40 protein-coding genes (1 of these 40 only partly in view) are annotated in these 51167 nt (G+C 48.3%); 30 read left to right on the top strand and 10 right to left on the bottom strand.

Features of this window, described 5'->3' with window-relative positions; all coding sequences use genetic code 11:
* Window positions 1–171: 171 nt before the first annotated feature.
* A complete protein-coding gene (locus J7I83_RS11990) occupies window positions 172–1545 on the bottom strand; it encodes an LA2681 family HEPN domain-containing protein (protein WP_215101035.1) in 1374 nt (457 codons plus the stop codon).
* Between the two features lie 273 nt (window positions 1546–1818).
* Here J7I83_RS11990 and J7I83_RS11985 point away from each other — a divergent pair, with 273 nt between their 5' ends.
* The 3 genes from J7I83_RS11985 (at window position 1819) to J7I83_RS11975 (ending at window position 4791) form a co-directional block, all read left to right on the top strand.
* Entirely contained in the window at window positions 1819–2880 is a 1062-nt protein-coding gene (locus tag J7I83_RS11985; RefSeq protein ID WP_215101033.1) for an S-layer homology domain-containing protein, read from the top strand.
* A 31-nt stretch (window positions 2881–2911) separates the two neighbouring features.
* Window positions 2912–3979: an S-layer homology domain-containing protein gene (locus J7I83_RS11980; RefSeq protein ID WP_215101031.1), complete on the top strand. Its 1068-nt coding sequence runs from the start codon at window positions 2912–2914 to the stop codon at window positions 3977–3979.
* Window positions 3980–4494: 515 nt separating this feature from the next.
* The gene (locus J7I83_RS11975; protein ID WP_215101029.1) at window positions 4495–4791 is read left to right on the top strand and encodes a putative quinol monooxygenase; all 297 of its coding nucleotides are present in this window, start codon (window positions 4495–4497) and stop codon (window positions 4789–4791) included.
* Between the two features lie 141 nt (window positions 4792–4932).
* On the opposite strand, the gene J7I83_RS11970 is transcribed toward J7I83_RS11975, so the two are convergent.
* Together J7I83_RS11970 and J7I83_RS11965 are read right to left on the bottom strand one after the other, a co-directional pair.
* The gene (locus tag J7I83_RS11970; protein ID WP_215101027.1) at window positions 4933–5682 is read right to left on the bottom strand and encodes an SDR family NAD(P)-dependent oxidoreductase; all 750 of its coding nucleotides are present in this window, start codon (window positions 5680–5682) and stop codon (window positions 4933–4935) included.
* Window positions 5683–6238: 556 nt separating this feature from the next.
* On the bottom strand, window positions 6239–7123 hold the full coding sequence (locus J7I83_RS11965) for a Fic family protein (RefSeq protein WP_215101025.1): 885 nt from the start codon (window positions 7121–7123) through the stop codon (window positions 6239–6241).
* An 84-nt stretch (window positions 7124–7207) separates the two neighbouring features.
* Here J7I83_RS11965 and J7I83_RS11960 point away from each other — a divergent pair, with 84 nt between their 5' ends.
* From J7I83_RS11960 to J7I83_RS11930, 7 genes are all read left to right on the top strand, one after another.
* On the top strand, window positions 7208–8623 hold the full coding sequence (locus J7I83_RS11960; protein ID WP_215101024.1) for an IS1096 element passenger TnpR family protein: 1416 nt from the start codon (window positions 7208–7210) through the stop codon (window positions 8621–8623).
* 213 nt (window positions 8624–8836) lie between these two features.
* Window positions 8837–9475, top strand: coding sequence for a nitroreductase family protein (locus tag J7I83_RS11955; RefSeq protein WP_215101023.1), 639 nt, complete (start codon window positions 8837–8839; stop codon window positions 9473–9475).
* A 641-nt stretch (window positions 9476–10116) separates the two neighbouring features.
* Complete coding sequence (locus J7I83_RS11950; RefSeq protein WP_215101022.1) at window positions 10117–10545, top strand: MarR family winged helix-turn-helix transcriptional regulator; 429 nt, start codon at window positions 10117–10119, stop codon at window positions 10543–10545.
* Window positions 10546–10584: 39 nt separating this feature from the next.
* Window positions 10585–10881 carry a putative quinol monooxygenase gene (locus tag J7I83_RS11945; protein ID WP_215101021.1) on the top strand — a complete coding sequence of 99 codons (297 nt, stop codon included), beginning with the start codon at window positions 10585–10587 and terminating at the stop codon, window positions 10879–10881.
* 398 nt (window positions 10882–11279) lie between these two features.
* The gene (locus J7I83_RS11940; protein ID WP_215101020.1) at window positions 11280–11756 is read left to right on the top strand and encodes a VanZ family protein; all 477 of its coding nucleotides are present in this window, start codon (window positions 11280–11282) and stop codon (window positions 11754–11756) included.
* A 539-nt stretch (window positions 11757–12295) separates the two neighbouring features.
* Window positions 12296–16456 (top strand): tetratricopeptide repeat protein, encoded by a 4161-nt coding sequence (locus tag J7I83_RS11935; protein ID WP_251047615.1) that lies wholly within the window; start codon window positions 12296–12298, stop codon window positions 16454–16456.
* Window positions 16457–17093: 637 nt separating this feature from the next.
* On the top strand, window positions 17094–17606 hold the full coding sequence (locus J7I83_RS11930; RefSeq protein ID WP_215101019.1) for a DUF6241 domain-containing protein: 513 nt from the start codon (window positions 17094–17096) through the stop codon (window positions 17604–17606).
* A gap of 652 nt (window positions 17607–18258) precedes the next feature.
* Here the strand turns inward: J7I83_RS11930 and J7I83_RS11925 are convergent.
* On the bottom strand, window positions 18259–19032 hold the full coding sequence (locus tag J7I83_RS11925; RefSeq protein ID WP_215101017.1) for an acetoin reductase: 774 nt from the start codon (window positions 19030–19032) through the stop codon (window positions 18259–18261).
* A gap of 248 nt (window positions 19033–19280) precedes the next feature.
* Here J7I83_RS11925 and lexA point away from each other — a divergent pair, with 248 nt between their 5' ends.
* A complete protein-coding gene (gene lexA, locus J7I83_RS11920) occupies window positions 19281–21713 on the top strand; it encodes a transcriptional repressor LexA (protein ID WP_215101015.1) in 2433 nt (810 codons plus the stop codon).
* Window positions 21714–21778: 65 nt separating this feature from the next.
* On the opposite strand, the gene J7I83_RS11915 is transcribed toward lexA, so the two are convergent.
* On the bottom strand, window positions 21779–22180 hold the full coding sequence (locus J7I83_RS11915; protein ID WP_215101012.1) for a DUF2512 family protein: 402 nt from the start codon (window positions 22178–22180) through the stop codon (window positions 21779–21781).
* Between the two features lie 126 nt (window positions 22181–22306).
* Window positions 22307–23131, bottom strand: a complete 825-nt coding sequence (locus tag J7I83_RS11910; protein ID WP_215101010.1) for an aldo/keto reductase — start codon at window positions 23129–23131, stop codon at window positions 22307–22309.
* Window positions 23132–23562: 431 nt separating this feature from the next.
* Here J7I83_RS11910 and J7I83_RS11905 point away from each other — a divergent pair, with 431 nt between their 5' ends.
* From J7I83_RS11905 to J7I83_RS11880, 6 genes are all read left to right on the top strand, one after another.
* Window positions 23563–25299: a DNA/RNA non-specific endonuclease gene (locus J7I83_RS11905; RefSeq protein WP_215101008.1), complete on the top strand. Its 1737-nt coding sequence runs from the start codon at window positions 23563–23565 to the stop codon at window positions 25297–25299.
* Between the two features lie 2 nt (window positions 25300–25301).
* Window positions 25302–26093: an ABC transporter ATP-binding protein gene (locus J7I83_RS11900; protein ID WP_215101085.1), complete on the top strand. Its 792-nt coding sequence runs from the start codon at window positions 25302–25304 to the stop codon at window positions 26091–26093.
* Between the two features lie 396 nt (window positions 26094–26489).
* A complete protein-coding gene (locus J7I83_RS11895) occupies window positions 26490–26669 on the top strand; it encodes a hypothetical protein (protein WP_215101006.1) in 180 nt (59 codons plus the stop codon).
* A complete protein-coding gene (locus tag J7I83_RS11890) occupies window positions 26666–28084 on the top strand; it encodes an amidase (RefSeq protein ID WP_215101004.1) in 1419 nt (472 codons plus the stop codon). The genes J7I83_RS11895 and J7I83_RS11890 overlap by 4 nt, the downstream gene beginning before the upstream one ends.
* A gap of 244 nt (window positions 28085–28328) precedes the next feature.
* Complete coding sequence (locus J7I83_RS11885; RefSeq protein ID WP_215101002.1) at window positions 28329–29270, top strand: acetamidase/formamidase family protein; 942 nt, start codon at window positions 28329–28331, stop codon at window positions 29268–29270.
* Window positions 29271–29742: 472 nt separating this feature from the next.
* On the top strand, window positions 29743–30696 hold the full coding sequence (locus tag J7I83_RS11880) for a hypothetical protein (RefSeq protein WP_215101000.1): 954 nt from the start codon (window positions 29743–29745) through the stop codon (window positions 30694–30696).
* A 65-nt stretch (window positions 30697–30761) separates the two neighbouring features.
* On the opposite strand, the gene J7I83_RS11875 is transcribed toward J7I83_RS11880, so the two are convergent.
* Window positions 30762–32378 (bottom strand): aryl-sulfate sulfotransferase, encoded by a 1617-nt coding sequence (locus J7I83_RS11875; protein ID WP_215100998.1) that lies wholly within the window; start codon window positions 32376–32378, stop codon window positions 30762–30764.
* Window positions 32379–32553: 175 nt separating this feature from the next.
* On the opposite strand from J7I83_RS11875, the gene J7I83_RS11870 reads away from it, so the two are divergent.
* Entirely contained in the window at window positions 32554–32937 is a 384-nt protein-coding gene (locus tag J7I83_RS11870) for a VOC family protein (protein ID WP_215100997.1), read from the top strand.
* A 153-nt stretch (window positions 32938–33090) separates the two neighbouring features.
* On the opposite strand, the gene J7I83_RS11865 is transcribed toward J7I83_RS11870, so the two are convergent.
* Entirely contained in the window at window positions 33091–33315 is a 225-nt protein-coding gene (locus J7I83_RS11865; protein ID WP_215100994.1) for a hypothetical protein, read from the bottom strand.
* 163 nt (window positions 33316–33478) lie between these two features.
* On the opposite strand from J7I83_RS11865, the gene J7I83_RS11860 reads away from it, so the two are divergent.
* Window positions 33479–34510, top strand: a complete 1032-nt coding sequence (locus J7I83_RS11860) for a N(5)-(carboxyethyl)ornithine synthase (protein WP_215100992.1) — start codon at window positions 33479–33481, stop codon at window positions 34508–34510.
* A gap of 64 nt (window positions 34511–34574) precedes the next feature.
* Here the strand turns inward: J7I83_RS11860 and J7I83_RS11855 are convergent, their stop codons facing one another.
* Window positions 34575–35366, bottom strand: coding sequence for an SGNH/GDSL hydrolase family protein (locus tag J7I83_RS11855; RefSeq protein ID WP_215100990.1), 792 nt, complete (start codon window positions 35364–35366; stop codon window positions 34575–34577).
* 194 nt (window positions 35367–35560) lie between these two features.
* Here J7I83_RS11855 and J7I83_RS11850 point away from each other — a divergent pair, with 194 nt between their 5' ends.
* A complete protein-coding gene (locus tag J7I83_RS11850) occupies window positions 35561–35932 on the top strand; it encodes a helix-turn-helix domain-containing protein (RefSeq protein WP_215100988.1) in 372 nt (123 codons plus the stop codon).
* A gap of 178 nt (window positions 35933–36110) precedes the next feature.
* A complete protein-coding gene (locus J7I83_RS11845) occupies window positions 36111–37304 on the top strand; it encodes a cation:proton antiporter (RefSeq protein WP_215100986.1) in 1194 nt (397 codons plus the stop codon).
* Between the two features lie 44 nt (window positions 37305–37348).
* On the opposite strand, the gene J7I83_RS11840 is transcribed toward J7I83_RS11845, so the two are convergent.
* Window positions 37349–39580 carry an EAL domain-containing protein gene (locus J7I83_RS11840; protein WP_215101083.1) on the bottom strand — a complete coding sequence of 744 codons (2232 nt, stop codon included), beginning with the start codon at window positions 39578–39580 and terminating at the stop codon, window positions 37349–37351.
* Window positions 39581–40180: 600 nt separating this feature from the next.
* Here J7I83_RS11840 and galU point away from each other — a divergent pair.
* The 9 genes from galU to J7I83_RS11795 all read left to right on the top strand — a co-directional run.
* Entirely contained in the window at window positions 40181–41062 is an 882-nt protein-coding gene (galU, locus tag J7I83_RS11835; RefSeq protein WP_215100984.1) for a UTP--glucose-1-phosphate uridylyltransferase GalU, read from the top strand.
* 114 nt (window positions 41063–41176) lie between these two features.
* Complete coding sequence (locus J7I83_RS11830) at window positions 41177–43294, top strand: LTA synthase family protein (protein ID WP_215100982.1); 2118 nt, start codon at window positions 41177–41179, stop codon at window positions 43292–43294.
* 263 nt (window positions 43295–43557) lie between these two features.
* Complete coding sequence (locus J7I83_RS11825; protein WP_353048268.1) at window positions 43558–44577, top strand: GNAT family N-acetyltransferase; 1020 nt, start codon at window positions 43558–43560, stop codon at window positions 44575–44577.
* A gap of 245 nt (window positions 44578–44822) precedes the next feature.
* Window positions 44823–45296 carry a VanZ family protein gene (locus J7I83_RS11820; protein ID WP_215100978.1) on the top strand — a complete coding sequence of 158 codons (474 nt, stop codon included), beginning with the start codon at window positions 44823–44825 and terminating at the stop codon, window positions 45294–45296.
* Window positions 45297–45488: 192 nt separating this feature from the next.
* Window positions 45489–45722 (top strand): hypothetical protein, encoded by a 234-nt coding sequence (locus J7I83_RS11815; protein ID WP_215100976.1) that lies wholly within the window; start codon window positions 45489–45491, stop codon window positions 45720–45722.
* Between the two features lie 135 nt (window positions 45723–45857).
* Complete coding sequence (locus tag J7I83_RS11810; protein ID WP_215100974.1) at window positions 45858–46985, top strand: right-handed parallel beta-helix repeat-containing protein; 1128 nt, start codon at window positions 45858–45860, stop codon at window positions 46983–46985.
* Between the two features lie 261 nt (window positions 46986–47246).
* Entirely contained in the window at window positions 47247–48212 is a 966-nt protein-coding gene (gene galE / locus J7I83_RS11805) for a UDP-glucose 4-epimerase GalE (RefSeq protein WP_215100972.1), read from the top strand.
* A 488-nt stretch (window positions 48213–48700) separates the two neighbouring features.
* Window positions 48701–49663 (top strand): glycosyltransferase family 2 protein, encoded by a 963-nt coding sequence (locus J7I83_RS11800; protein ID WP_215100970.1) that lies wholly within the window; start codon window positions 48701–48703, stop codon window positions 49661–49663.
* A gap of 41 nt (window positions 49664–49704) precedes the next feature.
* Window positions 49705–51167: the 5' portion of a lipopolysaccharide biosynthesis protein gene (locus J7I83_RS11795; protein ID WP_215100968.1), read on the top strand. It continues 1 nt past the right edge of the window; the window shows 1463 of its 1464 coding nt (coding positions 1–1463); the start codon lies at window positions 49705–49707; the stop codon is cut by the window's right edge — 2 of its three bases fall inside, at window positions 51166–51167.

Below are 51167 nucleotides of genomic sequence, written 5' to 3'. Positions count from 1 at the left end.
ATTTCATGTAGAGAAAAAGAATCTTCATGTAGAAAAGAAAAACCTTCATGTAAAAAAGAAACCCAACTCCAATCACACGCCTTTCGCAGGATCCAGTTGATAATGGGGAATTCAATAAAAAGACGTCTCCAGGAATCAATAAGATTCCCGGAGACGTCTTTTCAATTTCTTCTATTTCTTCTCCAACGCAATCGCAAAGCCTAAATACATCATCGCATTGCGTGCTTTGAACACATTGCTCATGGCCATGTGCTCAAGCTCGGCTTGCGTCATTTGGTGCTTGCGCAGTTCGCCGATTTCGGCGATTTCTTCTTTCTTGGTGATGACTTGGACAAAGCTGCGTTCCATCTGGTCGCGCAAGAGCAGCGAACGGACGGTGGCGATGTTTTGGGTCTGGGATTGCTCGTAGCCGAAGAGTTCTTTGGACAGCCAGAACATGGCCTTCAGCGCGCCATTTTTGGTGTCGCGGATAAATGGCTTGAGCGGGTTTTTCGGCTGCTCGTCTTCAAACCAAATGCGCTGCATGCCGGCACGTGGGTCTTTCATGTCGAGCTGGTAATAATGGCTGACAAACTGGGCGGTTTTTGTAAACAGCGAAAATGACTGGCGGTAAACGGTCTTCAGCTGCTCGTTGCGTTCCGCACCTGGCTCGTGCTCGAGGGCGTCATAGAGGCGCCAGCGCAGCGCGGTAAATTCGGAAATCATGGCGTCCATGAAGGTCTCGAGGAAAACGCCGCGCTCTTTGTCATCGGGCTTTTTGTGGCGGTAGCTGAGCGTATCGGTTTTCATGGTGCCTACCGGATCGGTTTCATTGTCATCATTCAGCAGCAAATGATGCTTGGCGCACCAGTCGCGGTATTCGCGCTCGCGGCCTTCGAAAAAGTTCGGCTTGTAGCTGCCGGTGACATCGACGGGGCCGATTTCCTCCAGCATTTTGACGGCGAGATTCAGGCGGTCTGCGTACAATGCGCGTCCGTTGGTAGTGCTGATTTTCTCCACGCCGTGTTTTAACAGATCACGCGACAGGTGAAGCGCTTCGGCTTTTTGTTCTTTGTCGCGCAGAAACGTCGAGTAGAACAACAGCCCCCAGCCGCGTTCGGCGTCTTTGCGTTCGTAGGACGGATCCCTTTCCGCTTCGGTCATGTGTTCCAATACATCCAGCCCGTCGAGTGAACGGCCGACGTAGATCAATGCTTCTGCGTAGTTCAGGCAAATCTGGTTCCAAACGGTCGGCGGCACTTTGGCACGGAACTGGGCGTGCAAGCTTTCGAACAAGAACAGCTGGCGTTGCTTCATCGGGCTGTTCCAGTCTTTTTGCAGCTGATGCTGGATGCCCAACTGGCTGGTTTCCAACAAAATAGCCAATGGATAGGATGTTTGGCCTTCCAGGCGTTTTTTCAGGTGGCTGATGATGTCGGTGAGCTTTTCCGGCTCGGTGCGGGTTTTCTGAAATTGCTGCAGCAACAGCTGTGCAGCCTGGTAGACTTCCTTCAAATCAAACTGCCCGTAATCGTCTGATTGGGCAATCTCTTGTAATGTCGACATCGGGTAACCTCCTTGGATAGGTGCTTCTCTTATTATTGTAACGAATTGGGAGGAACGGGTCACCCTTTGTTGTCGGAATTTTATGGTTTTTGGCCCTTTTGTTTTATAGAAAAAGAGTTTAAGTGAAAGATAGAAAAGCAATCTGCTGCTGGCTGCGAGATTTAGTGGGATTTATTAATTTCTGAATATTTAGTAAATATTTGATGTAACAGCAACTTTCAACTGGTAGAATGGAGGCAAGAAGCCAGACAAACAAACGGAGGAGTGATGATTGTGAAAAAGCTGATGGGTGTGTTTGTTGTGCTATTGTCTCTGTTTTTGGTCCTGCCTGTTGCTGCTGCCGCCCCGGATTTGTCCGAAAATCATCCGTTTTATGAGGAAATCACGTATTTGATGGAGAAAGGAGTAATTACGGGCTACCCGGATGGCACGATTCGGCCGGATCGGGAAGTGACACGCGCCGAGGCGGCGGTCATGATCGGCCGTTTAAAAGACTTGGATGGCACGAAACGAGCGACGCCGTTCCGGGATGTGCCGGCTAGCCATTACGCCAGCGGCTATATTGCAGAAGCAGCCGAAGCGGGTTACGTCAAAGGTTACGGGGACGGCACTTTCCGTCCGAACGCACCGATCATCCGTGGGGACATGGCGCTGATTGTTGAGCGGGTGTTTGGTCTCGTCTTTACATTCAACCAGTCGTTTACGGATGTGCCGCAAAACGCTTATTACGCAGAAGCCATCAGCAAGATCCTGGCGGCCAACATCACCATCGGCTACCCGGATAACACGTTCCGTCCAAAACAGGCGGTGACGCGCGGACAGTTTTCAGCTTTCCTGGCACGGGCGCTGGAGCCGGAATTCAAAAATGATGCGGTCATCGCCCGTTCCTACCAAAAAGACAAAACCAAAGCTTATACCTACAATATGTCAGACGGGACCACGGCCGTTCACCGGTTTGAGGATGTTCCGGATCGGAATGGGCTAACTTACGGATTTATGTGGACCGCCGAAGTGGACGGCGAGTCTTATGAATACTTCGAGTTCGAAAGCCACGAGCTGTTTGCATTCGGTTACCCGTATTCCGAGTACGACGTGGCGCTCGTATATCCGGTTCGCCTTGGCAAAACCTTCAACGTTGGGATGGGTGACGAAACGATCATCCGCACGATTACCGGCGTCAATAAAACCGTCGAAACGCCATATAAGACCTTCACCAACGCAACAGAAGTGACGACGCAAGACGGCTTTAAGTATTACATGGCGGAAGGCTTTTCAACCATCAAATCAATTAATGCCCAAGGAGTAGTAGAAAGTGAGTTAGCGGAGGTGGATTAAAGGGTATCGATTGGAGTGAAGGAGTGAAAGTATGAAGAATATAGTGAAGTTTGCGGTGATTGTATTATCCTTATCTCTGATTTTCCCTAGCGTGAATGCTGCACAGGCTGCTGCAGGTTTGCAGAAAAGCCACCCGTTTTATGAAGAGATTACGTACTTGAAGGACGATGGGGTTGTGACCGGCTACCCGGATGGCTCTATTCGTCCAGATCGTGTGGTGACCCGTGCGGAAGCGGCGGTGATGATCGGCAGGGTCAAAGGATTGGATACAGAAAAAAGAGCGACGCCATTCAGCGATGTGCCGGCTGGGAATTATGCCAGCGGTTCCATCGCAGAAGCGGCAGAAGCCGGCTATCTTATCGGCTACAAAAATGGGACATACCGGCCAGATCAGCCTGTTTCCCGCGGCGACATGGCGTTGATCATGGAGCGTGTTTTTGATTTGAATTTTATTTTTTTTCATGACATCAAAGATGTTCCGGACACGGCTTATTATTACGAAGCCATCAGCCGGTTGGTTGCGGCAAACATCGCCATCGGCTATCCCGACGGCACTTTCCGCCCAAAGCTGGAAGTGACGCGCGGCCAATTTTCTGCGTTTTTGGCGCGGGCATTAGAGCCTGAGTTCAAAAACCGGGCGGCCATTGCCGACTCCTACAAGCGGGATAAAACCAAAACCTACACCTACTTGAGATATGGAAGAGGAGAGAGTGTGGACCGGTATGTCAAAGTGCCGGGGACCGACGGAGGCGAAGGCCAATTTGTCTGGGAAACCCAGATTGGGGAAGAGCGATACCCCGAGCAGGAGTACGAAACCTATGACGGATTCGCCATCGGCTATCCGTATGCCGAACACAACACGCATCTCGTGTACCCGGTTCGGGTCGGCAAAACCTTTATCGCCGGCTCCAATCCGGATGCGGTGTCCACCATCACCGGCGTCAATCAAACGGTTGAAACCGATTACCGCACCTTCACCGATGCCGTGGAAATCACTACGGACGACGGCGGCAAGTATTACATGGTTGAAGGCTTTGCCGTCGTGAAGTGGGTCCGAGGAGACGGAACGGTTTACTCGGAGTTGAAGAATGTGGAATAGGGGTTATTGGCAATATAAGTTGAACTAATTATTTGTAATAGCTACTACTTTGCTGCGGATATTCCGCAAACCAACTGCCCAGGGCTTGCGCCGAACGGACTCGGGCTAGACGCCCGAGTGGATTTTTCTTAGGTCGCTAGGCTGCTCCCTTGAAAGTCTCCACTGGTTTGCTCCATATCCTATTGGTTAAGTAGTTCAAGGCCCCTTAGAAGAAAGAGTGGAAGGCGGCGACTCCCGCGGGGTAGCGAGACAGCCGAGACCCCGCAGCGACTGAGGAGGCTTGGCGCTCGCCCGCAGGAAAGCGTCCGCCTGGAGCGATTTCTTTAGTTCAACTTATATATCTGTTGTAATGCAACTGCGCCAAGCAACAGGTCATTCAAGCTGAAATTCGGGCGCGGTTTTTGTAAGTTGTTTGTTTGAGAGAAGATTGGATCCAAGAAGCAGCTGCCTTATCTGGCATGCGACAGAAAATCGTTGAGTACGGAAAAATACGATTAAAGGATAGGTGATTCAAGATGTTCATCATTCACGCACACATGCAAGTACAACCGGACCAGGAACATGTATTTTTAGAAGAAGTCAACACACTTCTTCCGATAACGCGAGCGGAAGCCGGCAACATCAGCTATGAATTGATGAAATCCACTGAACAGGAGAATCGTTATACGATGGTGGAAGTTTGGAACGACCTCGAATCGGCATCATCGCATATGGCAAGCGAACATTTAACTGCCTTTGTTCAAAAAGCGCCCACTTTTTTGGCTGCCCCAGTGGATCTTCAGGTATTCAGCGCAAAACCTGCAGAATTTTAAGCGGATCATGTTTGTGGTTGTTTCCGTTATAGGCGAAGCATATGTGATTGCCTGGCACCCGCACAATTCAATTATCCATAAAGCAAAAAACAGCCAGCTTCTAGCCGAAGCTGGCTGTTTTTATGAGTGGACCGATCTAATTTAAGTCGCGCCCATGCCGCCATCGACCCGGTACTGGACACCGGTGATGAACGTGCTTTCATCGGATGCCAGGAACAGCACAAGATTCGCGACGTCTTCCGATTCGCCGTAGCGGCCGAGCGGAATGCTTTTCGCCAAGGTGGCTTCGTCCACTTTCAGGCCGGCTTCGAGTGAACGCATCATGCGCGTGTTGACAGGAGAAGGGTGGATGGAATTGACCCGGATGCCGTGGGCGGCGTTTTCAACCGCTGCCGCTTTTGTCAAACCGACTACCGCGTGCTTGGATGTGATATACGGCGACACATTCGGTGATCCGCCAAGTCCCGCAACAGACGAGTTGTTGATGATGCTGCCCGATTTCTGCTTGATCATGACCGGCAGGACCTTTTGCAGCCCCAGGAACATACCGCGTACGTTGACGGCCATGACCTTATCAAAATCCTCGATTTTTTGTTCGGTGATCGACGCCACTTTTCCTTCGATGCCGGCGTTATTGAAGAAGATATCGATTTTGCCGAACTGTTCCATGGTCTTGTCGACATACTTCTGAACGTCTTCTTCCTTAGTGACATCCGCCTCGACCGTCAGGACATTGTCGCCCAACTCTTTTTTCGCTTCAGCGAGCGCATCTTCGAACAAGTCTACCAATACGACAGAAGCTCCTTCATCCAAAAACCGTTTTGCCGTAACCTTGCCGATTCCTGCGGCGCCACCTGTAATCACTGCCACTTTATCCTGCAATCTTCCCATACACCATTCCTCCTCTTATTGACTGAATTAACTGAAAATTAACACATTACATTGTTCATTCTACTCTTCCTGATTTTGAAATCAATAGTTGTGTCATTGGGAGGGGGCCAGAAATCCGTAAAATGGCTTTTTGTTTTGAGTCAAACCATTTCTTTAAAGCAGGGCTATGCCACTGGCAGGGTGATGAGCGTGCTTTCATCGGATAACAGGAACAGTTTGATGCGCTTTAGCGACCGAGTGGAATACTTGAAGAAAATAAAAAGCAAGAGCAGTTAACTTTCTGCTCTTGCTCATGGAAGGACCGTATCTTCTATTCTCTATATTGTTCCACTTCGTTTATCATATTCTTTTTCAAACATTAGAAGAATTTTTGTTTCGTCTTTAGAGCAGGGACGCTGTCTGCCTTTAAATCAGGAATAACTTCTTCTGTTCTTTCATCTCTTCCAGCAGTATATTGGGAAAATCTGCAGAGATGCCCTGTAGCAGTCATTATTTTCTTGCCATGTATGTTATAAGAATTGATGGAAAAGGATATCAGGCACCTACACAGTAGAATCTAGTCCTTAATAATTGCAATCAAATCATAGAAATAATAACGACGATTTCGCTGCCGGTCATTTGCGAAAATCATATTTTCCTGAACAAGCTGTTTTAAGCTATTCCGGATTGTTGCCGGTGACAGGCCAGTTTCTTTTTCCAATTGGTTTACACTAGCGATTGGCAAAGTAAACATGGTCTTCCATATTGTTTTTGTTGAAGTTTGCGATAGTTTTTCCAAACCATTTTGATAAAGGGCTTCTGCCTGATCTAGTTTAGCATATTGATGATCAGCCATTTTAATGGTGGCTTCCAAAAAGAAATTAATCCAGCTTTTCCAGTCAGGTGAAGTTTTATCAATTTCTCTGACTCTATTTAGCAAAGCGTAGTATTTGAATTTCTCCCTTTCCAATTCTTCGCTTAAAAAGAAATAAGGAGTTTCTATCAGTTTACTCTGCAATAAGTAAAGGACAATTAAAATGCGTCCTAATCGGCCGTTGCCGTCGAGGAACGGATGGATGGATTCAAACTGAGCATGCACAATGGCTGCTTTAATGAGCGGATGCAACTCTTCCGCAGTTTGTGTCTCATAAGGATTTCCATTTATGAATCTTTCAAGGTTCGTCATGTATTGATCCATCAATTGCGGCTCTGGGGGAACATAAGCCGCATCTTTGATTCTATTGGTCGGACCGATAAAGTTTTGTACTTTTCGGTAGGTTCCTGAAGCGCCACTTGATCCTCGTGCCTTGCGCATAAGCATTTCATGCATTTGCCTAATCAGTCTTTCGGATAAAGGATAACCGGCTTGGATTGCCTCAATGCCGATAGATAAAGCGTCCTGATAATTACGGACTTCAATTTTTTTCCAATCTTCTCGATGATCCAGCTGGTCTTCGAGCATATCGTTAAATTGCTATTTCGAATTTAATTAATAATAGTTTTTTTATAATTATGATAAGCTAAAAAGAAAACGGATGGTGAGTGGATGAAGGCATATATATTGAAAGTGGAGATGATTGGGCTGGAACCGCCGGTGTGGCGTCGTGTGATTGTGCCGGCAGGAGCGACGTTTCAGCGTCTGCATGCCGTGATTCAGGAGATAACGAACTTCCAAAGCGAGTACATGGACTGGCCGTTGCATTTCCATGAGTTCCGCTTGCCTGAAGAAGACCTGCTGATAACCAATGAGCCGGAAGTTTATGAAACGTTCAAGAAAAGAAAAAAAGGCGCTGGCGGGCAGACGGTCCGGAAACCGCAGTCGCTGAAGATCGATGACTACCTGGAGAAATATGGCCGTCTTTCCTATACATATGACTTTGGTGACAATTGGCAGTTTGATATCCGCTTGGAGAAAATCGTAGACGATTATTACTTTGGTTATCCGGCGGTATTGGACGGCGCGGGAGATGCGCCGCCGGAAGATGCCGGTGGCGTTCCAGGCTTCCAGCAGCTGCTGTCGGTATTGGCGGATGAGTCGCATCCTGATTTTGAAGACATGCTGTGGTGGAGCAAGGAGCAGCATTTCGACCCGTATAACCGGAGCCGCATCAACAGCTCCTTGGCTAACCAAAAAATCAAAAAAACCGAATGGAACAAAATCGATCACATAAACTATGAAGTGCTGTCGGATAAATACCTTCCGATTGAAAAGGATACGGAATGGGGAGCATTGCCTGCGGATTTTGACAAAGAGCTGTTCTGGAAATACGTCAAAGCCTGCACTAATTTGTATGGAGTAGTGCCACTCGATCAAGTTGTGGAAGTTTTTAACCGGCAGAATCCGAAAATGTACATCAAAAGCGGCCAAGCGTTCCAGGTCATGACAGAGGCGGACTGGAAAAAACGGATCGAGCAGTCCCAAGTCAGACGGGATGGCTTGAATTTTATTCATCAACAAGTATTGGAGTCAGGGACGAAAGCCTTTATTGAAGGCAGTGGGTCCGGCAAAAATTGGTATGTCCCGGCCAAAGAAGAGTTGCTCCGCTATACGGACGACCTCTATATTGAACCGACCGCCGCATACCTTGAGCTGTACCAAAAGCTCGAGCCTAATTTTCACCCGCTGAAGCCGGTCAGTTTGCCGCAGGCATTAAAAGAGGTCATGTTGGTTATGCAGGTTGAGACGGCTGCCACCCAGGCGGCGCAAACCTTGATCAATATAAGTGGATTCGAAAATGAGCGGGAATTGAACGAGCTGATCGGCCTGTATTCGAATTTCGCCAACCATTCGCGCCATTGGGCCAACCGTGGCCATCAGCCAGCCGAATTGTTGCCGCGGGAAAACCTAATGCCGCTGCCGGATGTGCCCTATGAAATTGCCGGCAACAGCGAAAAAGTCGGCCGCAACGACCCTTGTCCATGCGGCAGCGGGAAAAAATACAAGAAATGCTGCGGGGCTTAACCAAAAAACGGCAAAGCAGCCCTACCGAAAACCGGTCTTCTTCATCCTTTTGAAGAGGCCGGTTTTTGCATGTCTGTGCCTCGAGTTCAAAAAACAGTGCGTTGCGGTTGCATATTCCGCCAATCCGGTTTATATTGTATGAGGCATCAAATATTGAGGCATCAATTGTTATGGCCTCATAAAAAAGCAGATAGAAAAAGGAGCACGTACACTATGCAAACCCTACAAAAAACAAATGATTTCAATGAAATCGTCAACGGCCGCCGTTCCATCAAGCAATACGACCCTACAGTGAAAATCAGCCGGGAGGAAATGAGTGAAATTCTGACTCAAGCTTCGAAAGCCCCGTCCTCCATTAATATGCAGCCGTGGCGCTTTCTTGTTATCGACAGCGACGAAGGAAAAGAAACCCTTGCACCGCTTGCTTCATTCAACATAGACAAAGTCATGAGCTCTTCTGCAGTGATCGCTGTTTTTGCTGACCGCAAAAATTTTGACTATGCCGAAGAAATTTACGGCAAAGCAGTCGAACACGGCTATATGTCCCAGGAAGTAAAAGAATTTCAGTTAAACTATTTTAAACCCTTGTATGAAGGGGCATCTGATGAACAAATGAAGGATATCATCTTGCTCGATTCAGGCCTTGTGTCCATGCAGCTTATGCTGGTAGCCCGCGCTTACGGATACGACACGAATCCAATCGGCGGCTATGACAAAGAGCAGATTGCGGAAGCCTTCGGTATGGAAAAAGAACGGTATCTTCCGGTTATGCTCCTTACGATTGGCAAAGCCCTCAACGAAGGTTTTCAATCGTACCGCCTGCCAGTCGATGCAATCACCACTTGGAGCTAAAAAGCAGCTGATTCAGGTTGAGTATTAACAGATTCTGTATTATATTTGACTGGTCAATAGATAGTGAACATAGCTATAAATTGGCTCTAACTATATAAGCTGAACTAATAATCTTTCGTTGTCGATATTCCGCAAAACAGCTGCGCTTTCCGCGGGCTCGCGCCCAAGCCTCCTCGGTCTCTGCGCTCCCTGCGGGGTCTCGGTCGTCTCGTCGCTAACGCTGCTCCGCAGGAGTCGCAGCTGTTTTGCTTCATATCAACTATATAAGTTGAACTAATGTTTTAACGATTCTGTTATGGATATTCCACAAACCAGCTCCGCTTTCGTGCCCACAGGATGTGGGCCAACTGCCCAGGGCTTGCGCCGAACGGACTCGGGCTACGCACCCGAGTGGATTTCTTGTCTGTCGCTGCGCTGCTCTCTTGGGAGTCTCCGCTGGTTTGCTCCATATCCTGTTGATCAGTTGTTCGAAGACGCTTAGAAGAAAGAGCGGAAGGCGGCGAAGGGCAGAGATATGCTTCTGCATCGCTTCGCTAGCTTCGTCCGCGGAAAGCGTCCGCCTGGAGCACTTTTTTCGTTTCTTCACTCTTCTTGAGTTAAAAAGGAAATTCTTTAGTTCAACTTATATAGGAGGTCCATTTATGTCGTGTTCATTTTCAAAACAGGAACAAGTCCTACAGTTGTTTAAAGGGCTCACAAACCAAATCAGCCCTAAATTTGAACGCTGCACAGGCATCAGCTCATCCCGCTATGAATTGCTGTACCAGCTGTATAACACTGAAGAAATCAACCAGTCGACCCTTCAAAAAGCGGTGAACATAGATGGAGCCGCGATTACCCGCCATCTCAAGCAGCTGGAAACCAGCGGCATGGTGACCAGACGAAGAAATCCGGAAGACAATCGGGTGATTTTTGTCAGCTTGACCGAAGAAGGGCGCAAAAAAATAGTCGAATACCGAAAAGAAAATATGGGCTTTGTAAAGCAAATGCTTCATGATTTCACACCCGAAGAAGTCGATGCCCTGTCTGACATGCTGAATCGTATGCAAACGAACATTAGTGAATACTGATCTACAAAATATAGTTTAAAAGGATGGTTGATCTCAATTATGATGATTATTCACGCAAACTTGCAGGTAAAACCAGACCAGGAACAGGCATTCCTGGAAGAAGCGAAAAAACTGATCCAAGCATCACGAGCAGAAGCCGGCAACATTCGCTACGATTTAATGAAATCCACGGAACAGGCTGGCCACTTTACCATGGTCGAAGTTTGGAAAGATGCAGAAGCGATTGCAGCCCACAACACCAGCGAACATTTCACGGCTTTTGGCCAAAAAGCACCAGCTTTCATGGCTGCCCCACTTGAACTCAACGTCTTCAGCGGAGAACCTGTAAAAGCATAATTTCACCAATCTTTTGTCGCCGTTCTGTTACAAACAGAGCGGCGATTTTTTTTTTTTTTTTATGACGACATCGCCAGCTGTTTGCAAAAACCATTTTGGATAATAAAGATGGTTTTTTTGCGTTAATAGGAAAAATCTACTAGTCATTACGGACCAGTAGACTTATAATAAACAAAAGAGAATTCGTCTGAGATTTCAAGTGATTGTGGCGAGATGTCTGCTTGGACAAAGAATAGTTTTCGATAAATCCACCACCATGCCCAAAGCGGCCAGAGCGAGGTAAAAAAGTGAAACCACATTCTCACAACTTGCACCAAAGACGCCATGCTCCCAAAGTGGTGTATAAAAGCAAGGCTGCTTGATATAATATATAGAACAAAAATGAAGGGAAGAGTGTTTTGAAAGCTAAGTACATACCGGTTATCTTGTGGGCTCTGTGCATTCTGCTAGCCACCAACAACTTTAATTTTCAGTCCCTGCTATTCGCCCAGGAAATCGGCTTTCACATTCGTCTGTTCCCAGACTTGTCAGATCTGTTCATCACCAGCGACATTCACCTGGACAGCAAAACCTACGTGTTCCAAAAAATGGGCCATGCCTTGTCTTTCGGCATCCTGTTCCTGATCCTGGCGAAAACCATCAACAGCAATGCCAAAGCCATCATTCTGTGCAGCCTATTTGCGTTCTTCACGGAATTCCTGCAGCTGTTTTTTGAACGAAGCGGGAGACTAAGCGATGTCTTGATTGACATAGGAGGCATTTACCTCGCTTACCGCCTGAGCGCCCGAGTCATTGCTGAAGGCGGGCTGAGTCCCGCTTTTTGGAAAACGGTGCAAAGAATCGCCGGCGTGTTTGCGGATGAAAAGCAGCGCTGAACCGCAAAAAAATAAAGTCGCCGCCCTTCTGATGGTTTAAAGGGGCGGCGATTTTTTGTGTACATTCCAAAATAGTTAAGTTGAACCAATGATTCTTCGCCTGCTGATATTCCGCAAATCAGCTCTGCTTTCGGCACCTCGTCACTGCGCTGTTTCGTGGGCGCCTCCGCTGATTTGCTCCAACTCTTTTATGAATACAATGGAAAAACATAGGCTTGCTTCAAATTCACTCTATCTCTTAGCGCCGGCGCGTCCACGGGCTAGGCAGAGCAAGAAGACAGGCGTCCTTTGCCTGGCTTCTTGCGGGAGCCATGCCCAGAGCGGCCGAAGTGATGGGTAAAAGCTTCAACTTATACAGTTGGTTTAAGGGGACGATTCTATCAGAAAAAATGTAGCGAGTCCTTCTTGTTCTGCAAAAGTAGCCTCTCGAGTAAGGAAAAAATAAACTTTCAAGCCTTGTGAAATGGTATTGCAACCTATAATTTTCCACTATATAATAAATCAACCACATTTACTTGGGGGCAAGGGGAGAGGCGGGAATGGTGAAAATGACAGCGACAGAGATAGGGACAGCGCAACAGGCAGTCGAGGCGATCCGCGGATTATGGGCAGAACGTTCGATTCGGGGATTGCGCAGATTTCTTGGGACACTGGAAACAGAAGATGATTTTTACCGCTTGATACGGTTGACGGATCAGGCGGATTTATATACGTACAGCCATTTATTGGCAACACAGGCACATAAGCGTTTTGGTACGTTGCGGACGTTTACTTGGCAATGCGCGCGCTTATTGGAAACCGGACGCAGCCTGGAAGCGGAAGAACGCATGGTAGGCAGGCTGCAGGGCATTTCGTCCGGCAACGATTCGGCAGAAGAACTGGCGTTGGCGCATCAATTGCTGCTGCGGGTGTTCGCACAGCTGAACCGGCTGCCGGAAGCGAAAGTCCAGCTTGACCGCTATGCCGAGCACAAGGGCTTTGTCTGGCCGGACCTCAAAGGCTTTTATTTTATTCACAGCGGGGAATGGCTGGAAGCAGAACGGGTGCTGGAAAAAGAACTGGGTGATGCCGCCACCGAACGCAGCGAGTACGTGCGGCTGTTGTATGCGGATGTGCTGGCGATGACCGGCCGGCAAAAAGAGTCGCTGGCTGTGCTTGAAAAGGGCCAGGCACTGGAGCCGGACAATTGGACTTTCCGCGCGGACATTATCCGGACTCTTTTTTTCCTCGGCCATTACGAAAAAACACTCGAGGGCATAGCTCATTATAATGAAGAAAATCCATACCATGTTTTTCGTCCGGCGTGGATTTACGTGGCTGCGGAATGTTTGTACAAACTCGAGCGCTGGGAAGAGCTGGAGGCATGGATCAGCACGCACGACAAACAGCTTGGAAAAACGGTCTACGGCAAAGGGGAAATCCGCCGGGACGCAACACGCCGCGAACTGCGGTTGACGCCGAACATCCAGAAGCTCAATTACTGCGTCCCGGCGTCGCTGGCGTTGATGCTGGAAGCTTACGGCATGAAAAAAGGGCAGGATGAAATCGCGGAGCATGTCTTTGATGTGACCGGATCAGACTTGCAGAAAACCATGCAATACATGGAGTCGCTTGGCTTCACGGCACGCTATTTCAAAGGGACGATCGATCTATACAAAAGGCTGATCGACGAGGGCGTCCCGGTGCTCCTCAGCATGATGATCGAAAACAGTGCGCATGTGCAGGTGGTGATCGGCTATGACGACCGGCTGCAGGCATTGATCATCCAGGATCCGAATGACCTTGGCCCGTTTTTATTGTCCTACCAGGACGTCGCGGACACGTATAAACTGAGCGATTCGTTGAGCATGATGTTTGTGACCTCCGAGCAGGAAGGGCTTTTGGCTTTATTGGACAGCACAGAACATGATTTTTTCCATGAACTGTTCGCCATCTGGAGCTTGGAAGAAAAGACTAAAGAGGAAAACGTGGCGGTCGACTTTTTGAAAGCGCATCCGGACGAGCGCTACGGCGCAGTGGTCGGACTGGTTACCCAGTTTTCAGAAAGCGCCAAGGCACTTCATCCGGTTTGGCTCGAAAAGCTTCACCAGGATCTGGGAGCAGAAGATGCGGAAGTGGCGCTTTTGGCGGCGCATATGCATTACCAAAGGGAAGAAACAGAACAGGCGCTGGAAAACCTGGCGCACGTCAAAGAAAAAGATTCTCCGTATGCGCTGTTCCTGAAAGCGGCCATTTGGATGAGCCGCAGCGAACACCAGAAAGCCGTTCCGCTCTTGAAGCGGTCGATCGAGCTGGACCATTATCAGCCGGTAGCGTACAGCCATCTGGCGCGCTGTTACTTGGAAACCGGCAAAACCTATCAGGCCTTTAAATGGTCGAGCATCGCGCTCGAACAGGAGCCGTCGGATATTTTTGCGCGCATCACGCACAGCCTGATCCAATACGAATCGGGCGCTTACGAAAAAGCGCTGGTGCGTTTTCGCGAGCTGTCAGCGGAACATCCGGAAGACGGCTATTTCATTTATGAAATTGGCCGCTGTCTGCTGGCGCTGGGCGAGGAGGAAGAGGCCATTGCGGCATTTGAACAGGCACGGGACATTGATTCCAAAGAGCCGTACGCTTATTTGCGGATAGCTGAAATCCATCTGGAAGCGAAAGATTGGCAGCAGGCAGAAGGGGCCATTCGTGCCGGCATCGACAATTGCGGGACGACCGATGTGCTGCACCAGTATTTGGGGCATATCGCCATAGAGCAGGAACAGTATACGGAGGCGGAAGCGGAATACCGCAAATCGCTCGAGTTGGATCCGTCCGATTTGTTTACGGTGACGCATATTGCTCACGCGCTGCTCAAGCAACAGCAGATAGATGGGGTCAGCAGACTGGTCACGCAATACGCGGAAACCGGCGACACCGATTATTTTGTCCGGACCGCGGCGATGCTGTGGCAGGAATCGCAAGACGACGCCGGCAAAGCGCTGGCACTGGATTTGTTGGAAAGTGGCATGGCACGGGAAGCGCTCGATCTCCACGAAATGGCCGAACAATATGCAGCGTTCGGCGAAGCGCCGCAGTTCCGCGGCCGTTTACTGGATACTTTTAAAGAGCTGCGTAAAAAAGCAGCCGATCCGTTGCTGCTGTGCTTTGAAGCGAGTTTGTATGAACTTGAGGACCATAAGCGCTTTGCGGCGATCCTCTATAGCCAGGCAGCGGAAATGAACGGGCTGTATTTGGCCCATTACAGTTTGGGTCTGCTTGCAGAAGAAGCTGAGAAATGGAGCGAAGCCCTTGTCCATTACACGAAAAGTGCGGAAAAGAACGCTGGATTTACGGCATCTCACGAAGGGCTCATGCGGACGCATCTGGTGCTGGAAGACAAGCGCAAAGCCTTTACGGCGGCGCTGCATGTGCTGGAAAACGAGCCGTTGCCGCTTGATTTGAGTGAGTTGTTTGAACTGGTCGACGATAGAACACAGATAAATGCGTTAGCGGCCGCGTTGCAGAAAGTATCGGCGCAGGTGCCGGAAGAATGGCTGTTGTCGGCAAAGGCGCATATGGCAGAGAAAAAGGGCGACGTGGCTGGAGCCGAGTCTTTATTCCTCCAGGCAAAAGCGCTTAATGGCGCGCTGCCTTCGCGCTATCAGCATATGCAGTTTTGTGTGCGCCAAGGCGAAAAAAAGCGGGCGCTCGGAATGTTGGAAGAGCTGATCGCGGAGCATCCGGACGAAGAAGGGTTTTATGCGGAATACGTCCGTTTGCTGGTGGACATGCGCAAAACCGGCGATCTTCACAAGCGCTTGAAAAAACGCTTGAAAGGCGAAGAGCTGGCAATGGCCGAAACCTACAGCGCCGATCATTTGACTGAATGGCTGGATGAGCAGGGAGAGCCAGAACCAACAGGCTTTTTCAAAAAGCTGCGCGAAAAATCACGGCATATCGTGATGTTCTCCAACGCCATCGCGCTGTACAGGGACGCGGCAAAAAAATTCAAAGACAGCGAAGTGCCGGTGCTGCACCTTGCCGAGTTTTTTATGAACCGGGGCATGGCAGCAGAAGCCGCCGACGAACTGGCGCCGTTCGTCAAGCGCACCGGGCATACCGGTGCGGCCAAGGCGCTGCTCCAGGCAACTTTGCAGCAGGCCAATGCCAAGCAGTCTGACAAGCTGCTGAAACGCGCCATTCACCAGGCACAAGATCTCCACAAAGAACAGCCGACCGATTTCGAGATTGTGCTGTGGCAAGGCGATATGGCTGCTATTCAGGAGGAAGTTGAACAAGCCGAAACCTATTACGAGCAGGCGATTGCCTTGAATCCGTACCACAGCGAAAGCTATGTCCACTTGCTGCACCTGCTGGCGGATCACCGGCCGGATAAAGCCAAGCGCTTTGAAAGCCGTTTGCCGGAAGCGCTGCGGGTCAACGAATGGATCCGCCTGTCGCTCGCCATGAGTGAGATCACCATGGGCGATAGCGCATCGGCCACAGCACGCCTCCTTGCGCTGCAAAACGACGAACCGGATTACTTGCCGGCCGATTACGAACTCGCCCGCGCCACCATGAAAGCCGGCCAATCCAAGCGTGCCAAAGAGCTGCTCAGCGCGCTGTTCAACAAAGACGGCGGCGAGCTGTTTATCGAAGCCGCAGTGGAAGAAGAATTGTTTGAGGAGATTCTGGAAGAGGTTTTGGCGGTCGGGGCTTAAACGTGTTAGTGGAATAAAAGCTGCTTGAATTATATAGAAACAACGCCATCTCTGAGGCCACTGGATTTCGGGGGTGGCGTTCTTTTGATGTTCATCCTGATTCAGGGGAAGATTTCCTGATTTTCCAAAAAGGATTGAAACCTGATCAAAGCTTCTTCATACTAAGATAGGAATATATATAAGTTGAACTAAAGAATTTACTCTTTTAACTCATTGCGAGTGAAGAAACGAAGAAAGTGCTCCAGGCGGATGCTTTCCGCGGACGAAGCACTGAGCCTCCTCGTCGCAAGCTCCTGCGGGGTCTCATCACTCCGTTCTTCCGCAGGAGTCACCGCCTTGCGCTCTTTCTTCTAATCGTCTTCGAATAACTGATCAACTGGATATGGAGCAAACCAGCTGAGACTCCCAAGAGAACCGCCTAGCGATGCAACGACATGCAAGAAATCTAGCCCGAGTCCGTTCGGCGCAAGCTCTTGGCAGTTGGCACCGCGACGTCCTGCCGCACCACCTGCATGACCCGCATCCTGCGGGCCCGAAAGCGGAGCTGGTTTGTGGAATATCCAAAACAGAGTTGCTAAAACATTGGTTCAACTTATATAGTCGCGAATAGATCACTAACATCAAGGAGTGCAGAAGGATGAAGAACATGATAAAGACGACAGGGGTCACTCTCGGCGTATTGGCATTGCTGGCAGCGGCGGGCTATTATTTCATCGTACAGAATTCTTCGAGTGGCGGGGAAATTACGAAAGTAGCCGACACAATCGACAAGCGCGAGGGAAAAGAAGCCAAGGCCGAAAAAGTCGGAACTGAAGAAGATGATGCTGCTGATATGCAGGAAATCAGAATTCAAATAAATCTTCACCAGATGACGCACCAGAAAATCATTGCCAGCAAAAAGAAAGGCGCAGTCGAGATGACGACTGAAAATATCGAGGATTTGCTGACGATCGTCAAGGCCAACAAGGACCATTACGATCATGGCGATTTCTATGAAACAGCTTTAACCGCATGGAAACAAGGCGATTTTTCCAATGCTGTCCATGTTCACAATACTATTTGGGATTGGCATAATGGCACTGTGGGGAGAGCCACTGGGCTGATGAGTGCCAAGCAGGAACAAGCTTTTGTGGAAAAGCATTTCAGGTAAGCGGCAGAAGCCATGCCCGTGGAAACATACTAATATTAGTAACACAAACCAAGGACATGGTTTGTGTTACTATTTTTTTGTAGAAGTGGAGTGAAGTCGTGCGGACGCGGGGATCTGAGAATCCGAACCAGGAAACCGACTCGCTTCACAGCCTTATCCGAATCAGGTTAGTATGTTGGGTCCTCGAGACCGTATAAAAAAGTGGAATCGATAAGGCACTGTGAAGAACTTCTATAAAAATGGAGAACAGGAGGAAGGTTGGTCAGACACCTCATTGCTTTTGACGTCAGTATGGGCAAAAGTTCCCTGGTGGTCTATGACCGCAACCAATACTGTCAATAAGAAGGGGAATTGAAGCACACACAAGTCGGTTTCTGCGCGTTAAACGAGCGCTGGAACGGAAAGCAGCCATTCTAAGTTCCTTGCCTCTTCTGTTCTTCTGGAATACTAACGAGAAAGATCCTTGACTAATGATAAGAACGCGTCCGCCTGAAGCGAAATGAAAGCGTGAGGACTTTTTCAACAAGCTGGACACCTTCGAAATCATAGGATTTCGAAGGTGTTTTTTGTTTAAGAACAAGCCCGCTTGGAATCACGCCAAAAAAAATAAGGCTCTCCAGTGCAGAGCCTTATTTTCGGCAAACTGTTTTAATTACCTGAAGACCAATCCGCCGTCTGTGATAATGGCTTGTCCTGTAATATAGTCCGCGTCATCAGAGGCGAGGAACGAAACCAGGTTCGCAACATCTTCCGGTTCCTGGGGCCGGCCCAACAGAATATTCCCGGAAAACTGTTTGAACGCATCGCCAGGCTCCATATGATCGTAGTATTTCACCATTTCGGCATCAATTCTGTCCCACATCGCTGTTCCCGCTACACCGGGGCAATAGGCATTGACGCGGATATTGTGTTTGGCCAATTCTTTGGCGGAAGAATGGGTGAATGATCTCACGGCATGCTTTGTCGCCGAATAAGTCGCCAGCATCTCGTAAGACTCATGCCCGGCAATACTGCAGGCATTGATGATTTTCCCTTTGCTGTCCTGCTTGATGAATTGCTTTGCCGCTGCTTGGGTGCCAAAGACCACACCATTGACGTTGATGGCAAACGTTTTTGTCAATTGCTGTTCATCGATATCCAGGAAGGGCGTCACAACATCGATTCCTGCATTATTAATAAAGACGTCCAATCGCCCGAACGCATTCACGGCCTCGTCCACTAACTTAAACTGATCGTCTCTTTTAGACACATCGCCTGTTACGCCAATCACGTCAAAGCCGTGGTTCTTGAATTCCTCAAGGGTCGAATTCAGCACCTCTTCGTTGATGTCGTTGAGCACCACTTTGAATCCATCTTTTGCTAAGCGCTGGGCAATTCCTTTTCCTAATCCGCTCGCTGATCCTGTTATCACCGCTACCTTTTCCATAAAAGACCTCCTTTAAATTAGACTGCAAGCTAGTTATACCAAAATTGAACGAAATAGCAAGAATTTTCACTTAATTTAAAGGGTGAAAAATAGAATCTAAGTATTTGATTGGGATGGGAGAGTTATTTTGCTGCACAGTCATGCTCCTGCTTTTTTCGCAGAAAGTATTGGCAGTATTCGCTCTTGCTACTATGCGACAATATTCTTATAATATAGGTAGAAGTTGTAAAAAAAGGGGTGTTTCTTAAGTGAAGCTGAATATGGAACAACGCCGCATCGTCGAGCTTGAACCGACAGGCCCGATGCTGGTCAAAGGGGTTGCTGGATCAGGCAAGACCACGGTTGCCATCCGGAGAATCCATTTTCTGATGGATCATTATTGCCATGAGGAAGATGATAAGATTTTGCTTGTTACGTATAACAAAACCTTGCTCTATTACATAAAACATCAGTACGAACGCATGGCGGAAATAGCACTGCAGGAAGCGGAGCGCTTTTTCGCATCCGATGCGGAAGTGGAAATTACGACCATCGACAGTTTGATGTTCAAAGAGTTCAGGAAGTATCAGAAGCGGGTCGGGAAAAAGCTCGAAATCGCTCCGGTGGATAAAATCCATAAAATCATGGTGCAGGCTATTCATGAGGTGAAGAAATCCTATCCGGATGTTAAGCTGCTGTTGCCGAAAAACAGCAAGTTCTTATTGGATGAAGTGGAATGGATCCACTCTTGTTCGATGGTGGATTTGGCGACCTATCAATCAGTCGACCGGATTGGGCGGGCCTCTGGAAACAGTGGAACGCCGCAGAAGTTACTGAAGAACTCGCAGACGCGGGAGGCTATTTATGAAGTCATGAACGTGTTCCGCCAATTGCTTGAAAAAGCCGGACTGACTACTTTCAAGCAGATGAACATCTATGCATTGGAAGAGCTTCGCCAAAGCGCATCCGGGCGCTACACGCATATCATTATTGATGAGAGCCAGGATTTGACGCGCGTCCAACTGGAGTTCCTGAAAGAGCTGTATAAAGAAAAGGAATACTCGTCGCTGATGTTTGTTGCGGATAATACACAAAGCATCTACCCGCAGTCCTGGCTCGGCAAAGGCCGGCCGTTTACGACCATCGGTTACGACATGAGCGGGAAATCACGCACCTTGAGCAAAAATTACCGGACGACCACCGAAATCTCAACGGCAGCTTTTCACTTGATCGAAGCGGACGAAAGCATCCAGTCGAATGTAGATTTCGTCAAACCGGCTTTGATTGACCGCCACGGGCACCCGCCGATTTACCGGTTCTTCTTGACACCGCAACAGCAGGTCCAGTTTCTGGCAGAGGAAATTGCCCTGCTGCAGAATGATTACGCCCTGTCCGAAATGTGCATTGTGGCACGCGGCAAACGCAATATCGAAAGTGCAGCATCCGATTTGGAAAAGGCCGGGATTGCCTGCGAAATCCTGCAAAGCACAGACCCGGATTTTGAATCCGATAAAGTGAAGTTGGTGACCATGCATTCTATCAAAGGCCTGGAGTTTAAAGTTATTTTCTTGATTGATTTGAACAGCGGGTTGATTCCTCAGGATTTGTATGCAGATGCCGAAGACCAGAAAACGGTTGAGTCAGATGAACGGAAGTTACTTTATGTCGGTATGACAAGGGCCAATGAACTGCTGTATATGTCTTCAGTGAAAAAGCCTTCCAGTTTCGTCAAGGAAATCCACCGGGACCATTTGCGGATGAAGAAGGATGCTTCTCTCCGGCCGTTTGAATCCATTAGTATGACCGAATACCGCTTGGCAGATCAGTTGGTTGATGTGCATTCCAAAGAAGAAATCACCCGCCAATGGCTGATCCGGGAACTCCATGAAACATACAATTATCCGTATGAATTGATGGAATTGGAATTCCCTGTCCAGCAGTTTTCGAAAAAGGGCTATTGCGACATTGCGGTGCAGGTTTATACGGGAGAAGAAGCGATACCGTATATCATCGCTGAAGTAAAGCGTTTTGGCAGTGGCATCGAGGACGCCGTCACGCAGTTGAAGAGTTACATGGAAGCGGACAGCCGTTCATTTTACGGAATTGCGACCGATGGGCTTGAAGTGAAAATCATCGACCGACAAGGCGAAGAAGTTCAGGATCTGCCAAAATGCCGCCCCCAGTTCTTGCCGGATACGAAAAACCGGCGTGTCTACAGGAATTTCAAAAATGGCAGGCAGTATGATTATGCGGAAGACCGGGATGCAAGTGATCAGATTGAAGTGAGGGAAGCTGGGCAGGACGTGCTCGTGCAAGTGCACGAAACAGTGGAAGTTCCGTTGATTGGCAATGTTGCTGCCGGCCTGCCGACATTGGCAACCGAGTCCTACGAGACAGTCCACACCTTGCCGCGAGAATGGGTGGTGTCTCCAAGTGAAACCTTCGCTCTGACAGTCACGGGCGACAGCATGAACGGCGCTGGAATCGATAAAGGCGATATCGTGGTCGTCCATCAGCAAAACACCGCTTCCAATAACGACATTGTCATAGCGGTCATCGATGGCGAAGCGACCATGAAAAAATACATGCCAATGGGCAGTGAAATCATCCTGGTCTCGGAAAACACAAGTTATGAACCGATTATTATGAGAAGTGAAGATGTCTACATTAATGGGCGGGTTATTGGGGTGCTGAAGAAATAAGTAAACACAAAAAGAGTCTGCCCCTATTCTTATCAGGGACAGACTCTTTTTTTGATCGCTGCACTTCACCCTTTAACAGACGAGTAGTTGTTGTACTCAGGCACCACGGAGCGGTCGACGTAAAGATGGAAGAACCATTCTCCGCCTGAGATGACCAATGCCGAAATCAGTGCTGGCGCAACCATTTCAAAATTCTGGCCGGTCAACAGCCAGCCAATCAGCCAGATGGTCAGGAACGCCGTGACAAAATCGGCAAGGGTCGCAATGGTATTGCGCGCCGACTGGTTCTCCGGTTTGCCGGCATTTAGGAAAATCATGATGTCGCCCAGCGCATAGGACAATGCCGTCAACGCCAGGCTGATCAGCAGGGTATTGACGAACGATACGTCAAAGGCCAAAGTTAGGACAATTAACAGGACAATGGTCACCATAACAAATTTAATCGCAAGTGCAATCAGATGTCTCATTGGCTCTTCCTCCTCGAATACATTCTGTTATGTGGAATTTACCCGTTTTCGCCAGGAGTATGCCAAAGTTTGAAAAAAACAGGAAAAACCGCCTCTTCTATTTCTGAAGAGGCGGTTTTCAGCTAGTTAACGCACATTCATTTCGTTCGGGTGAGCGCCTTTGCGGCGGTCTTTGTTGAGCTCGTCGACTCGATTCATCTCGGCTTCCGTCAATTCAAAGTCAAAGACATTAAAGTTTTCTTCGATGCGTGACGGTGTGACGGATTTCGGAATGACAATCGTGCCGTTCTGCAAATGCCAGCGCAGGACGATCTGAGCCGGTGACTTGCCTTTGGCTTCCGCAATTTTTTGGATGGCTTCATCCTTCAACACTTCGCCGCCCTGGTCAAGCGGGCTCCAGGCTTCAACGAAAATGTCGTGCTTGGCGCAGAACTCCTTCAATTCGTTTTGTGCCAGGTAGGGATGGCATTCAACCTGGTTCAGGACCGGTGGAATTTCGCATTCCGCAAGCAAACGCTCCAGATGCTCGGCTTCAAAGTTGCAGACGCCGATCGACTTGACGCGGCCGTCTTTGTACAGCTTTTCCAACGCTTTATACGTATCGATATAATTATCAAATTCCGGAGTCGGCCAGTGGATCAAGTACAGGTCCACATAATCGAGTCCCAGGCGCTCGAGGCTTTCATCAAATGCGCGCAAGGTATTTTCATAGCCCTGGTCGCTGTTCCAGACTTTCGTTGTGATGAACAGGTCTTCGCGCGGCACAGAAGTTTCCTTCAGCGCTTTGCCGACGCCTTTTTCATTTTTGTAGATCATCGCGGTATCGATGGACGTATAGCCCGTCTCGAGCGCCTTCGCAACCGAAGCCGTCGCCTGGTCGTCTTCAACCTGCCAGACACCAAAGCCCAGCTGTGGCATTTTTATCCCATTGTTCAGTGTAATAAAGTCCATTTTAAATTGCTCCTTTTGTGTTGAGTTGGTTAGAGTAGATGTTTACCCATTAGTTCGTAACTCTAAGCATTTTTTGGGGGGGTTCCCAGTATGTACGGAATAAAACAGGTGTGCATTCGGCCCAATCACCGAAATACGATCCATTATGCACAATATACAGTCCGTTATGCAATAAATACAGTCCAAACAAGCAGAAATACTGTCCAAACACCCAAAATACAATCCGCAGCCCGAAACCAGCGATCTTTAAGCGGAAAGCGCAGGCTTGCGCTTTCCTGGTTTTGGGGAGCTGGAGGGTCTTCGTGTTTTTGGGCGCATTCGCTGGCACCATTCGCCCTCTACTTATGATAAACTTTTCTAAAGGAAATTAATAGAATATTAAATTTTTAATTGAAAAATATAGTTTATTCTTCGGAAGGGGATTGAAGAGGATGGCCAACAAAATAGAGCGGATAGAGCAAGAGGCGTTGCAGCGTTATTTGGCATTCGAGGAGGAGCGCAGAGTGGAAAAACATGCAGCAACTTCAAAAGAACGGATGATGACGCGGTCGAGCATCATCAATCACCATGACAATCTGGCAATGGAGCGGATTATCAACCAAAGCGATTTGTTTCCGATTGCGCATTTGCAGGCAGGGCTCGATGTCAGCAAAGCCGTTTGCCGCATTTCGATTCGCAACCGCTTGGGTCAGCTGGAAAGCTACGGCACCGGATTTCTGGTGGCGCCGAATCTGCTGCTGACGAATAATCATGTGCTGGAAACGCCGGAAGCGGCAATGTACGCGGTGGCCGAGTTTAATTACGAGGACAATGTTCAGTTTCTGCCGCTTGAAATCATCAGCTTCCGGCTGGATCCCGAAGCGCTTTTCATAACTGACGCAGCACTGGACTTTACGCTGGTGGCGGTGGAAGAAACCAATCTGCACACCATTCCGCTCACCGCTTTCGGCTATTTGCCGCTGCTGCCAAAGCCGGGGAAAGTCCTGGAAGGCGAATACGTGACCATCATCCAGCATCCAAACGGCGGTCCGAAGGCGATCACCATCCGGGAAAATGAAGTCAAGTTCATCTTTTCTGATTTTGTCCATTACGTCAGCGATACAGAACCGGGTTCCTCGGGTTCGCCGGTCTTCAACGACCAATGGGTGGTCGTCGCGCTCCATCATGCCGGCGTTCCGGACCCGAATGAGCCTGGCCAGTGGATTGCCAATGAAGGCATTCGCATCAGTTCGATTATCCACCACCTCAGTGACAAGCGCAGCACCCTGAAGGATGGGCGTTCACGCCGGTTGCTGGACCAGCTGCTCGCTGTGGTCATGCCGGGATCTGCTGTGGAACCGATGGAAGTGGGAACGCTGGAAGCCGATTGGTACGCCGGGGTTAGCGGCTATGATGCAGCTTTCCTTGGCACGGGTTTCAGCGTGCCGCTGCCGATTTTGGGCGCTGCGTTGATGGAAGATGCGGTACAGACTGGTGACGGGAAAACCGTCCTCGATTACACCCATTTCTCCATCGCGATGAGCAAATCACGCCGCCTGGCATTCTACACTGCCGTCAACATCGACGGCAATCAACTGGTCGACGTCAAGCGCAGCAGCGACCGCTGGTATTTCGATCCGCGGATTGACAAAGCTTACCAGATCGGACCAGAGTTTTACCGCTCAAACGACATCGACCGCGGCCATCTGGTCCGCCGGCGCGACCCGAACTGGGGCATCGGCGCGGTAAAAGCCAATGAGCATACGTTCCACTTTACCAATTGCTCGCCGCAGCATAAAGATTTCAACCAGAAAACGTGGCTCGATTTGGAAGGTTACCTGTTGGACAATGCCCGTAAATCCAGCATGAAAGTTTCGGTATTCACTGGTCCGGTATTCCGGGAAGACGATATCACCTACCGCGACGCGCAGATTCCAGACCAGTTCTGGAAAGTGGAGGTGATGGTCAAAGAAGGGGTGTCCCTGTCAGCTACGGCTTACCTGCAGACGCAGGAAGATTTGATTGGCGGCAATCTGGAATTTGTCTACGGACAATTTGAAACTTATCAAGTGCCAATCATCCAAATTGAAGAGCTGACCGGACTTGATTTCGGCGGGCTGCGAAAAGCCGATCCACTGGCAGCGGGACGGGTAGCCCGCATTCAGCACAGTGAGGACATCCGTTTATGAAAATAGTTTTGGCACTTGAAGGGGTCACGCGGCGAAGAGACGACAAACTGTTGTTGGATGGCGTCGATTGGCAGGTGCAAAAAGGCGAGCATTGGGTGCTGTACGGCTTGAACGGCGCCGGCAAAACCTCGCTGCTGGATTTGATCAACGCTTATTTTTTCCCGACACAAGGAAAAGCCACCGTGCTCGGCCTGGAGTTCGGCAAGACGTATTTGGCGGAAAAGCTGCGCAGCCAGATCGGTTTCGTGTCGGCATCGGTCCAGCAAAAGCTGCCGACTGGTGACAATGCCTACGAAGTGGTGCTGAGCGGCGCGTTCGCTTCGCTCGGACTTTACCAAGAGACAACCGAAAAAATCGATCAGAAAGGCGTCGACATTCTCCGGGAACTTGGCTGCCTCGATTATGCCAACCGGAATTACCAGACACTGTCGCAGGGCGAAAAGCAGCGTGTGCTGATCGGCCGAGCCTTGATGGCGGATCCGGAACTGCTCATTCTCGACGAACCGACAGCGGGCCTCGACTTTATCGCCCGCGAAGAACTGCTCGAATCCATCGCCGCCATCGCCCAAAAGCCGAACGGCCCGACAATCATTTACGTCACCCATCATATAGAAGAAATCATGCCGGAGTTCAATAAAACCCTGCTTTTGAAAGCAGGCCGCGTATTCGCTTCCGGCAACACCGAAGAGCTGATCACCAGTGAGCAGCTTTCGGATTTCTTCGACGTGCCGGTAAACGTCGTCTGGAGAAATGGACGCCCGTTGCTGTCCAAGGTCCGGAGAAAAGAACATTGAATGGCTAAGTGCGGGGTCCCAAGCTAAACCCGCTTGGGACCGAAAGTTCGAAGCGGAAAGCGCAGACTTGCGCTTTCCTGGGCTTGGGCATTTAACGGGTTTCGGGTCTTGGAAAGTATTTTACCTCCTATAGAAAGTATCTAGGTTCAAACAGAAAGTATTTTCAGCCATATGGAAAGTATTTGGTCGGAAACAGAAAGTATATCCATTTAAATGGAAAAAAATGTTCGAGAAAAGCCATAATCTTTGAATGCCAAGCCGAAATCTAACTATCCAAAGGTTAGTTTTATAAAAAATCCCCTAAAGAAGTCAGAACTATCTGTGAACTATGATAAACTGTCGGTAGACAACCCAGATTCTCAGACGTTTTAAACTATCCGAATGGGAGGGCTTGCTATGGTAGAAGGCATTCACAGGATTTTAGAAGAGCGAGGGATTCAAGTACCGGAGGCGCATCAGGAAATGCTGGCGCAGCAGATGCAGGCGGTGCAGCAACTGCGGGAAACCGTGGACAATTCACAGCTGAAGGATTTCGACATGGCGTTGACGCATGTGCCGGGAGGTGAGCGGCCATGAATGAAGAATTGGCAGCACTATCAATCGAAGAATTGGCGCCAAAGCTGCGCGACAAGCAGGTGTCACCTGTTGAACTGACCCAAGCGGTATTGGCGAATGTCGATGCATACGACAGCGACATCAATGCCTTTATTCGCGTGCAAAAAGAACAGGCGCTGGAATCGGCGAGACAGGCGGAACAGGAAATCCAAAGCGGCAATTACCGCGGCTTCCTGCACGGCATCCCGATGGCGCTCAAGGATATTTTGTATTTCAAGGACGAGCCGGCGACGATGGGCTCAAAAATCCATGAAGGGTTTACTGCCGACTTTGACGCGACCGTGGTGTCGAAGCTCAAGCTGTCGGGCGTGACATTTCACGGCAAGCTCAATATGCACGAGTATGCCTGGGGCGCGACCACGACCAATCCGCATTATGGCGCCTGTAAAAATCCATGGGACCTCAGCAAAATTCCGGGCGGCTCGAGCGGCGGTTCCGGCGCAGCAGTAGCTTCGAATATGACGATTGCTTCGCTCGGAACGGACACCGGCGGATCGGTTCGGATTCCGGCGTCGAGCTGTGGCATCATCGGCTTGAAGGCAACGCATGGCCGCATCAGCAAGTATGGCTGTTTTCCGCTGTCGTGGACACTCGACCACATTGGCCCAATGACGAAAACCGTCTTTGACGCCGCACTCCTGCTCGAAGTGCTCGGCGGCTACGATCCGAAAGACCCGACCTCGGTCGACCGGCCGACACAACATTATTCCGGAGGATTAAATGAAGACGTCAAGGGGCTGGTCATCGGCATCGAGGAAGACTATTTCTTCAAAAATGTCGACAAGCGTGTCAATGAAGCCGTGCAAAATGCGCTGCAGCAGCTGGAGAAACTCGGTGCGCGGATTGAGCCGGTCCGTATTCCATCGCTTGCACAGGCCGAATTTGCGGAACTCGTCACCATCACCACTGAAGCGAGCGCGGTGCATCATGACAATCTCGTCAAGCAGCCGGAGAAGTTCGGTGAGGACGTCCGTTTCCTACTGGAAGTGGGCGAGCTGATGTCCGGCGTCGATTACGTGCAGGCCCAGCAAATCCGCCGCAAGCTAAATCTCGACTTTGCCGCGGCTTTTGAAAAAGTGGATGTGCTCATTTCGCCAACCCTGCCGTTCCTGTCACCGCCAATCGGCGACAGCACCGTCGACATCAATGGCCAGGCGCTGAGCTTTTTGGACGAAGTCATCCGCTTTACTGGACCCGGCAATCTCACCGGCCTGCCCGCTCTCAGCATTCCATGCGGCGTCCGCGACGGATTGCCGGTCGGCCTGCAGATCATGGGTCCCGCCTTCCAAGAGGAAAAAGTCCTCAACGTCGCCTATGCACTGGAAAAACTTGAGCTGATGAAAGGCCAGAAGCCAAGTTTGAAAGTCATTAGATGAAGGTGCGGCTCAAAACGTGAAATATAATCGGATCCTGAAGCGGAAAGCGCAGGCTTGCTCTTTCCTGGTTTTGGGTATCTGAACGGTTTTTGGGGCTTTGGATCGTATTGTGCTTTATTTGGACAGTATTTGCGGCAGCTTAGACTGTATATCGCACGATTCGGACTGTATATCCATTTATCTGGAAAAAACAACGATTTTATTCGAAAAATAAGATGCTCCAACAAAGAAAGGGTGACCATAATTGGCAAATACGCATAAATTTCCGGAAGACCGCGTGCATTATACGTGGGACAAGGACCCGCAGCCGGTGCTGACGATCGACAGCGGGGATCAGGTGGACTTTTCCACACGGGAAGTGGCAGACAATCAATTCAACAAAGATTCCAAGACAGAAGACATCGCCACGCTCGACTGGGCAAAAGTTTATCCGCTCGCAGGGCCGGTGGAAGTTCGAGGCGCTGAACCGGGAGACACATTGGAAGTGGAAATCCTCGATTTGACGCCGGGCAGCTGGGGCTGGATGGCGATTTTGCCGGGACTGGGCCTGCTGCCGGAAGAGTTTGCGGATGCCTACTTACGGACCTTCGATTTGAGCGACGGCGAATCCATCCAGTTTAGCGAGAACATCAAAGTGCCGATCACCCCGTTCCTCGGCACAATGGGCGTCGGCCCGGCGAATGCCGAAGGGCAGACAATCATGCCACCGGGGACATTTGGCGGCAATATGGACACGCGGCAATTGACCGTCGGAACTAAACTTTACTTGCCTGTACAGGTGGCCGGCGCGATGTTCAGTTGCGGCGATGCCCACGCTGCGCAAGGAGACGGCGAAGTTTGCGTGACTGCGCTCGAATGTCCGATGCAGGCGTCGCTGAAATTTCGCCTCATCAAAGGCAAAACGATTCCCTCACCGCAGTTCCAGACCGCCGGCGCATTGACACCAAAAGTCGACCATAAAGGTTTTTACGGCACGACAGGCATTGGGCCTGACTTGTTGGAAGCAGCGCGCGACTCTATCCGCGCCATGGTGGACCACATCGCTGACAACTATGGCCTCGATCCAAAAGATGCTTACCTGCTATGCAGCTTATGCGTCGATCTCAAAATCTCCGAAATCGTCGACGCCGGCCAGTATATAGTAAGTGCCATGCTGCCGCTCGCGGTGTTTCAGGAAAATGAATAAAAGAAATGAACGCTGCCGAATTTGGTGGCGTTTTTTTCTAATAAATTCCCCGGATAAATTCTCTTTAGTTATCTAAATTATCTGTATTATTTGCAAATTCAATGATAAAATAGAATCACGTTCGCCAGTCATGGTAACAAAGCAAATAGTCCTTAACACAATCTCCCTGAAGAAAGAGGTCTTTCGGAAGAACGGTGTTTAGGATGAAAAAGCTGCAGGCATTTATACGGAAATATCGAGAATGGTTGAGCCGTGAAAATTGCATCGGAGATAATGGCTGGTTTTTGCGGCGAGGTGCGGTTAACGCCGTCTGAGGTGCGGACTAGGCCAAGCGAGGTGCGGTTAACGCCGTTTGAGGTGCGGACTTGGCCAAACGAGGTGCGGTTAACGCCGTTCGAGGTGCGGACTTGGCCAAACGAGGTGCGGTCAGCCATTTTGCAACGACAATTCGTGAAATTGGAGGAAGTCTCATATGAAAGAAATAGGCGGATATTTTGGATTGGACAATCTGGTCAGCAATGAATTCCATGATGGATTGATTGCGCTCAATACCGGACGAAATACCTTGCTTTATTTAATGAAAGCACGGAATATCACGAAACTGCACATCCCATATTTTTTATGTGACTCAGTCAGCACGCTGCTGGAGGAACATGGCTACAATTTTGAGTATTATCACATCGACCAGGAGTTTCATCCGATTTTTGATAAGCAGCTGGAGCAGGGGGAATTTCTGTACATCGTCAATTTATATGGACAGCTCACGACGGGACAGACGCTGGCGCTGAAAAAGCGTTTTGGCCAGGTGATTCTCGATCATAGCCATGCCTTTTTTCAGGAGCCGTTGGCAGGCGTCGACACGATTTACTCTTGCCGCAAATTTTTCGGCGTGCCAGATGGTGCCTATTTGGCGACCGATGCCATCCTGCATGAAAATCTTGAGCAAGACATGTCATCAGATCGCATGAAGCATATAATGGGCCGCTACGAGGAAACCGCCAGCGGCTACTATGCTGACTTTCAGCGCAACGACCATGTTCTTGACGCAACCCCGCTCCGGACAATGTCGAAATTGACACGCAACCTGATGGGCGCCATCGATTACGAGCGGGCGCGCCAGACAAGAAATGAAAACTTTGCTTACTTGGAGCAACAGCTGGATGCCGAAAATGCCTTAAAGCTAACCAGGCCGGACGGCGCTTTCGCTTATCCAGTGCTGGTGGAGGACGGCATGCGGATCCGAAACAAGCTTGCCGCACAGAACATCTACATACCGCTGCTTTGGCCGAATGTCCTCAGCGACTGCCCGGAAGAAAGCATTGAATACCAGTACGCCGCCAACATCCTGCCCTTGCCGTGCGACCAGCGCTATGGAATAGAGGATATGGCCTATTTGGTGGAGATGGTGAAAGGGCAGTTGCGTTGACTTCCACACTCAAATGAAAAAAGAGAAAAAGCGCATCGGCTCCTTCTCTTTTTTTATGTCTTCCTTTATTCAAACCAATATCCCTCAAAATTCTCTTTGAATACCCTGTAAGAAAACGTGCTCGCTTCGTAGTTGAACTGGGCCAGCAGGTTGCCTTCTGCGCTGTATTCTTCCAGCGTCTTGGCCATGCCGCTGTTGATGACGATCGAGTCGCCGGTCAGTTGGACGCTGCTGACGATGGAGGAGTAGGGAACGTCAAATTCCTGGACCCGGTCGTAGCTGCGGTTGTTTTCATCAACCAGGTATTTGGTGAATTTCGAGCGGTCCTGGCCATTGGCTTCGTAAGTCTTGCTGGTTCCGCGGATGACCGCACCGTCATAATCCGGTCGGCTTTCGTACCACCAGTAATTATTATTGTACATATACAGGTAGTATTGGCCTTCGGACAGGCTGTCGTCTGCCACGTACGTAACGGAATGCTGGCCGGCCTGGCTCGGAAACTCGCTGGATTTTTGGAGCCGCAGGTTTTCGCCTTCGGTGCCAGCCCAGACATCACGTATGCCGATCAAGTAGTTGATGGTGGGCTGCGTATAAATGTCATCGACTTTGATGATGGTCGAGTTTTCGCGTGCGCTGAGGATCACAGAATCATCCACCAGATCGATGGAATTGAAATGAATCCAGTCCAAGACGCTTTTTCCGTCTATTTCCACGGGCTTGGTTTTTTCTTTATAGTTGCTCAACAAGTCGTTGAAATCAATCAGCAGCTTTTGTTCGCCGGTGTTGAGGTCAATGCTCAGCACCATATCTTCGACAGTGTCTTTCGCTGAATCGGAAACCAATGCCAGCACCTGACCATCGTCGTTGATGACAAAATCATGATGCATGACATAGCCATTGAGTTCATACGTATCGGTAATTTTACCGAGCGGGTCCATTCGTGCCAGCTTTTGGTCGGTAGTGGTGAAAACCATCGAATCCTCGAAAGCCACCATCCGGTCCATGCGGTAATCCTCGGAAATGATTTCCGCTCGCAAAGTGCCGCTATTATCAAAAAGGAAGGTATAGCCATCGTAATTGTTGACGCCCATCAGCACGAACAAACCATCAGCGAGTTCCGTATTGCCGGATGCTGCCGTTTGTTCCATGGCGATCGGGTAGCCGGAAGTGGTTTCAGGCGCATCCACCTTGAATGAATACTCATCGCCGCGCTTACCTTCTTCATCGATGTAAGAAACGGAAATCTGATTTTCTTTGCCCGGTACCAGGCCAATCAGCTGATACTCGGCCACGGTCGCCTCGTCATTTGCGTCTTTTGCGGTACGCATGAAATCCGCCGTGCCTTCTGCAGAAATCGTGTAGGTTAAAGTTCCTGAATCCGCTGCCTGGAAATAAAGGTACAGTCCTGTTGTATTGGTGCCGAACGGATTCATCACCGCGAGCGGTTCTTCAATAACATATTTTTCCGTGTCTTTTAAAGCGTCCAGTTCCTGCTGAAGCTGATCGGCGACTTTCAAATTGTAGGCAGAGTTGGAAGCGCTCACGCGGGTATCGAGAAATGTCAGCTTCTGCACCGGCACTTCTATTTCTCCGTGATCCTTAATTTTCACTTCATCCGTGCAGCTTGCGAGCATGGCCGCAATCAGCAGCAAGACAGTGGGCAGCCAAATTTTTTGTTTCATATATTTAATCCTCCATTAGATGATAGTGATCCGTAAATCTTAGTAACTTTACCACAAAAAAGGGGGTTAATTCAATTTAATGATGGATTTTTGCTATTTTATTCGTTGGAATTTAAAGGATTTTGAAATCTTTGTGGCGAATCATTTTGGAAATGAATAAAAAGGAGTGTGTCCAATGACCGAAGAAAATAAGGTACAGCCCGGGGCCATCATTTCAGCAGATTTGACAGTTTACCATGCAGAAGGGATCCGCGATTTCTATAAGCAAGTGATCGGCTGGGAGCACAGCGATTTTCCGATGGGGGAGTATGCCGATTACATGATGAACACGCCTGACGGCAAGCCGGCCGCCGGCATTTGCCATCAGGCAGGTGTCAATGAAGGCTTGCCTCCGCTTTGGATCGTCTATTTTGCGGTTGCGGACCTGAAGCAAAGCCTGGAAATGTGCCGAAACCGCGGCGGCATCGTCCACCGCCAACCGGAAGGTGCCATCACTTCCGGAAGCTATGCCATCATCGAATACCCAGCCGGCGCTTTCTGCGGGTTGAGCCAAATCTGAGAGGGCAGAAGGCAGCGATAGTTGTCTTCGGCCTGTATTCTGCCCAGTTTGGACCGTATTCTCGTTAAATGGACAGTATTCAGCCGAGTTTGGACTGTATTTCCACGTTTTTGGACTGTATATCCAATTAACTGGAAGAAGTCGTCCGGTATGTCAGATGCTTTGCTTCAATGCGACCCGTTCCAACCCGAATCTATTCCATAACGAATAAAAGACGATCCGCAGCAGCTCAAATCCAATTCTGAAGCGGAAAGCGCGGGCTCTGCGCTTTCCTTGTTTTGTGCATTCGGCAGTTTTGGAAGCGGTTTGCCGGAACAAAGGATCAGGATGTTCCACCAGTCCACCGCGAGTAATATCCTTGTAATCAAGCTGAGTCACAACTGTGAACGCTTACTTTAATTATTTATGATCCATATACTAAAGTGCTTATATTGCTACCGATATATGGTATGATGCAGAATAGATCAGCTATACGGAAACGATATTAATATATTAACTCACTCGACAATTTTTGAGGGTTGTCCGGTCGATTCTGTATGAAATGTCTATTATCAGCCGATCAGGATTCACCAACATTTCATCAATTGGAGGTTTTATTATTTACACAATAGGATTTGTTATCAGCCATAAAAACAATGAAAAACGAAGAGCGCTTTTGCCGAAGGACATGCCGAACATCAAGAACATCGAGCAGCTGTACTTTGAAATTGGCTACGGCGACGCGCTTGGCTTTTCGGATGCCGAATATGCGGTTTCTGGCGCTCAATTCGTTTCACGTGAAAAAGTGCTGCAATGCGACGCGATCGTTGATGTGAAACTAGGCAATGCGGATTATTTCGACCAGTTGACGCCGGGCAAATTGTTGATCGGCTGGGCACACGCAGTTCAGGATATCGCGTTTACCGACGCAGTGCTTGCAGGGGACCACACCGTGGTTGCCTGGGAAGAAATGTTCGAAGACGGCCGTTATATCTTCTACCGCAACCGTGAAGTTGCCGGAGAAGCTGCGGTTCTTCAGGCTTACCAGTATTGCGGAAAAATGCCGTACGAAACGAAAGTGGCGGTTCTTGGCAACGGCCATACGACCAAAGGGGTGCTTCGCATCCTTCACGGCCTGGGCGCCGATGTCGATGTATACGGCCGCAAGCTGGAATCCCTGTTCATCAAGAACATGGGCAATTACGACGTTCTTGTCAACTGCGTCATGTGGGATACGACACGTACTGATCGCATCATCTACAAAGAAGACTTGAAACGCCTTAAAAAAGGTGCGATGATCGTCGACGTCAGCTGCGATCCGAACATGGAAATCGAGACTTCCCGTCCGTCGACTATCGATGATCCCGTCTATACAGTGGATGGCATCATCCATTACACGGTAGACAACACGCCGGCGATGTTCCCGCATACCGTCACAAAAGTGCTGAGCGAAGGATTCTCGCCGATGGTCGATAACTTTGTCGAAGGCAATTGGACCGACATGATCCGCAATTCGGTGGTCATTGAAAACGGCCGCATTATCGATCACCACATCAAAGAGTTTAGAGAAGCCAGAAACCTGCTGGTCAAGTAATGAAAAAAGAGTCTCTTTCAACGAAATCATTGATTTCGCGGGAAGAGACTCTTTTTTTATCGATCTATTGCTGCTCGAGAAGTTCCATCGTTAAATACACTTTAAACTTGTCGAACAGGTAAGCCTGGCCCTTTGTGTTCGGGTGCATAACATTTTGCATCAACTCTTTTTGCGGAATTTTCTTTGCATGCACTTCATCGGCCATAACTTGATAAAAATCAAAAAAGTGGACGCCGTCTTTATCAGCCAATTTGCGGCTAGCCGATATATAAGGCAGCATGTTGATGTTTTCCTTGATGGAAAGCGTCGGGTTCGGCGTGCGGATCAACACTTCGGTTTCGCCGGATGCGATTATTTCTTCTACAACGAGTCGATAGCTTTTTTCATAGTCCGCTACGGGAATCTTCCAGCCACCGAGCGCGTCATTCAGCCCGGCAGAAATCACCACCAAATCAGGGTCGTGGTTCAGGACATCGCTGGCCACCCGGTCCTTCATATGGGCAATGGTATTGGCGTTCATGCCGGCATTGACAACTTCCACCTGATTGGGGTATTTTTCATCAAACCAGTTGGCCAATAACGCGACATGGTTCGGATTGCCGTCCGGCAGGGAGTCGGCAGAGGTGACGTAGTCTCCTAGAAACACGATGGTTGCCCGTTCCCCGGCAGCCAGCTTTTGAGCAAATGTAATCCTTTTAGGCGCCGGCTCTTCGGAAACTTCAGCCTGCGCGCCCTCCGTTTCAGGCAGAAGTGCGGTTTCTTCCGTTATTTCAATGTTTTCAAAGTTTTTTTCACCGATGATGACAATAAAAATGAGTGCTATAGACAGGATGTAAATCAGTTTTTTTAGCATCATAATACCTACCCTTCATTTTAAAATTAATACCATACTACCATATAATGGACTGAATTTATCTAAAATTTCTGAATTTTTATGAGTATTCTGTATCAAATGCTGCCAGACAAGACTCAAACAGTTTACAAACATGGGTGTATTGGAATAATATAAGAAATATATAACTGTCACGGACATAAAGGGGGGCACTTGAAATGAAGCAAATAGGAGCAAAGCTAAAAGATTTGAGAGAACAAAACGAGTTAAGTGTGGATGACCTGGCCCTGGCCTTAGGATTTGCGAAAACGGTGATTTGGGGTTACGAAAGTGGCAAAAAGCAAGTGAGCGTTTCACATCTGAAGTTGTTGGCCGATTACTATAAGGTATCGATAGACTTTTTATTGGATCGGGAAGGATCCGTGAGCAAACTGGACCTTCTGCAAATGGCCGATTTAGGCTCTGTGAAACTGGTGGTAGATGACAAGCCGGTGAACGATGAAGAACTGGCGGACGTCACATCTTATTTGCAGGTCAAACGCCGGCTTAAAGAGGAAAGCACGCAGATGCCGAATCGATCTGCAAAATAGAGACAAGCATCCAAGCATGCGTTTTACATTCAAATAAAAGACCAGGGCAGCCAGATATCTATCCGGCTGCCCTTTTTTATCCGGCAGTTGCCTAATGAGCACTGGGACTTCGGTTTATAAAAGCGCCGTAAAGGGAAATCTCAGAACAATGGAAGTATACACGTTGGAGGGGATTGGAATGTCGGCGGCACTTGTGACGGTTTTATTGTGCATCGGCTATTTGGTGTTCACGATTGATAAAAAACAAGAAAACTTTCCTGTGCCGGTCGTGCTGTTGCTGATCGGCATTGGTTTGTCATATATTCCGTATTTTACTGATGTGGAAGTGACGGAGACGCTGATTTACGATGTCTTTTTGCCTGGCTTATTATTTGTCTCGGCCTACCGGTTCTCGACGGAGGCTTTGCGGAAAAATGCCGGCATCATCGGGTTGTTGAGCACTGTGGGCCTTGGGCTGGCGATTGTGCTTGTCGGACTGGCTGTCTATTGGATCGGGGGCTGGTTCTTTTCCATTTCACTGGCTGGGGCATTGGTGATTGCGGCGATTCTGGCGCCGACCGATCCTGCTTCAGTCGTCTCGGTTCTGAAAAAATCATCACCCGACAAAAGCATCGCAGACATTGTCGATGGAGAGTCAATGATCAATGACGGAACCAGTGTCGTCTTGTTCAGCTTCTTGTCCGTCCTGTATCTTGAAGCAAAGCCGCTCGATGTGCAGTTTATTTTAAGGGAAGTCATCTACGTCTCAGCGGGCGGCGTGATTCTCGGCATCGCGGTCGGCTGGCTGTTGAGCAAGGCTGTCCATATTACCCATCACCGTGATTATCAGGTCATGCTCAGCATCGTGCTGGCTTACGGGGCGTTCCAGCTGGCCGAAAGCTTTGGATTCTCCGGCGTTTTGGCGACTGTATCCGCCGGCATCATGCTGTCATGGGAATTTTCCCATACCAATAAAGAAGACCATTACCGGGAGTCGCTGGGCGGATTTTGGGGAGTGGTCGAGCCGTCGCTGCTGTCGCTGCTGTTTTTGCTGATCGGCATCGAAGCGACGGAACACCTGGCATTAGGCAATTGGATTCTGGCTTTATTGATTTTATTCGCTAGCATCGCCATTCGGTTTTTCATTGTCGGGGGAACCTTCAAATTGCTGGCCGGTGGAAAACGTGGAGCGATTTGGAAAAAGTCACTCCTTATTTCCTGGTCAGGAATCCGTGGTTCGATGTCGGTGTTTCTGCTGCTCCAACTGGGTGTCATGGCCAAAGGAGGCACTGCAGACGAGCTGATTTCGCTCGGCTTTTCCGTTGTGATCCTGTCGCTGATCATCCAAAGTCTGGGGATTTATCCCTTATCGAAACTGCTCGGCAGCAAATAAAATAGTCCGTGGGGAAGTCTGGCTTCCAACCATGGGTTATCAGGTTAAACCTTCACATACAATTCTTCAATCTGCTCAGGAAACAGGGCTTTCTGGAAATAATAGCCCTGAGCTTGATTGCAGTGTTTGCTTTTCAGGAACGCCAATTGCTCTATTGTTTCCACGCCCTCAGCGATGACATTCAGTTCCAAATTATGGGCCATCTTAATGATAGTGTCCACCAAAGCGGCATCTTTTGGGTCGCTGTGGATATTGCGGGTGAAATGCTGATCAATTTTCAAGGTGTCGACAGGAAACAGCTTCAAATAACTCAAAGAAGAATAGCCTGTGCCGAAGTCATCGATTGACAGGTGGATGCCCATCGCTTTCAGTTCCTTCATTTTCGAAATGGCGGATGTGGCGCCTTGGATGATGCTTTCCGTCAATTCCAGTTCGAGAAATTCGGGCGCCAATCCGGTATCATCCAAGGCCGATGTTACCATCGCTGCAACATTGCCCTGCGAAAACTGCTTGGCTGAAATGTTGACGGCCACACGGAACGGCACTAATCCGGCGTCTTGCCAATCTTTGTTCTGTTGGCAGGCGGTTCGGAGAACAAATTCACCGATATGGAGAATCATACCGTTTTCTTCCGCAATAGGGATAAATTCAGCCGGTGAAATGGGTCCCAATTTTGTATGCTGCCAACGCACCAGCGCCTCGACGCCGATAATATTTTCGGTTGCGATATCGAATTGCGGCTGATATTTCACCGTGAATTCACCAAGCTCGAGTCCTTTGCGGATGCTCATGGCGATTTTTGATTTTCTGCATACCAAATCATTCATTTCGGGAGTGAAAAACTGGAAATGGTTTTTGCCTTCTTCCTTGACCCGATACATCGCGATATCGGCGTTTTTTACCAGCGTCCCATGGTCTTTGCCATCTGTCGGGAAAACACTCGCGCCGATTGAAGGCGTAGTGAAGATCGCTTCATTATTTAATATGAAGGGATTGTTCAGGACCTCCAGAATTTTCTGTGCTGTGGCTTCGGCTCCTGTGTAATCGGTATTGGGCAGCAACAGGATGAATTCATCACCGCCAAGTCGTGCCAGTGTATCGGTTTTGGTGATGCAGGATCGGATGCGATCAGCCACTTCCAACAGCAGCTGGTCGCCGGTGTGGTGGCCGTATGTATCGTTGACCAGTTTGAATTGGTCGAGGTCCAGATAAAGGACGGTCAGAGCCGTGCCGTTTTCCAGTGCCTGATCTATGGATAAATCGAGTCGGTCGTTGAACAATCGGCGGTTCGGCAGTCCGGTCAGTGAATCTAGGTAAACGAGGTTGCTGATTTTCTCCTCGGTTGCTTTGCGGTCGGTGATGTCCCGGATAATGAGGCTGTAATAAGCGCCTTTGGCCGTTTCCCAATTTCCCGTGGACAATTCAACCGGAAATTGGCTGCCGTTCTTTTTCAATCCCATCAATTCAACGGTTTTGCCGATCACGTCAGCAGGTTTATGCTGTATGTCCTCGGCCTGATGGGCTTCGGGAAAGATCAGCCGGACATCCTGACAAGTGATTTCTTCCTTGCTATAGCCGAAAAGGCATTGAGCCCCATTATTCCATTGCGTGACAAATCCTTTCGCGTCGGTGACTACGATGCCATCAGTAGCGGATTCGATGACCGAACGGAATTGGCGATCGTATTCATCGGACAAGGATTTTACTTTAGTTTCACTGCGGATACTGAGGATGGCTATCATCAGTATTAATGCCATGCCGATGCCGACATTATAAGCGATATAGCTGTTGTCCATGGAATTGGCGGTTACGTTTGCATGGCGATCGGCCGCTTTAAATGATGCGGCTGCCATACCGATATAATGCATGCCTGATGTGCCGAGAGCCATCAATGATGCGCTGGCGAATTTCAGCCAAAAAAAACCGTGGCGGTTCCGCGAATAATACAGCAGGAACATTGCCAGCAAAGAGGCAACCAGCGCGACCACCACGGATAATATCCACAACAATGGATCATATTGTACGGTGGCCTGCATCTGCATCGCCGCCATACCGGTATAATGCATCGCTGCGATTCCGGCAGTAATCAGGACACCTCCAGCCATTACCTCAGTTTTTCGGACCTGGGGCCTGCTGATGATCGCAAAAGCAACCCCGCTTGCGAACAAGGCGGGAGCAATTGAGAAGATGACCAGCGGCGTATTGTACGTCACTTCCAGTGACAGATGGGACGCGAGCATGCCGATAAAATGCATCGACCAAATGCCGAGCCCCATGACGAGCGCACCCAGCAGGATCCACTTTATGCGCGCTTTGCCTACCGTTGCGAATAACATCCCGCTGATATTCAAAGCGGTAAATGCAGAGATGAGAACTACTGCTATCGAAATGAAAATCAAAACGGGATCGTAGGTTAATGGTAAAACGTTCAACTAGTTTGCACACCCTTCATAAAGCCCGGAATAAAAAGAGGGAATTTGATACAATAAATAGGAAATATTGAATGAAAATACAGACATATAGTCCGTTTATTTTAACATCTTAATAGAAGTTTGCCTATTGTTTTAAATTTCTGTTAACAAGGGTGTACCTATTAGCCTATTTTCTATATAATAGAGATACAGAACTTTTTTAACTGAAAAAACCTATCTTTGCAAATTATTTTTATTCTGGAAAATTGGCTATATAAGTTGATCTAATGATCTTCGCTAGCTGATTTGCTCCAACTCTTTTATGATTACAGGGGAAAAACATAGGCTTGTTTTGAATTCACTCTATCTCTCAGCGCCGGCGCGTTGGGGAAAAGCCGGTTTTTTTAGTTCAACTCATCTAGTAAACAACGAATAGACAAAAAATAAGAATGAGAAGGTGAAGAGATGCAAGTTAAAAAAGCGATAATCCCGGCTGCAGGTCTGGGTACACGATTCCTGCCAGCTACGAAAGCAATGCCGAAAGAGATGCTGCCGATCGTTGATAAGCCGACGATCCAATATATAGTCGAGGAAGCGATTGCCTCCGGTATTGAAGACATCATCATCGTGACCGGCAAAGGCAAACGTGCCATTGAAGATCATTTCGATCATGCCTTTGAACTGGAAGACACCTTGTTTAGAAAAGGGAAAACCGATATGCTGGACTCTGTTTTGGAGACATCCAATGTGGAAATCCATTACATCCGCCAAAAAGAGCCGCTGGGCCTCGGCCATGCCATTTGGTCGGCGCGCCGTTTTATCGGCAATGAACCGTTTGCGGTGCTGCTCGGTGACGATATTGTGGAAAACGAAGAGCCATGCTTGGCTCAATTGATGAAGCAATACGAGTTGACAGGAAAAAGTGTCATCGGTGTCCAGCAGGTACCAGAAGATGAGACTCATCGCTACGGCGTCATCAATCCCATATCCATTGCCGGAAAATTGATCAAAGTCGATAATTTTGTCGAGAAGCCGGAAGCGGGCACAGCACCATCAAATTATGCCATTATGGGCCGTTACATCCTGACACCTGAAATTTTCGAGTTTTTGGGTCAGCACCAGCTCGGCGCAGGCGGCGAAATCCAATTGACGGATGCCATCCAGATGCTGAACGAAGTCCAATCCGTCTATGCCTACGAATTTGAAGGGCGCCGTTTTGATGTCGGTGAGAAATTTGGATTTATCGAAACAACCATTGAGTTTGCCTTAAAACGACCTGAGTTGAGAGATCGGCTGTTGAAGCTTTTCGAGGAGAAGTTGAAAGAGTCGTACATCAAGGAACAGTGACTGGATGTTCCGAAAAGGTCAAACCGCTTAAGCCGATCTGGCGAAGCGGTTTTTCAATTTCAAGCCGTTTTTACCGTAATACATAATCAACAATAAAAGAAATGAGTGTTTAAAATGGACAAAAAAACAAGGTTTAAAAAAATAGCGGTGTGGCTGTTGACACTGCTCTTCATGATCGGCTTGCCGCTCGTGACACTGTATGTCAGCGAACGGCTGGTCCGTGAAATGTTGACCCTGCCGCTGCGGGAATGGGTGGCGGACTTTCCGGGGCGCTTTATGGTCAATGCCCTGCTGCTGATTGCGTTATTCAATTTGCTTTATATCTTGCCAAGAAAATGGTTCATGTTCACAAGCTTGCTGCTGAGCGGTTTGTTGATCGTCTTCGCTTATGCCAATAAAGTTAAACTGGAGCTGCGCAGTTCGCCGATTTCTGTAGGGGATTTTGCGCTGTTGAATGAACTTGGCGGGCTGGAACAGCCGGTTGGCATCAATATCCCGTTGCTGGTCGGCATCGGTTTGGTATTTGTGGTGCTGACAGTGGCCATTTTCAAAGGCGTACCGAAGCTGAAGGAAAATTGGATCGCTAAAATTGGTGTTTTCCTGATTTCTGTACTTTTCCTGGGGATGATGTGGACGGACAAGCCCACTTCTCCTATGGATAAAGCACAGTTTGAAAACACATGGTGGAAGCTGGAACTGGCGCTGATGCGCAATGGCGTCTTCGGCAATTTCGTTATGCTGGCCAAACAATCCAATATCGAACCGCCTGACGGGTTTTCTGCTCAAAATATGAAGAACCTTGCAAAAAAATACCAGCCGGCTGAAGAAACTGATGAAGAAAAGCCGAATGTCATTTTCCTGATGAGTGAATCATTCATCGATCCTTATTCATTCGGCGAACAGCATTTTGCGGAAGATCCGATTCCCAACTTCCGGCGGCTATACGGAGAATCGCTGCATGGCGGGATGTACTCGTCAGAATTTGGCGGAGGTACGGCCAATGTGGAATTTGAAGCTTTGACTGGGTTCAGCATGCAATTCATGCCGGCCAATTTCGTGCCGTACCAGTTGTATGTCACGCAGCCTTTGCCGTCTGCAGCCTATGCATTCAGAGAAGCGGATTACGAAACGACAGCGATCCACTCTTATTACGGCTGGTTTTACCAGCGCGAATCGGTTTATCGCCAATTGGGCTTTAACCGGTTTATCTCGGGAGAGTTCATGGACCTGGACCATTCCAATGATGCCGGAAAAGGTTTTCCGAAAGATAGCCATATCACCGATTCGGTCCTTGCCACATTGGATAAAACGGAAGGACTCGATTTTATTCACGCAGTGGCAACTGAAGGGCATATGCCCTATCGGAAGACCGAGGAATCAGAATTTCTGAAGACCGATACACTGCCGGACGATACCCGTCAGTATTTGAATAACTTTACGGAGAAAATGCATAGCATTGATACAGAAATCGGCCGCATGGTGGAGGAGATTGGAGCGCGTGACGAGCCGGCCATCCTGGTGTTCTTTGGCGACCATTACCCGTCTTTCCCGGATAACAATGTGGTATATGGCGCAGAAGGAACCCAAGTGGCCAACGATTTGCTTGGCGACTACGACGATTTTATCGCCACTCATAAAGTGCCTTATTTCATTTGGAAATCCGATGGAAATCAACCCGCTGAGCTGGATTTGACCCCTAATCAGTTTGGAGCAATGGCGCTTGAGATGGCGGGAGTCGAGGGCAATACGGTTACGGCCATTCTTGATGAGATGCGTGAGCAGGGGGATGCAGCAATTCCTTATAACCAGTGGCAAACGCAGATGGGCGAACAAACCCAGGAAATGAAGGACTTGCAGATGATCCAATACGATCTGCTTCACGGCAAACGCTATTCCGAATATTTGATGCCGGAACTTGTTAGAACCCCGTCTTCGGATTATCACTTGGGCCTTTATCCTGAAATGGCTGCGCAGAAAGTGGTTGAGACGTCCGAGTCGTATGAACTCTATATTGAAGGTGCCCCTAAATTTTCAGAGGTCCTTGTCGATGGCGAAGCAACAGCTGCAAAATGGCAGACAGCCGAGCAGGGCATGGCTGTATTCAGCATTCCAAAACAGCAGGTAGAAAAAGACGCTGAGATTCAAGTGATTGTCTCCAATTCAAGGGGAGCTGTTTTGCGGCAAACCGATGTATTTTCAGTGCAGGAAACGATGGAAACGAGCAAACAATAAAAGTGACGGCTATTAAATTTAGCCGTTTTTTTATTTGAGGTCGGCTTTTCCTGGGAAAAAATAGCTGAACCGGGTCTTTTGCTGTATGAATAAGAAAGAATATGATTCTAATAATCTAAAAATTCCGATTTTTTAGTGGATATTTTGTAGGAGTGTGATAAACTATCTAACTATAGAGCGAAAATTGTAAACAGATGGGAATTTTCATGCGATTATTTGCCAAAGCTTTCAGAAAAGCTTTGGCAAGAGGAGGCAGATTCAGGGTGAATGATATTTATTTTGAACAGAATTACGGTTGTTTATATGAACAGATTGAACAGGGCGTATGCGAGGTCTTTGAATTCAAGCATCCGCTGGGAAAAGTCAGCCACCTGTTTATTAAACGTCTTATTCCCGCGTGCATCAACGAAGAAGCTTATTACGATATAAGCACACCGTATGGCTATGGAGGACCGTGCCTCACCGAATGCGAAGAAATACATAAATGCCAGGTGATACAAGCCTTCCACGATGCTTTCGAGAAACACTGCCAAAAAGAGAACATTGTCTATGAGTTTGTCCGTTTTCATCCCTTATTTACGAATGCCCAAGATTTCGAAAGCTGTTACAAATTGACGTTCCGCCGCTATACCACAGGAACTAATTTGAAGGATTACGAAAATCCTGTGGAATCGGAGTTTTCCAAGTCAAAGCAAAAAAGCATCCAAAAAGCTTTGAAGGCAGGTGTGGAGTACCGGATAAAGGAAAACCCATCCAATTTGGATGAGTTTAAACAAATCTATTATTCGACCATGAAACGAAAAAACGCCGCTTCGGTTTATTATTTCAATGATGATTATTTTGACAAGCTTTTGCATTTGTTGGGCAAGAATATTCTTTTGGTGGAAGTTCTTTACGAAGGAAAAATAATTGCAATAGGGCTGAACCTGGTCTATGGAAAAACCATCCATATCCACTTGTCTGGGACATTGGAGGAATACCACCGGTTGTCTTCGTCTTTTGTCATGCGGTATGCGCTGGCGGAGTGGGGAAAAGAACATGAAATGGATTTGATTCATGAAGGGGGAGGCGTGACGGGTGCGATAGACGATCCGCTGTATCTGTTTAAAAAGCAGTTTGGGAAAAATACGGAATTCAAGTTTTATGTCAGCCACAAAATCTGGAACCAAAAGATCTACGATTTGTTGTGCAAAACGGCTGGGGTCCAACAAGAGGATGCTTCATTCCCAGCTTATCGTTCATCAGCAGCAGTCCGGGAACAGGTCGGACTCACTAGTCGCTGAAGTGTGTGAAAAGGAAAGTCTGCGGATTTATGCAGGCTTTTTTTGGGGAGATTTTCGTGTAAGGGTGTGCTGCGATTGTTGATGTTTTCTTTATAATAGCCTAGTCCAGCCCCTGGAGGCAGAAGCATTCGGCGGAAACTTTTACATTTTTCAAGTGAAAAAAAGTGTAGACCAAAATCTGCGGGTCGGATGATATAATAGAGTTCATGGTTAGCACTCAATTTTAACAGTAAAGGATTTGTAAAATGACTGCGTATAAAAGTGTTTCCTGGATAGCAGCCTTTTCCTGGATGGCTGTGATTTTCTATCTTTCTCATCAACCGGGCTCTGCTTCGAGCGACTTGAGTTCGGGCGTTGTGGCGACGCTTTTAAATCTAATTGATCAGGTGGCGCCAAATCTCGAGCTTGATGTCGAGAGCTTTCATACCTTCGTTCGGAAAAATGCGCATTTCATTGCCTATTTCCTATTGAGCCTGTTGAGTTTGAATGCCTGGAGAAGCAGTGGTTTCAGCGGGTTGAGGCAGCTGGTATTAGGTTTTGGCATGTGTGTCTTGTTTGCGGTGACTGATGAAATCCACCAATTGTTCATTGATGGACGAAGCGGTGAAGCCAGAGATGTGTTGATTGACAGTATTGGCGCCGCTTTGGGCGTAGCGGTTTATGCAATGGCCGATAAACTATGGAGCCTGCGGAAAAAGAGGACAGCAGAAAGTCAGTAATGGCCGAATTATGCTGTTTTTTCGCCTGAACTGAATCGATAGTCATGAGGGGCTTCAATTTACTGGCCAATATAGAGCTAGTAAATACCAAAAATTTAGCGTAAGATAGTATAAATCAATAAGAATAATGGAAGTTGTAAGGAGTAGAATATTCATGACAGCAACTAAGGTACATAAAAAGAGGTGGATTGTATGTGGGCATTAATTGCAGGTGGTTTTATGTTCGTTACGGCCATTCTTTTTTCTTTGGGTAAAGCCAGTTCAAAGAGGGAAGACGTCGCCAGCAGCCACCGCGAAGAATTGTTGGCGCGCAGCAAAGACAACGAGGCAAGTCCAACAATAGACGAAATCCCCGGCACCGAACCTGTTGAAGAGCCAACACCACATAAAGAAAGCAAAACACCACAACCATCAGAGCAACTCTGATGTTGTGGTGTTTTTTAGTGCTTATTTACCTAATAAGCTGTAATTATTGAATTTTCAGATATCAAACTGTTATTTTAAGCCTATATTATGTATCATAGTAGGTAAGAGCTTTGCGCAACTAAGGAGGTGATTGGCATGAAAGCAAAAACATTTGGATTTGTTCTGCTGGTACTTTTGGGGATTGTCGGATTTGGCTATTTCTTTTTAATGGTCGACAAGCTGACTCAGCAGGATGATACGGAAAGCGGCCTTGAAAGCCAAACTGTCAATCAGGATGAAGCTGTCGATAAAACGGAAGATTTGCAAGCGGCGATTGACGAAACACCAGCTGGAGGAACTTTGGAAATACCACCAGGCGTCTACAAACTCAGTAAAAATCCCGAGCTGAAAGCAGTCACGGAGTACGGTGACAGCTATTTTGCCTTGAAGGTTTCAAAGCCGATCACCATTTTGATGGAAGAGGTAATATTCCAGACGGATACGGATGATGAATATGGGGTTTTTTGGGTCAATGAAACGGAAGATGTCCACCTCAAAGGCGGAGTTTTGATGGGGGAACGTTTGCCGGAAGATGGCTCCTTGACTTCCCATATTGCCATTCTGTTTCTCTATACAGACAATAGCTCGATTGAAGGCACCTATATGAAGAATTATTCGCAAGGCGTCCATCTCAATCATTCTGATTACAATGTTATCCTGAAAGTAACTTCGGAATTCAATTACGGATCGGGAATCATCAGTTTCGACTCCAAGCATAATATCATCGATTCGTGTGTGGTGCGGAATTCCGGGGATGGTCATTTATCTCTGTATGGAGGTGGCGAAGATAATCATGTAGTCAATTGCCTGGTTACCGAAGATCGCCCGGGTTACACCGATCAACAGGGAATCACGGTGGAAAGTGAAACCGGCAGCCTGATCGAAAACAACACTGTCAGCGGATTCTATTATGGCATCGATGTTAAAAATGCATCGGAATCGAATATCATCAAATCGAATATTGTCTTCGACAACGAGTACAATATTGCTGTGCGGGGCGGCGATGGCGGTAAAAATCTTCAATTGCCAAGCTATGACACCCAGATTCTCAACAATATGGCCATCGACCCAAGAGATAAATCCTCCTATGGAATCTATGTAGGGGCCGGGGAAGGCCATGTAGTCATCGGCAACACCTTGAACAATGGCAACCTGATCATGCCAGAGCATGAGCTGGAAATTTACGAAAGCCAAAATTATTTTGTGCCGGAAGAAGATGAATAGGCACGTTTCCTGCTGGAGCCGATAGAGGCTCCGCGGAAACGTGCTTTTTAATGCATTCATTTTGGCGGGGTGCGGAAAAGTGGCTCTGGGGTGCGGAAATCAGCTGGTGAGGTGCGGTCTTTATGGATCGAGGTGCGGTCGCAGCAGACTGAGGTGCGAACGCTCCTATTCTATAGAAAGAAACTTGCTTGAAAGTTTTCTGCTAATGGTATAATTGGTTATATTAGCATCTTTTATCAGGCAGAGGAGGAGAAAAGATTTATGGCAATTTTAGTATGCGGCGGCGCGGGTTATATCGGCAGCCACACAGTGAAGGAGTTGGCCGATACATACGAAGTAGTGGTGCTGGACAACTTGACGACCGGTTTCGCGCATTTGGTCGATGAGCGGGCCACTTTCATCAAAGGCGACTTAGGTGACCGGGCGGTTCTGGATAGCGTCTTCACGACGCACAGCATCGATGCGGTATTCCATTTCGCGGCCAATAGCCTGGTGGGTGAATCAGTGGAAAATCCGCTGAAATATTACCGCAATAACGTCAGTGCAACTTTGGTACTGCTGGAGAAAATGGTTGAGCACGGCGTCAAGCGCTTTATCTTTTCATCAACGGCGGCTACTTACGGCATACCGAGTACTGAGATGATCACAGAAGAGACGGTGACCCATCCCATCAATCCTTATGGACGCTCGAAGCTGATGGTGGAACAGATTTTGGCTGACATCGCGAAAATCCATGATTTCCAGTACGTCGTGCTTCGCTATTTCAATGCGGCGGGTGCACATCAATCGGGAGAAATTGGAGAAAGCCACGATCCGGAATCGCATTTGATCCCTATCGTCCTGCAGCATCTTCTTGGGCAGCGCGATAAGATTTCGGTATTCGGCACGGATTATGCTACCGCGGATGGTACCTGTGTGCGGGATTATATTCACGTCACGGATCTGGCGCGTGCCCATATCCTGTCCTACGAAGGGATGGCTAGTGGAAAAATTGCCAACGAAACCTATAATCTCGGCAATGGGGCAGGCTATTCGGTGACTGAAATCATTGAATCCTGCCAGCGCATATCAGGCAAACAAGCGACTATCGAATATGCACCGAGGCGTGCAGGGGATCCGGCTACTTTGGTCGCATCATCCCATAAAATCACGGAGGCATTGGGCTGGACGCCTGCTTATGATCTGCAGGCCATCATCTCCAGTGCCTGGGCATGGCATTCGAAATAGAAACTATAAAAAATCCATTGAGCGGACTCATGCGCTCAATGGATTTTTTTGTCCATTTCCGCTTTGCTACTGCTGTCATATAAGTTGAACTACTGAATATTCATAAGCGATATTCCACAAACCAGCTGCGCTTGCCGCGGGCGAGCGCCAAGCCTCCTCAGTCGCTGTGCTCCCTGCGGGGTCTCAGCTGTCTCGCTTTCCCGCAGGCGTCTCCGCTGTTTTGCTCCATATCGGGAGTGATTTTCAAAATACTGCTTCTCTACTTCAACTTATATAGTATTAAAAATGTAAAGCTGGTATATTGTTTTTGTAATAATTAGAATTATCTATATTTATGGATTTTCTTTGTGGTAAAATGATTAAAAGATGGAGAAATGAGCATAAAGTAATGCTTTAAATGATTATTTCCCATTTTTATCCTTTTAGACAGTTGTAATTCCCTTTTGACATCGGTAATGCACATACCCCAATTCAAAGGAGTGAAAATCATGACAACGACACCGATGGTCAGCATTGTCTGCACAAGCTATAATCACGGCGATTATCTGGCTGAAGCAATTGACAGTTTCCTGATGCAAAAAACGGATTTTGATTTTGAAATCCTGATTTACGACGATGCCTCAACCGATCATAGCCCCCGAGTGATCAAACAGTACGAAAACACTTATCCCTCTTTAATCAAACCAATCTATCAAACCCAAAATCAATACTCAAAAGGAGTCCGCGTGGAATTGTTCAACCACAACCGGGCAATTGGAAAATACATCGCGGTCTGTGAAGGCGACGATTACTGGACCGATCCCTATAAGCTGCAGAAGCAAGTGGACTATATGGAGGCGCATCCGTCGTGCAGTATGACCGTCCATGCAGCGGACCGTGTCTTATCTGATAAGAAAAAAGTCCTTTCTACCGTAAGGCCCGAACGCGGCAATGCCATTTTTTCCGTCGAGCGCGTAATAGAAGGCGGCGGCGACCTGATTGCGACAAATTCCATGGTGTATTCAAAAGAAAAAGTGACGACATTGGCGCCGTTCTACCTGAATGCGGTGGTGGGCGATTATCCATTGGTTATTTTAGCTGCACTTCATGGAACGGTGGATTATTTGGATGACAATATGTCTGCCTACCGTGTCGGGGTCAAAGGATCCTGGACGGAGCGGGAGCTGGCGACCAGTATGAAGCGCATCAATCATTATCATGACATGGAAAAAATGTTCGATGAAATCAACGAATACACCGATTTCCAATATAATGATGCATTGGAAAAAGCAAAACGAGGCTACCAGTTCTCGCTCTTATTGGAGCAGGGAAAATTCAAAGAAGCAAAACGCGGAGAATACCGGAAAATCTATTTGGAGCTCAGCATCAAAAAGCGCCTGCTGCTAGAGATGAAACGATATTTCCCGAATATCACAGACAGCATCCGAAAAGCCAAGTGGAAATTGATTTAGTAATGCAACTTTAGAAGGGACTGGAGATAGGAGAGCGTTAAATGGAACCACAACCATCATTGAAAAAAAAGACGATTGGCGGTCTGTTTTGGAGCTTTGGCGACCTGATCGGCAACCAGGGCATCCAGTTCCTCATCCAGATTATTTTGGCACGCCTGTTGCTGCCGGAACATTTCGGCTTGATCGGCATGATTCTGGTATTTATCGCATTGTCCAATTCATTGGTCGACAGTGGATTTACACAGGCCTTGATCCGCGAACGCAATGCCAGCCAAACAGATTATTCAACCGTCTTTTACTTTAACCTGTTCGTTTCTCTGCTGATCTATGGCATTCTTTACGCTGCGGCTCCCGCCATCAGCAGCTTTTTCAGCGAACCTCAGCTGGTGTCTCTTGTGCGGGTCTTGTCCATCGGGATTGTCATCAACGCATTTGCCGTCATTCCGAAAGCAATGTTCGCCAAAGAAGTAAATTTCAAGGCGCAAGCAACCATCAATTTGAGCGCCAGTATCGTATCGGGAGTTCTTGCGGTGGGGCTGGCGATGACGGGATATGGTGTTTGGAGTTTGGTGCTGCGGCAATTGTCGATGAACGCTATTCAGTCTTTTCTTTTCACTGCATCGAAAAAGTGGATTCCTTCCTTGGTGTTCAGCATCGCATCGTTCAAGCGCTTGTTTGGTTTTGGCTGGAAGCTTCTCGTCTCAGGACTGATCGACACCTTCTATACGAATGTCTATTTCCTGATTATCGGCAGGCAGTATTCCGCAGCACAGCTGGGTTATTACACGAATGCCTCCCGTTTTAGCGAAATTGTCTCGCAAAATCTGGCAGCGACCATCCTGCGGGTGACCTACCCGGTTCTCAGCAGCATCCAGGACGAGCACGAGCGCTTAAAACAGTCTTATAAAAACATCACAAAACTCGCTGCTTTTCTCATTTTTCCGGTAATGGTTGGAATGGCTGCTGTTGGCGAACCCTTAGTGCTGCTGGTGTTCGGCGAAAAATGGCTGCCGATGGTCCCTTATTTTCAATTGCTTTCTATAGCCGGGATGCTGTACCCGATTTTGGCTCTCGATTTGAGCATTCTTCAGGTGAAAGGCAGATCTGACCTGTATCTGCTGTTGGAAATCATCAATAAAATCTCATTGACGATTCTTTTATTTTTGGCAGTGTGGCTGGAATTGGGCGTCATCGGGCTAATCGGTGCCGCTATATTGAACACCTACCTGGAATTCTTCGTCAACAGCCATTTCTCCAAACGGGAAGTGGCTTATCCCGCCAAGGAAAAATTGCGGGATCTGCTGCCGATTTACCTGCTGTCCTTTGGGATGGGTGCTGTGGTATGGGCACTTGGCGGACTCCTGGAAATAGCAATTTTCTTCCAATTGCTGCTTCAGGTTGCTATCGGTATCCTGTTTTACATCGTCGCTTGCCGGATTGCGAACATCACTGAACTGAAAACGGTCTATGGGCTGATCAGGTCCATTCTCAATAAAACGAAATA

The organism is Planococcus sp. ISL-110, from assembly GCF_018613575.1.
Classification (GTDB): domain Bacteria; phylum Bacillota; class Bacilli; order Bacillales_A; family Planococcaceae; genus Planococcus.
This window is presented reverse-complemented; position numbering and strand designations above follow the sequence as displayed.

Coding starts and splice junctions, on each gene's coding strand:
- J7I83_RS11990 (WP_215101035.1), bottom strand. CDS start 1,545: ATGTCGACATTACAAGAGATTGCCCAATCAGACGATTACGGGCAGTTT.
- J7I83_RS11980 (WP_215101031.1), top strand. CDS start 2,912: ATGAAGAATATAGTGAAGTTTGCGGTGATTGTATTATCCTTATCTCTG.
- J7I83_RS11975 (WP_215101029.1), top strand. CDS start 4,495: ATGTTCATCATTCACGCACACATGCAAGTACAACCGGACCAGGAACAT.
- J7I83_RS11970 (WP_215101027.1), bottom strand. CDS start 5,682: ATGGGAAGATTGCAGGATAAAGTGGCAGTGATTACAGGTGGCGCCGCA.
- J7I83_RS11965 (WP_215101025.1), bottom strand. CDS start 7,123: ATGCTCGAAGACCAGCTGGATCATCGAGAAGATTGGAAAAAAATTGAA.
- J7I83_RS11960 (WP_215101024.1), top strand. CDS start 7,208: ATGAAGGCATATATATTGAAAGTGGAGATGATTGGGCTGGAACCGCCG.
- J7I83_RS11955 (WP_215101023.1), top strand. CDS start 8,837: ATGCAAACCCTACAAAAAACAAATGATTTCAATGAAATCGTCAACGGC.
- J7I83_RS11950 (WP_215101022.1), top strand. CDS start 10,117: ATGTCGTGTTCATTTTCAAAACAGGAACAAGTCCTACAGTTGTTTAAA.
- J7I83_RS11945 (WP_215101021.1), top strand. CDS start 10,585: ATGATGATTATTCACGCAAACTTGCAGGTAAAACCAGACCAGGAACAG.
- J7I83_RS11935 (WP_251047615.1), top strand. CDS start 12,296: ATGGTGAAAATGACAGCGACAGAGATAGGGACAGCGCAACAGGCAGTC.
- J7I83_RS11930 (WP_215101019.1), top strand. CDS start 17,094: ATGAAGAACATGATAAAGACGACAGGGGTCACTCTCGGCGTATTGGCA.
- J7I83_RS11925 (WP_215101017.1), bottom strand. CDS start 19,032: ATGGAAAAGGTAGCGGTGATAACAGGATCAGCGAGCGGATTAGGAAAA.
- J7I83_RS11915 (WP_215101012.1), bottom strand. CDS start 22,180: ATGAGACATCTGATTGCACTTGCGATTAAATTTGTTATGGTGACCATT.
- J7I83_RS11910 (WP_215101010.1), bottom strand. CDS start 23,131: ATGGACTTTATTACACTGAACAATGGGATAAAAATGCCACAGCTGGGC.
- J7I83_RS11905 (WP_215101008.1), top strand. CDS start 23,563: ATGGCCAACAAAATAGAGCGGATAGAGCAAGAGGCGTTGCAGCGTTAT.
- J7I83_RS11895 (WP_215101006.1), top strand. CDS start 26,490: ATGGTAGAAGGCATTCACAGGATTTTAGAAGAGCGAGGGATTCAAGTA.
- J7I83_RS11890 (WP_215101004.1), top strand. CDS start 26,666: ATGAATGAAGAATTGGCAGCACTATCAATCGAAGAATTGGCGCCAAAG.
- J7I83_RS11880 (WP_215101000.1), top strand. CDS start 29,743: ATGAAAGAAATAGGCGGATATTTTGGATTGGACAATCTGGTCAGCAAT.
- J7I83_RS11875 (WP_215100998.1), bottom strand. CDS start 32,378: ATGAAACAAAAAATTTGGCTGCCCACTGTCTTGCTGCTGATTGCGGCC.
- J7I83_RS11870 (WP_215100997.1), top strand. CDS start 32,554: ATGACCGAAGAAAATAAGGTACAGCCCGGGGCCATCATTTCAGCAGAT.
- J7I83_RS11860 (WP_215100992.1), top strand. CDS start 33,479: ATGTCTATTATCAGCCGATCAGGATTCACCAACATTTCATCAATTGGA.
- J7I83_RS11855 (WP_215100990.1), bottom strand. CDS start 35,366: ATGATGCTAAAAAAACTGATTTACATCCTGTCTATAGCACTCATTTTT.
- J7I83_RS11850 (WP_215100988.1), top strand. CDS start 35,561: ATGAAGCAAATAGGAGCAAAGCTAAAAGATTTGAGAGAACAAAACGAG.
- J7I83_RS11845 (WP_215100986.1), top strand. CDS start 36,111: ATGTCGGCGGCACTTGTGACGGTTTTATTGTGCATCGGCTATTTGGTG.
- J7I83_RS11840 (WP_215101083.1), bottom strand. CDS start 39,580: ATGGGGCTCGGCATTTGGTCGATGCATTTTATCGGCATGCTCGCGTCC.
- galU (WP_215100984.1), top strand. CDS start 40,181: ATGCAAGTTAAAAAAGCGATAATCCCGGCTGCAGGTCTGGGTACACGA.
- J7I83_RS11830 (WP_215100982.1), top strand. CDS start 41,177: ATGGACAAAAAAACAAGGTTTAAAAAAATAGCGGTGTGGCTGTTGACA.
- J7I83_RS11820 (WP_215100978.1), top strand. CDS start 44,823: ATGACTGCGTATAAAAGTGTTTCCTGGATAGCAGCCTTTTCCTGGATG.
- J7I83_RS11815 (WP_215100976.1), top strand. CDS start 45,489: ATGTGGGCATTAATTGCAGGTGGTTTTATGTTCGTTACGGCCATTCTT.
- J7I83_RS11810 (WP_215100974.1), top strand. CDS start 45,858: ATGAAAGCAAAAACATTTGGATTTGTTCTGCTGGTACTTTTGGGGATT.
- galE (WP_215100972.1), top strand. CDS start 47,247: ATGGCAATTTTAGTATGCGGCGGCGCGGGTTATATCGGCAGCCACACA.
- J7I83_RS11800 (WP_215100970.1), top strand. CDS start 48,701: ATGACAACGACACCGATGGTCAGCATTGTCTGCACAAGCTATAATCAC.